At 39.2% G+C, this 57,671-nt stretch carries 41 protein-coding genes (1 of these 41 running past the window's edge); 8 read left to right on the forward strand and 33 right to left on the reverse strand.

What is annotated here, in order from left to right; all coding sequences use genetic code 11:
- From J0A69_RS17710 to J0A69_RS17750, 9 genes are all read right to left on the reverse strand, one after another.
- On the reverse strand, positions 1–6,451 hold a 6,451-nt coding region (locus J0A69_RS17710), incomplete at its 3' end, for a DUF7507 domain-containing protein (RefSeq protein WP_206587955.1).
- A 131-nt stretch (positions 6,452–6,582) separates the two neighbouring features.
- On the reverse strand, positions 6,583–6,966 hold the full coding sequence (locus J0A69_RS22790; RefSeq protein ID WP_206587956.1) for a tyrosine-type recombinase/integrase: 384 nt from the start codon (positions 6,964–6,966) through the stop codon (positions 6,583–6,585).
- Between the two features lie 754 nt (positions 6,967–7,720).
- Positions 7,721–8,740 carry a toprim domain-containing protein gene (locus tag J0A69_RS17720; RefSeq protein WP_206587957.1) on the reverse strand — a complete coding sequence of 340 codons (1,020 nt, stop codon included), beginning with the start codon at positions 8,738–8,740 and terminating at the stop codon, positions 7,721–7,723.
- A gap of 192 nt (positions 8,741–8,932) precedes the next feature.
- The gene (locus J0A69_RS17725) at positions 8,933–9,955 is read right to left on the reverse strand and encodes an AAA family ATPase (protein ID WP_206587958.1); all 1,023 of its coding nucleotides are present in this window, start codon (positions 9,953–9,955) and stop codon (positions 8,933–8,935) included.
- Between the two features lie 107 nt (positions 9,956–10,062).
- Positions 10,063–10,344, reverse strand: a complete 282-nt coding sequence (locus J0A69_RS17730) for a helix-turn-helix transcriptional regulator (RefSeq protein WP_206587959.1) — start codon at positions 10,342–10,344, stop codon at positions 10,063–10,065.
- A gap of 87 nt (positions 10,345–10,431) precedes the next feature.
- On the reverse strand, positions 10,432–11,268 hold the full coding sequence (locus tag J0A69_RS17735; protein WP_206587960.1) for a hypothetical protein: 837 nt from the start codon (positions 11,266–11,268) through the stop codon (positions 10,432–10,434).
- A 12-nt stretch (positions 11,269–11,280) separates the two neighbouring features.
- Positions 11,281–12,594, reverse strand: a complete 1,314-nt coding sequence (locus J0A69_RS17740; RefSeq protein WP_206587961.1) for a site-specific integrase — start codon at positions 12,592–12,594, stop codon at positions 11,281–11,283.
- Positions 12,595–12,836: 242 nt separating this feature from the next.
- Positions 12,837–18,155, reverse strand: coding sequence for a CHAT domain-containing protein (locus tag J0A69_RS17745; protein WP_206587962.1), 5,319 nt, complete (start codon positions 18,153–18,155; stop codon positions 12,837–12,839).
- Positions 18,156–18,419: 264 nt separating this feature from the next.
- On the reverse strand, positions 18,420–19,373 hold the full coding sequence (locus J0A69_RS17750) for a helix-turn-helix transcriptional regulator (RefSeq protein WP_206587963.1): 954 nt from the start codon (positions 19,371–19,373) through the stop codon (positions 18,420–18,422).
- A 133-nt stretch (positions 19,374–19,506) separates the two neighbouring features.
- Here J0A69_RS17750 and J0A69_RS17755 point away from each other — a divergent pair, with 133 nt between their 5' ends.
- Positions 19,507–19,992, forward strand: coding sequence for a DinB family protein (locus tag J0A69_RS17755; RefSeq protein ID WP_206587964.1), 486 nt, complete (start codon positions 19,507–19,509; stop codon positions 19,990–19,992).
- A 33-nt stretch (positions 19,993–20,025) separates the two neighbouring features.
- On the opposite strand, the gene J0A69_RS17760 is transcribed toward J0A69_RS17755, so the two are convergent.
- The 3 genes from J0A69_RS17760 to J0A69_RS17770 all read right to left on the reverse strand — a co-directional run bounded on the left by J0A69_RS17760 (position 20,026) and on the right by J0A69_RS17770 (position 27,029).
- Positions 20,026–23,490 carry a hypothetical protein gene (locus tag J0A69_RS17760; RefSeq protein WP_206587965.1) on the reverse strand — a complete coding sequence of 1,155 codons (3,465 nt, stop codon included), beginning with the start codon at positions 23,488–23,490 and terminating at the stop codon, positions 20,026–20,028.
- 75 nt (positions 23,491–23,565) lie between these two features.
- The gene (locus tag J0A69_RS17765) at positions 23,566–25,293 is read right to left on the reverse strand and encodes a hypothetical protein (protein WP_206587966.1); all 1,728 of its coding nucleotides are present in this window, start codon (positions 25,291–25,293) and stop codon (positions 23,566–23,568) included.
- Positions 25,294–25,640: 347 nt separating this feature from the next.
- The gene (locus J0A69_RS17770) at positions 25,641–27,029 is read right to left on the reverse strand and encodes an MATE family efflux transporter (protein WP_206587967.1); all 1,389 of its coding nucleotides are present in this window, start codon (positions 27,027–27,029) and stop codon (positions 25,641–25,643) included.
- 354 nt (positions 27,030–27,383) lie between these two features.
- Between J0A69_RS17770 and J0A69_RS17775 the strand changes: the two genes are divergently transcribed.
- Complete coding sequence (locus J0A69_RS17775; RefSeq protein ID WP_206587968.1) at positions 27,384–28,112, forward strand: DUF4397 domain-containing protein; 729 nt, start codon at positions 27,384–27,386, stop codon at positions 28,110–28,112.
- Between the two features lie 71 nt (positions 28,113–28,183).
- Here the strand turns inward: J0A69_RS17775 and J0A69_RS17780 are convergent, their stop codons facing one another.
- From J0A69_RS17780 to J0A69_RS17835, 12 genes are all read right to left on the reverse strand, one after another.
- Positions 28,184–28,561 carry a VOC family protein gene (locus tag J0A69_RS17780; protein ID WP_206587969.1) on the reverse strand — a complete coding sequence of 126 codons (378 nt, stop codon included), beginning with the start codon at positions 28,559–28,561 and terminating at the stop codon, positions 28,184–28,186.
- 146 nt (positions 28,562–28,707) lie between these two features.
- Positions 28,708–30,129, reverse strand: a complete 1,422-nt coding sequence (locus J0A69_RS17785) for a hypothetical protein (protein WP_206587970.1) — start codon at positions 30,127–30,129, stop codon at positions 28,708–28,710.
- Complete coding sequence (locus tag J0A69_RS17790; protein WP_206587971.1) at positions 30,110–30,658, reverse strand: RNA polymerase sigma factor; 549 nt, start codon at positions 30,656–30,658, stop codon at positions 30,110–30,112. Before J0A69_RS17790 ends, J0A69_RS17785 begins: the two co-directional genes overlap by 20 nt.
- Before the next feature lie 90 nt (positions 30,659–30,748).
- Complete coding sequence (locus J0A69_RS17795) at positions 30,749–30,916, reverse strand: hypothetical protein (RefSeq protein WP_206587972.1); 168 nt, start codon at positions 30,914–30,916, stop codon at positions 30,749–30,751.
- A gap of 60 nt (positions 30,917–30,976) precedes the next feature.
- Entirely contained in the window at positions 30,977–32,596 is a 1,620-nt protein-coding gene (locus tag J0A69_RS17800) for a hypothetical protein (protein WP_206587973.1), read from the reverse strand.
- Positions 32,593–34,779 (reverse strand): hypothetical protein, encoded by a 2,187-nt coding sequence (locus J0A69_RS17805; RefSeq protein ID WP_206587974.1) that lies wholly within the window; start codon positions 34,777–34,779, stop codon positions 32,593–32,595. The genes J0A69_RS17800 and J0A69_RS17805 overlap by 4 nt, the downstream gene beginning before the upstream one ends.
- Positions 34,776–35,942: a BatA domain-containing protein gene (locus tag J0A69_RS17810; protein WP_206587975.1), complete on the reverse strand. Its 1,167-nt coding sequence runs from the start codon at positions 35,940–35,942 to the stop codon at positions 34,776–34,778. Before J0A69_RS17810 ends, J0A69_RS17805 begins: the two co-directional genes overlap by 4 nt.
- Positions 35,942–36,811, reverse strand: a complete 870-nt coding sequence (locus J0A69_RS17815; RefSeq protein WP_206587976.1) for a DUF58 domain-containing protein — start codon at positions 36,809–36,811, stop codon at positions 35,942–35,944. Before J0A69_RS17815 ends, J0A69_RS17810 begins: the two co-directional genes overlap by 1 nt.
- On the reverse strand, positions 36,801–37,796 hold the full coding sequence (locus tag J0A69_RS17820) for an AAA family ATPase (RefSeq protein WP_206587977.1): 996 nt from the start codon (positions 37,794–37,796) through the stop codon (positions 36,801–36,803). The genes J0A69_RS17815 and J0A69_RS17820 overlap by 11 nt, the downstream gene beginning before the upstream one ends.
- A gap of 5 nt (positions 37,797–37,801) precedes the next feature.
- Positions 37,802–38,422 carry a DUF4159 domain-containing protein gene (locus tag J0A69_RS17825; RefSeq protein ID WP_206587978.1) on the reverse strand — a complete coding sequence of 207 codons (621 nt, stop codon included), beginning with the start codon at positions 38,420–38,422 and terminating at the stop codon, positions 37,802–37,804.
- A gap of 184 nt (positions 38,423–38,606) precedes the next feature.
- A complete protein-coding gene (locus J0A69_RS17830) occupies positions 38,607–39,923 on the reverse strand; it encodes a TldD/PmbA family protein (protein WP_206587979.1) in 1,317 nt (438 codons plus the stop codon).
- A gap of 17 nt (positions 39,924–39,940) precedes the next feature.
- Entirely contained in the window at positions 39,941–41,584 is a 1,644-nt protein-coding gene (locus J0A69_RS17835) for a TldD/PmbA family protein (protein ID WP_206587980.1), read from the reverse strand.
- 372 nt (positions 41,585–41,956) lie between these two features.
- Between J0A69_RS17835 and J0A69_RS17840 the strand changes: the two genes are divergently transcribed.
- A complete protein-coding gene (locus tag J0A69_RS17840) occupies positions 41,957–42,880 on the forward strand; it encodes an NAD-dependent epimerase/dehydratase family protein (protein ID WP_206587981.1) in 924 nt (307 codons plus the stop codon).
- A gap of 9 nt (positions 42,881–42,889) precedes the next feature.
- Here the strand turns inward: J0A69_RS17840 and J0A69_RS17845 are convergent, their stop codons facing one another.
- Positions 42,890–43,435 (reverse strand): hypothetical protein, encoded by a 546-nt coding sequence (locus J0A69_RS17845; protein ID WP_236032991.1) that lies wholly within the window; start codon positions 43,433–43,435, stop codon positions 42,890–42,892.
- Between the two features lie 213 nt (positions 43,436–43,648).
- Entirely contained in the window at positions 43,649–44,806 is a 1,158-nt protein-coding gene (locus J0A69_RS17850) for a hypothetical protein (protein ID WP_206587983.1), read from the reverse strand.
- Positions 44,807–44,951: 145 nt separating this feature from the next.
- Between J0A69_RS17850 and J0A69_RS17855 the strand changes: the two genes are divergently transcribed.
- Positions 44,952–45,851 (forward strand): cation diffusion facilitator family transporter, encoded by a 900-nt coding sequence (locus J0A69_RS17855; protein ID WP_206587984.1) that lies wholly within the window; start codon positions 44,952–44,954, stop codon positions 45,849–45,851.
- Here J0A69_RS17855 and J0A69_RS17860 read toward each other — a convergent pair.
- On the reverse strand, positions 45,842–46,432 hold the full coding sequence (locus J0A69_RS17860; RefSeq protein WP_206587985.1) for a uracil-DNA glycosylase family protein: 591 nt from the start codon (positions 46,430–46,432) through the stop codon (positions 45,842–45,844). The two genes, J0A69_RS17855 and J0A69_RS17860, sit on opposite strands and share 10 nt — an antisense overlap.
- A 228-nt stretch (positions 46,433–46,660) precedes the next feature.
- Between J0A69_RS17860 and J0A69_RS17865 the strand changes: the two genes are divergently transcribed.
- Complete coding sequence (locus tag J0A69_RS17865; protein WP_206587986.1) at positions 46,661–47,245, forward strand: DUF4136 domain-containing protein; 585 nt, start codon at positions 46,661–46,663, stop codon at positions 47,243–47,245.
- Positions 47,246–47,488: 243 nt separating this feature from the next.
- Positions 47,489–48,337 (forward strand): OmpA/MotB family protein, encoded by an 849-nt coding sequence (locus tag J0A69_RS17870; protein WP_206587987.1) that lies wholly within the window; start codon positions 47,489–47,491, stop codon positions 48,335–48,337.
- A gap of 78 nt (positions 48,338–48,415) precedes the next feature.
- Here J0A69_RS17870 and J0A69_RS17875 read toward each other — a convergent pair whose 3' ends face one another.
- From J0A69_RS17875 to J0A69_RS17895, 5 genes are all read right to left on the reverse strand, one after another.
- Positions 48,416–49,765 (reverse strand): TolC family protein, encoded by a 1,350-nt coding sequence (locus J0A69_RS17875; RefSeq protein WP_236032993.1) that lies wholly within the window; start codon positions 49,763–49,765, stop codon positions 48,416–48,418.
- Positions 49,743–50,426, reverse strand: a complete 684-nt coding sequence (locus J0A69_RS17880; protein WP_206587989.1) for an ABC transporter ATP-binding protein — start codon at positions 50,424–50,426, stop codon at positions 49,743–49,745. Before J0A69_RS17880 ends, J0A69_RS17875 begins: the two co-directional genes overlap by 23 nt.
- 32 nt (positions 50,427–50,458) lie before the next feature.
- Positions 50,459–52,861, reverse strand: coding sequence for an ABC transporter permease (locus J0A69_RS17885; RefSeq protein WP_206587990.1), 2,403 nt, complete (start codon positions 52,859–52,861; stop codon positions 50,459–50,461).
- A gap of 249 nt (positions 52,862–53,110) precedes the next feature.
- Complete coding sequence (locus tag J0A69_RS17890; RefSeq protein WP_206587991.1) at positions 53,111–54,460, reverse strand: Gfo/Idh/MocA family protein; 1,350 nt, start codon at positions 54,458–54,460, stop codon at positions 53,111–53,113.
- Positions 54,461–54,480: 20 nt separating this feature from the next.
- Complete coding sequence (locus J0A69_RS17895) at positions 54,481–55,146, reverse strand: 3-keto-disaccharide hydrolase (protein ID WP_206587992.1); 666 nt, start codon at positions 55,144–55,146, stop codon at positions 54,481–54,483.
- A 290-nt stretch (positions 55,147–55,436) separates the two neighbouring features.
- Here J0A69_RS17895 and J0A69_RS17900 point away from each other — a divergent pair, with 290 nt between their 5' ends.
- Both J0A69_RS17900 and J0A69_RS17905 read left to right on the forward strand, forming a co-directional pair.
- Positions 55,437–56,507 (forward strand): PA0069 family radical SAM protein, encoded by a 1,071-nt coding sequence (locus J0A69_RS17900; protein WP_206587993.1) that lies wholly within the window; start codon positions 55,437–55,439, stop codon positions 56,505–56,507.
- A 28-nt stretch (positions 56,508–56,535) separates the two neighbouring features.
- On the forward strand, positions 56,536–57,486 hold the full coding sequence (locus J0A69_RS17905) for a hypothetical protein (RefSeq protein ID WP_206587994.1): 951 nt from the start codon (positions 56,536–56,538) through the stop codon (positions 57,484–57,486).
- A 19-nt stretch (positions 57,487–57,505) separates the two neighbouring features.
- Here the strand turns inward: J0A69_RS17905 and J0A69_RS17910 are convergent, their stop codons facing one another.
- On the reverse strand, positions 57,506–57,671 hold the 3' portion of the coding sequence (locus tag J0A69_RS17910; protein WP_206587995.1) for an ABC transporter permease. The gene runs 2,246 nt beyond the window's last position; the window shows 166 of its 2,412 coding nt (coding positions 2,247–2,412); its start codon lies off the right edge, out of view; the stop codon is at positions 57,506–57,508.

Genomic DNA, 57,671 nt, shown 5'->3' on the forward strand with positions numbered 1-57,671 from the left:
CAGTCACTTCATAAGGGATGGCAAAGCTCGTAGGACCTGTGTATCCCGCTGGAACATCAATACTTACCGTGCCGTCCAAGGCAATGCTCACCGTTACTCCGGCTGGTACGCCGCTTAGATCAGGGGTGATTTCTACGATAGCCCCACTGCCTGGAGTGATTGGCAATGTGCCTACGAAAGGAGTACCTGGGGTAACTGCGAAACTTACGTCATCTACAGTTGAGCTTTGGTTCACGCTTACTGTAATGGTTCCGGTATCAGCTCCAGTGTTTTCACAGACTTCGTCACCAGAGACTGTCACATAATAAATTGTAGTTATAATTGGGCTTACGGTCAAATCTGTAAGCTCTGTCTTCAACGCAGCATCGGAATAGAACCTGAATACAGGATTGCTTACGGTACTGCTTGTTGCTGAAAGGGTTGTGCTTTCTCCTAATAAAATAGCTACATCTGTTGTTATTATATCTGAAGCTATAGCGTTGGAATTTACATTTACCGATATAGTGGGAGCTGGAGTGCTAAAGCAAAATCCATCTTTCACAACAGTGACGTAATAAGTTGTATTTGCTGTAGGACTTACCTCATAATCAGCTCCTGCGAAATACGCTCCTGTCAAACTTGCATCCAGATACCATCTGAATTCAGGATTTGGAATACTGATTCCGTTTAGGCTCGCGTGCAAAATGGTGGATTCTCCAACACAGATTGCACTTTGATCTGCTGTCAGGGTAATATCACCGGCATCTATCACCATACAATCAGTTGGCATGGAATGCTGAGCTGTCTCTGATGCATTTCCACCAACTTCATCTGTATAAAATGCCTCTGCATTATTTACGATTGGATCTGAACCTGTTACAGCATCTACTTGAACGGTAAAAGTAAACTCCTGCATGGCGCCAACCGCCAAGGAAGCAATATCAAAAGTCAGAGTTCCAGTACCTGCAGTTCCCCCACCGTTATCAACTACTGTTGTATTTGCCGGGATCTGATCTACAACTGAGATATCAGTAAGTAACTTATTGCCAGTGTTTGTGACTGTCAAAGTATAAGTAATGATATCCCCAACAATAGCTTTCCCATCAGAATCAGCATTATTACTCAATCCAATTTTATCAAAATCAACCGCATGAACAGGCGTAACATCCAACACTGTCCCAGGATCAGCTGCCGTATCAGGTTCGGTAGGATTGCTGTTGTCTAGCGGAGGATAGGATTCAATTGGAGCTGGTAAATCTGCGGAATTGGCAACTGCAATATTGATGATTTCATCTATTCCAGTAAGGTCAGAATCTACTGTTGCAGTGAATGTACCTACGGTAGTAGTAGATCCCACTGCCAATCCAGGCAATGAGAAGTTAACATCATTTCCCACTAAAGTGCCGCCGGAAACGTACGTAATTCCATTTGGAAGTGCATCTGAAATTGACAGATCTGTCAAATCTTGATTACCGGTATTTCTAATAAATATGGTATAGACCAAAGTCTCGCTACCGCTTACTGCTGCGACATTGGCATCGCCATCTACTGTTACTGCTTTCCAGAGTTCTGCTGAGAAAATAGCGTCAACCAGAATATCTGTTCCAGTATCTCCACTCTCATCCGGATCGGTTGGGTTTTCATTGTCCAATGCCGGATATGTTTCCACTCCAGGATCTTCCGGAAGGGATTTAACCAGGGCTACATTGGAAACAAATTCTACATCGGTCAGATTTTCATCCACCAATACAGTGAAACTTACTGTGACTGTTTCTCCTGGAGCGATGTCAATCGCGTCGAATGAAACAACGCCCCCATTTTCAACACCACCACTTATATAAGTAGTATTAGCAGGAATAGCATCAGTAATCAGGTAATCTGTCATAGGAACAGTCCCTGTATTTCTCACATGGATAGTATACACTATTGTTTCACCACCTGAAACTGAAGTCAATGAAGGATCTCCATCTATGACATAGCTTTCCCAAGCCTGGAAATCAGGAGTTTCACAATCCTGAAGAATATAATACAAGCGAACGTTCGGTACAGCAGTGACTGAAACCAATGATCTTAAGCGAATTGCTACTTCATCAACAGCCACACCTGGGGAAATACGGATTTCTTCATTGGCTCCGTTGTTAAATAGATCTACCAGATTCACATTCCCTAGAACCGCATTTTCCAGAGTTTCATCGTAAACTTCGACCCCATCCAAGTAACCCACCACTTCGATTCTTCCAATGACATCTGCATCCAATACTCCGGCTCCAACTCCAAGTTTGATTTTAAATGCCCCTCCTGCAGGAATCGTCTGTCTGAACTGTATGTTCTGCTGGATGGAACCGGCTACTCCTAGGATGCCTAAGCTGATTTCGGAGTAATCGTCATTGTTATTATTATCAAGAGCGCGTTCTGCATTGGTAACCCCATAACTACCAATTGAACCTGCATCAACCGTAATCCCAGAACCATCAAAAGATGTAGTAAATCCTGTTGCACAAGCTTCCGCACCTGTATCGTAGCAAAGACCATAGATATTGATGCTGTTGTCTTCACCGAACAATCCTCCGGCAGTTTGATCTTCCACAGTTATGCTATTGTAAGCTGCATTTGGCGTAATCGCCAAATAGTATCTTCCAAGTGCATCCTGAACGATTTTCACCTGATCATTAAATCCGGCAAAACTATTATCACTGCTTGCAGTGAAAAGTGGGGTCCCGCCCGTGTCATTTGCAGAAACTGTGAAGTAATGATCTCCAAGGACAACGGTATTCAACAAATCGCTCAATATTCCGCCTACACTACCACCAAGTAGCGCATCCAGTAAGCTTGCATCAGTATCTATTCTCATGTATGATGTAGTACCTGCCGGTACTACTACACCGTCTCCGTATCCAAGAGTTATATGCCCGGAGTATGCTCCAATTCCGGTAAATAATGCGCCTCCGCTGGAATTGATGGTAGCGAAACTGTTAAAGTTTCCGTCAAAAAGATTGGCAAGATTATCTGCGAAAGACGCATCAATCAATTCCTCTGCACAGACTGGGCTTAAATATGGAGGATCAGCCACATCAGGATCTGGACATCCGTCGGAAATCCGGCTGATTCCGTACAATCTGATCGGTGCACTGGTATTTATTGCGGCAATGGACTGAAGTCCAAAACTAACCCGGTCATACACCACTCCCGGTTCGATCAAAAGCTCCTGAATTCCCCCTGAATTAAGAAGACCCAATAGGTCCAGGTTATTTATCAAGGCATCCTGAAGTGATTCATTGTAAACTTCATCGTTGCCATTGTAAAGAATCAAACGGTATGAACCTGCAAGATTCAAATTCAAAATTCCCGGTTCGTCAAGTTGCACTCTGATTCGTAGCGCGTCCGTGTTCTGAGATTTTGTTTTGAAATAAATGTTTTGATAGACAGTTGCCCCTATTCCAGCAATTCCAAGATTGATTGTGGAATAATTTAAACTGTTTCCGTCAATGGCATTTTGAGGGTTAAACACGCCTCCTTTTGTGATATCCAATAGGTCAACAGCAATACCAGAACCGTCAAAATCAGTAAAAGTAGCTTGTTCACATAGATCAAATTCCGTCTCTCTACACATGCTGAAGACGTGCATGGTAGCTGTGTTATCCAATCCAATTAGTGCAGCTAAGTAGTGGTCAATTCTTACTGATTGATAGGCCTGATCTGCAGTAAAGGCGATGTAGAATCTGCCTGATTCATCCTGAACTACGCGAACATCCTGATTACCAAAACCTGTGGCGCTACTAGCTGTATAAATATCCGTCCCTCCGGCAGTTTTTGGTGTGACGGTGAAGTAGTGATCACCAAGTGCCACTGACCCCAATAGATCCGCCAAATCTGAACCTAAACTTCCACCTAACAAGGCATTCAACTCGTCATTTTCAAATTCTATCCGAACATAGGATGTTTCGCCCGCGGCTACTGGAGCTGCATACCTCAAATCGATATGGCTACTATAGGCCCCTAGTCCCAATGCCGTACCTGTACTTGCAGATAATACCGCATAGGAATCATTGTTCCCATCCACTGCATTGAGTGGGAAATTGGTATTTGCCCAGTCCACTACTTCGGCAGCACAATCTGAAGTGTTAAATGGTGGAATAGTCTCAGGTGGGGCAGTCAGCTCTGGATCTGGACATGCTGCACTGAATCTTTCTATGCTGAAAATTTTCACTGGATTCTGAATCACATTGGCACTCACCAAAGATTCTATCCCCACTGCAACTCTGTCAAAAGCTAAGCCGGGGCCAAAAGGAAGATTAATTGTTCCTCCGCTTTGGAGTAATCCCAATAAATCCAATCCTGATATCAAGCCATCCCGAAGACCCTGAGAGTACACTTCTGTATCCCCATCAAAAGCTTTGATAACTATGCTTCCTAAAATTTCTGCGGTCAACAGATTTCCACCTTCCATCGCCAGTTTCACTCTGAAGTGATCTTCAGGAGCTGATGAAGAATGGAAATTCACAAACTGGTAAACGCTGGATCCAAGTCCCGCTACTCCAATACTTACCTCTGAAGCAGTTGCCGGATCACCGTCAATAGCAAATCCTGCATCAACTACCCCTGCTGCTCCTAATCCAAGAAGATCCAGACTGATACCTTCCGATTCCGAATACGTAGCAAATGCCTGCTCACATGGCTCAAAACCTGTTGAAGTACACACATGATAAACATTCATGCTCCGCACTTCGCCCAGGCCTGCAATTGCACCCAATGATTCTTTAATTCTTATACTGGTATAAGCACTCTCAGGAGTTACTTCTACATAGTAATGGTTGTTCTTATCCTGAACTATTTTGACTGGTTGATTGAAAAAACCATTGTTACTTGAGCTTTCAAAAACCTGCGATCCGTTATTCTTAACCTCCACGGTAAAGTAGTGACTCCCAAAAAGAACATTGTCTACCACTCCGCCCAGAAGCTCTCCGGCAGTTCCATCAAGTAAGCCTAACAATACTTCCTCGTCAAAATCTATTCTCACATATGAAGAGGTACCTGCAGCCCGGGAATCAAATCCCAACTCCACAAATCCCTCATAATCTCCCACTCCCAATGCAATACCGGAACTGGCGCTGAGGGTAGTATAGGTATCGTTATTTCCATCAACAGAATTGAGTGGGAAATTGGCATTTTCAAAAGCCAATACCGTAGCATCACAGCTGCTATTGCTGAGCATTAGCTCTGTTGCGGTAGGCAAAGGAATCGGATCAGGATCTGGACAGGCAGCCCCGAAACGCTGCACATCATATAATCTGATTGGAGAATTGGAAAGGGCATTTAAGGAAACAACGGAGGTGTATCCTACCGTAACTCTGTCAAAAGCTACTCCTGGACCAAAAGGAAGGGTAACTGTACTTCCACTTTGAAGCAGACCAAGCACATCCAATCCATTGATCAATCCTCCGGATAGCTTTTGGATAAAGACTAAATTAGATCCGTTATAAGCACGTACTTCTATTCCACCAATTAAATCAGCTGTCAAAACACCTGCATTGGCAACACCCAATTTCACTTTGAAATAGTCTTCAGGCGCAGATGAGGTTTCAAAATAAACCAACTGGAACATGGATGCTCCCACACCTAAGGTGCCTATGCTGATTTCGGAATACGAGTTCAGGTCTGAATCAATCGCATTTTCTGTATTATCGACTCCAGCACCCAATAAATCAAGAGAAATTCCCTCTCCATCAAACGAGGTGAACCTGAATTCACCACAAGAATCATCGCCATTTAGATAAAACGCACTATAAACATCCAGTCTATACTCTGAACCCAAGCCAAGTACGGAGATTGATCTATTAATCAGTCGAATCCGATCATAGGCTACATTAGGTTTGATCGCCAAAAAATAATCACCCGTCCCATTTTGAACTAGCCTTACCCGATCCGTATCAAAGCCCTGCGTGCTGGTTCTGGATAACACGGCTACTCCACCAGATGTCCTTGCTTGGATTTCTATTTCTTGATTACCCAATAATACCGACCCCAGGACATCACTTAGTAGCTCACCCAGGCTACCTCCCAGAAGCGCCTGTAACAAACTTTCATCTGCTCCTATTCTCACGTAAGACCAGGTGTCTGCAGGTAATTCAGAAGGGAATTTTAATTCAAGCTCCCCGTCATAGGAAGCTAATCCTGCAACTAGACCTGGACTCGCATAAATGCGAGCAAACTGCTCGTCATCTGAAAGAGCATTGCCAGCATTATCTACAGATAGCCCATAGCAAGGTTCAAGATTTAGCAAACCACAACCTGATACAGATATCATTCTATCATCAGGACTTTGAAAGGTAATTTGATTAGCAACAATTTTAGTTGTTTGAGCATACCCTTGTATTTTTGCTACGAAAGCAAAAACAAATGAAAATGCGAGAAGGAATTTATAACTATATATATAGGAATAGCCCAAAACGTGAAAGTAGAAGTGCTTTTTCATATTTATTTGTATGTTACACCACATTAATTAGTAGGTTCCGAATAATCTGCGCACCAAAAAAACATGGTAGCTAGAGTCATATTGATGACCAATAATAATTTACCTGGAATCCAAAAAGGTTAATGAGGAGATCATTGACTATATACCGTCGACCTAAGGCCAATTACTTTCGACAAAAAGATTTTAAAGAAAAGCGAATTTGAAATAATGCCTGAATACTTGTAGAAGAATATTGTCCACCCTCCTTGCCCTTCAAAAAGCCAGTAACTTGGTTTATATGGTTTGTAATACTGTCGCAGTAATTCCAGGCAAAACAGGAAAAGTAATGTCTTCTGATCTTTTTCACCTTTGGATCCAATAATAAAAATGTAGCCTTCATCTGAATGGATGTTACGGATCCTCAACTTGACGGCCTTACTGATCCTCAACCCCGCACTAAAAATCAACATTAGTTCTGCCCACCGCCTGAGACAGTCAATACTCTGAAGGATAGCTTTTACTTCCTCCTGGTTCAAAATATTTGGAACAGACTTTTATTAAGGCGCTGGATCTCATAGATAGTACGCCCCTTCCAAATACATGCTCGTAATATGCTTTAATTGCATTATCTGCTTATTCTGGGCACTTTCTGAAATCTTAAATTTGGTGATTTGATGATAGACAAATGCTTCAATTCTTCCTTAGTCACATCCTTTATATTTCGGCTTTCTAAAAAAGATAAAAATTGGGTTAAGGAAGAAGCATAGATTTAAAAAGTAGCTGAGCTATAGGCTTTAAGAATTAATTTCTGTTCCAAATCTGCCAATTCCTGTATAAATTGGACATTCAAGGATTTAACTGGGACTGATTCTTTTTTCTTAGCTGACCTAACTTCATATAACCGTCGAAGCGACTCCCAGTTTTCTGGGGTATTGAATAGACTACAGAGCTTTTAGTTGGGATGGTAAAACAGGAATTAATCAATTTCAATTGTTCCCGCCCCTGCTTTAGAGCATAGGGAATAAAAATTTTAATCCGCTTGGCTTTGGGCAAGGGCTGTAATAGTAATATTTGATTTGCGCTTTCCTTGAGTTTTTGAAACTAGTTCAATGAACAAAAATCATAAGAGTCGCAAATTAAGCGTTTGTAGTCGAAAGTAAACGCTTACTATCTCTTATTCAATAACCTAACTAAATTACTCTCATATATAAGCGCACTCACTTATCCCTTTCCTACCAAACAAACTTAATCCTCAAATCTATTCCACTTTGGCATTCTGACAGAAAATAATCACTTCTGGATCGCTCTCATCAAAAATTCATTAACATCTTCAAAACTCTCATAATAGGATCTTTGATCAGAAACATCGGTCTGAATTCTCCAGATTTTATTCACTTCTGAGGATTTTATTTTCAAGTTCGCTAGCAACTTTACTATTTTATCTCTACTCCCTCTCAAAGCCTTCAGATCCCAATCGGTAGATAATCCATTTTGATGGCAGTAGCAAAACAGTTGGGCAACCCTCACGAAATTAATTGTGCTCTCCTCACCGGTAGCATCGTTATCTAGATAGAGATCAACTTTCTCACTCTCATTCAAAATATCCAGCATTAACCGTAAACTGAGATTGGCAGTACTGTTTAAAATAATAGCTTTAAAATCTGATGCTCTAGATAACTTCAGATAGCTCAGAAAATCGAACCAGCCTTCAAAGATTTTTATCTTCTCAGGTTTACCCAAGATTTTGATTGAAATTCCTCCTCCCAGAATATTTCCTTTAAATATAGATGACCTAAGCACCCACCCTTCCGACTCATTAGGAAAGCCGACAGCAAAATAGCGCTTACCCTTATTCCGCCAATGCACTTCCTTAGCAAACTGATTGATTTCGTCCGGCTCCAAGCCCCTTTCCCGGATGAAATTAACCAAAGCATTATGAGAGATTTCCTTCACGTTTTCAACCACAATGTTAGGAGCCGATACAGATTTCTTTTTTTGAATAGTTATTCTTTCTGGAGGTGAATCAGAAAGCCTCTGAATGGATTCCGTAAATGATTTACCTTCAAATACCTGGACAGCTTCTAAAATATCACCGCCTCTACCGGCAGAATGGTCATACCATAGATTGGCATTTGCGTCCACAGCTATTGACCCGGTTCGCTGAGTAAGAAAGCCAAAGAAGTATTCCTTTCCTTGAATCCCCTCGTATTTCAAGAAACCTGAACTAACTAAACATTGGAAATAATCTACAACAGGAAAATCTCGCTTGACACGTTCTGCTTCTTGTTTTACTCTTGAATAGTTCAACATAATTACATTTTTATATAAAACCATCTATACATAAATATACTTTTAATCAATTTTAATAGCAACCTAATTGTTCTTCTTTTTGCCAGCTATTTCGCGAAATCATCAAAAAGAAAAAGAGGGATAAGAGAAAGTCAAATTCGTACAGTTCGTACACCTCGTACCCCTCGTACAGTTCGAATAATTCGAACAAGCTTAATCGTCAGGCTCTAGTTGCTTCAACCATTTTCTGACTGCACCCTCAGACACTCCTATCTCCTGGGCTATTTTAACATTGGAATGCCCCTCTTTTTTAAGTTCGAATGCCTTGGCTTTCATCTTAGGTTTATCAGCAGGATTCAGCTGCTTTAAATGATCTGATTCTTTCCCACATTCCAAAAACTTGAAAGAGCTGAAATTTGATTCCTTCCCAATTTTGCACACCAGCACATTCTCAGATGGAAATTGAAAAGCCCCATACCTTACTTTGATTTGCTTCAGGTATTTGATTGAGGGGTCTTTTTGACTTTCTCCAACTGCAAAACAAGAATCAATTAAGTTGATAAAGCTTTTACTGCCCTGAATGTCATTTCTGCTAATGGGAGCAAATAGATTTCTTTTAGGAGTATGGGCGATTAATAGGATTGACCAACCATAGATTTTCTTTAGGTTATTGAGTCGTATCAGAAATGGAGTGGTATTCCTGGCCTTTTCATTATCTGAAATCACGCAGGATAAATTGTCGATCACCAAAATTTTAGCTCTAGACTTAGACGCTTGATTTTCTATCTCTTTGAATAAAAAAGTTTCGTATTCCTCTATGGATTCATCAAAACCATGGGGATTGATTTCTGCTCTCAAAAAGAGCTCACTGAATTCAAAATGATCAAACAAAATATCCTTTACGGTATCATATTGAGCATATCTCATTTCAAATTGCTTGGCAGTTAGTTCCAGGTCGAAATAAATTACCTTAGAAGCTTTTAGATCCATTTCTACTCCAAGTGTTGGAATACCTTTGGTAATACTGTCTATGATTTGAACTGCAAGGAGTGACTTTCCCTGATTGGTATCGGCGAAGAGAATGCAAAGCTCCTCCTCATACCAGAAGGGGCCGAATATCTTTTTCGGAATGGATTTACTTTTGGCATCATCTATCCATTGATTAGCTGATTTAATGATTAAGAAATCCCCTTGATGAGGATCATGGGATTTAAAACTTTGGACGTTTTTTTTCATCGTTCTGCATGTAAGAGTTTGAAAGTGAATGCAGAAACAGTATCTTTACGTCGTCAAACAGGATACTGAATCCACAAGAAAATTGAGCGAATTCGAAAGGTTTCGCTTTATTTTTTTCTAGGATTTCGCTGACGACCAGCATTGAGAACCTCAGATTTCTTGAAATAGACACTGCTGTTTATCATGTGTTCTTTTAGATAGCCCTCCTTTCTCCAATTATTTATTGTAGTGCGTGATCTGCCTAAAAGCTTCATCACCTCTGGGATTTTGATGAACTCTTCCTCTGGTTGAGTAGGATTAGAAATATTGGATAGCTTGAAGACAATAGCCTCGGCTATTTCATTGATGAGTTGCCCCTTGTCTATAGGGCTTAAGATTACATTATCCATAATCGGCTATAATTTTGTTAATGGCCGAATGTGTTCAAAAAAGGGCTTGGATAGGTAAAGGGATACTATCCAAAAAGAAATAAAGTCTTACAAATCTGTTCTTTCTTGGATAAAATCATCGATATCCACGGCTTTCTCCCTTAATCCAGCATTAATGAAAATCTCTTTGACTTTAATCAGTTGTTCCTTCCTCTTGGCACTTAATCTTCTGGAATTGGAAATCTCCGGTGAAATTTTAGAAAAATAATCGCGGATCCCCCTGTCGGTTCCACCAACCACACTGGATACGACTTTATCAAATGAACCACTTTTGATTTTCTGATCACTTTGAATTAGCTTTTGTTTTAATTCATTAAGGACACCTAATTCACCAAGCATCATTTCTATCGCAAGTAGAGAAACTGTTTTGTCATACTCTACCAAATTGCTTTGCTCCTCTTGATAATCATTCCCTTTTCGAAGGTTTGAATAAAAGGTTTCAGCATGCCTAAGGTCATTTGAACTAAGACTTAGAAATTCTTTAAAATTCTCTTTTTTGTCTATTGGATCTATAAAATTGAAAAACCGTTTAGTTTCACTTAAGTTTTTTCTGGCTTTTCCGATGACTACAAAAAAAGTCATTATTGACCCTGCCAATACAAATCCGGCCAAAGCATATTTCAAAGAGGAAGGATGAACAAAGAGTATATAGACAACAGAAAGAAAAAGACACAAAGCAAGGAAGTATCCTAATACTTGAAGGAGGGCTCCTTTCCTTTTGTGAAAAGAATAAAAATCCTCAAAAAACATTTTGTTCTCATCAAATATCTTCCAACCCATTCTGTAGGCCAAAACCCTCTCTTCTTCAGAGAGTTCATCAAAATACCAGAATAGCTCTTTTGCCTTATATTGACCAAGTGAAATCTTGGTTTCAAAATTTTTCATTCAATAATAAGTTTAATCCCAAGCCAAGCTCATGGCGTTTCTTTTTCGATCTTCATCTACTTCAACGTAGCGTTTAAAGCTTTTATAATCTGAATGACCGGTAATTTTCATAACGACTTCTGCCGGAATTCCTTTTGCTAAGGAAAGAGTAACAAATGTTTTTCTACCAGTATGAGCACTAACGAGTTCATGTTTTGGATGTAATGAAGCATACCTTTTTGCTCCTTTGAAACGAATAATTTCAACTGGATCGTTTATTTCTGCAAGTTTGCAGACCTCCTTTACGTATTTATTTAACTTCTGATTTGAAATCATTGGAATTGGTGAAATCATATCCTCATATTTTTTCAGAATTTCCTTTGAGATTCGGGTTAATGGAACAACGAGAGGCTCCTTTGTCTTAGTAGTCGTAAGCCTAATTTCATCATTTTTGATATGTTCTCTTTTGAGCTGTCTCAAATCAGAATAGCGGTAACCAGTTACACAACTAAAAAGAAAAATATCTCTTACCTGGTCCAATCTCTTATTGGATTTAAGGTCTAGCTCGTAAAGCGAATCGAATTCCTTTTGATTCAAGGCAATTACCTCCAATTTTTCTCTCTTTATTTTGAAGGTTTTATATCCATTATTAACATTGATGCCTTTAATTATCGCATAGCCCAAAAAAGTCTTTAAGGTACTCAACTGTTTTGCTATTGAAATATTGTAAAGGGTATGAACATACCCGGTTTCAGGATTTACTTCTTTCCACTTGATTAAAAAATTCTGAAAACTCTGCATAAATGAATAGTCCATATCCTCAAACCTAATTGGGCTACGTCTTTCATCCTGAAAGTTTTTGAGATGTTTTTTAAGGGATTTATAAACAACCATACTTCCTTTGACACGCGACAATTCATTTTCCTCAATGTATTTGTCGATGAAATCAAAAACCAAATCAGTTCGTTCGGTCTTTTTGATCAAAGGTTTTTTAGACTCCTTTATCTTTTCGACTAGCATCTCGAGATTATAGGGAATCTCATTCAATCTAAAATTTTCCTCAATTTGCCTTATCTGATTTCGAAGCCTGAGAAGTTCATCCTGATATTGAATTAAAATGCTTTTTTGAGGAACAGCATCACTAAATTGCTTTTCTAGCAAAGTTTTTTGTTTTACTGTGATATCTTTAATTTCTTGTTTATCTGCTGACCAGAGATTCGGTATTAACTTGATTCCAGTGGAAATCACTTTTCTTTGACCTGCCAGGTGAATTACCAGCATTAAAGGCTGCTCTCCCTTTTTATTCTCTAGATCATGTCTCAAAATGAATTTTACAGTAGCTTCCATATCCTTTTTGATTAGGCAGGAAAGATACTGAATGAATTTTTCAGTAGCGAATTCAGTAGCGAAAAAGTCAGGCAAAAGCTGTCAAACACTTTCAAATCTGAATAAAAACATTGATATAACAGCCCATTAGGACCATTTTCAGCAAGTTTTGGTAAGATATGTTCAAAAGGTTCGAATCCCCCACCCTCTGCTCTATTAACCCTAAATCCTTGAATGGATTTAGGGTTATTTTTTTCAGTCTATCAAAGTTTGGATTTCAAGTGCTTTTTCAATGATTCCAAACCTTCAAACAAATCAGCTGCTTTTTCATTTTTTATCGCTGAAAGCATCGCGGAGAGAATTTCTAGATGCTCTATCTCTGAAACTTTATTGCCTTTATTCCCTGCAATACCCCAAACTTGATCGTAGGATTTTTGAACATCAGCAAGATCTACCTTTCCAATTCCAATTAGATACATACTCAACTTAAGAGTAGCCTTATTGGCTAAAGTCCAAAAATCAGCACTGATTCTATTTTCGTTTTCGTAAGATTCTAAAAGATCTTCAAGTGCCTTCCTTCCTTTTAATGAAATCCCTGAAACTCCGGTTTTCCCTTCATATAGCAATTTGATTTTCTGAAGAGTCAGCCAATTGGTCAAAGGATAAGGGTTTCTGAATTCATTGATATTATTGGCTGTTTCATAAGCATTCATAGCTTCTTCCAATGCTGTCATCGCTTTCTTTGTTTCAGAAAAACTCAAGACATACATTTTTCTTTTAAGGGTACTTCCTAGCAGACTGTATCTTTCAGAACTATTACCAATACGAATCAAAACTTTTAAATCCTCTAAAACTTCGTCTAGCTGCTTAAGTAAGACAGGTTTATTTTCCTGGTTTTCCAAAAACTCTTCTACGGCCAACTTAGCGCGAACATTGCAATATTTTTCCAGGGACTTGATAGAGTAATTAGACTTACTGGAAGTCATTAACTTTTGATAGCATTGAGTTGCGCGTGAATATTCATTCAAGCCTGAATAAACAGAAGCTGAGAGTTCAAGGATTTTATCATTAGAAACTCCCATTTTATCAATTGTCTTCTCCAATTGAATCATCGACTTCAGGGTGTATTCATGATCATAATCATTGGCTTCCATCTGTTGTACCAAGTTTTTCAACTCAATTTCCACCTCTTCTACCACTAAAAATCCATCTTCTGTTGATTGGCTTTTCTTACCATCAGATAATTTATAAAACGGATCTCCATAACATTGGAAAGCTCCCCAAGTATTGGTTCTTCTTCCATATTCTTCGTAGATTTTCTTACGGGCTCTTTTTACTGATTCCCCAAATCCGATACCGTCAAACATGTTCAAATAAAACTCCTTCGCAAATTCCAAAGCTGCAGTATCATCTACAGCCCAACCAGCCACAATTACTGCCCTAGCGCCATTGTTGATAAGCTGAGTTCCGACATTCGCTGCAAATTTATTTCGCTGTTGGCTATTCATTTCAGCTTCACTATCCATCTGCCCAAGGTAGCAGCAGTTGACAAAAACCAATTCAGCTGTTTCGCTCATATTGGCGAACTGGGAAGGACTCAAAAAAGCATTATTTCCAATCACCATTCCTGTAGATTTTGCCGGTCCATAATTGAAAACACCATGACCAGCTAAATGGATGATCTTATGGTTTTTTGAAAATAACTTCAGAAAGATCTCTGCAGCCGTGCTGTTAATGAGACTCTGCGTTTCATAGCTTTCCTCTTTCAGCATACCAGTCACCATCTCAGCTTCTCTTTTGGCCCCAGGCAATTGGGACATAAATTTATCCAAAAGAGGATCCCCGATTATCAGGGCACTTTTCTCTTGGACTCTGGCGGTTTTTTCACGGAAATTATCAGTTGACAACTGTCTTACCATTCCAGAATGAATGCAAAGCGGAACCGAGTCAACGTCCTCCTGGATCATTTCCCAAGGGTACTCTGCTGAAGGTGCATCCAAAACCCAAGAGATATTATTTTGCCTTTTTAATTCCTCTTTGAAACTGAGCGGAATCAGCAATTCATACATGGTTTTGGCAATATCTGGAGAATATTGATTCTTGCGGGTCATATCTTGAAGCAGAATATCCAGAGTTTTGTTATTGGAATCTACCTCTTCTACTTTTTCACTAGCCCCACTTGTTGCTACCGACATTTTGAATTTCTCTACTTCCCCATCCTTATCCTCGCAGACTGTAATTCTTGTCCACCAATCTGATGAGTTGTCATAAGGAATTCTCCATCGCTTACCGATTTTACTTGCCAGACCTTTTCCTTTGAAGACAATATTAAATTCCCTGCTATCATTTGTTTGAAGCCTCTGAACCGATTTCAGGATAGAAAGGGCTTTGTCATTATACAATTCAATGACTTCAACTTCTTCGATGCATCGGATTTTCCCTTCGTAAAAATTGCGGACATTTCTATTAGCCCTCTGGATACCTAAAATAATGGCACGAATAGAACTATCTGTTGACAAACCGCCATATGTGTTTGCGATGGCGATTACTGAGATTCCTACAGTCTCATAATTCGAACTAATATCAGATTTAAGTTCTGGCTGATTCTTAATCGTCAAGTACCTGGAAACACCCTTTTCAATAGATACCATTAACTGGTAAGCTGAAAGTTCCCCCGGAACACCCAATCCAACAATGACTCCTCCTTTAAAACTTGAATTAGATCCTTCTTCAGCTAAAACAATCTGATTTGTGCCAATTGGACCTGGATAAAGCCCCATTCTATGCAGCCTTGTCAACTCTCCCTTGAGTTGAATATCGATAGCCTTCTCGGTAGTTAATATCGCATCGTATTCAAAATGTCCTGCAAGTACTGGGAATTTGGCATATTTCAAATCACCGTGACTCACGCTTACTCTAATTGGAGTTTCTACTTTCCATTTTTCTTCATTCTTATCCACTCCAAGGATCGTATTCAAAACATTCTCCTCACTGATATCAAATGATTCGGTTTCAATGGCCTCGAAATCCTTCTCCTCTCCTCTTACACTAGGAAGACTGTTTTGAAGTTTATTTGTGCTTCCATAAATCAGTAGATCTTCAATCGCTGCAAAAAGTTTACTTTCCTTTGAAAGTCCTCCGTGGGTGACATTGGAATAATAAAACTGCCCCAACTTCCTGATTCCTTCAGGAATACCTGATTCCCAAGTCACACTTTCATCTCCTGCATTGGTTACATAAAATACTAGCTCCCCATCCACAATATCCAGATCAGATACTGTAAATGCCTTTTTACTGCTTTGACCAGCTATGTAGGTAATGTTTCTGTAGTCTATGGTGTCGAGGCATTCCAAGACTTTTTGTTGATGTTTCCCAAATTCTGCCAAGACCTTCTTGGAAGGAATAGGCCAGGAATCATCCCCAAATGCGGTTCGGAGCTTTTCCCAAAAGGACCGATCAGAAAAGTCATGCCTTCCATCCTTATTGATTGGAAGCAAATTGAGTATTCCGGGGAAATTGGAAAAAACGGCCAGCAAATCTTTTGTAGAGTGCTTGATATCAATTTTTCCCAGAAGTCTGATGATACTGTCTTTTCCAAAAAGAACGTAAGGAATTCGATAAGATCCTCCCAACGGCGACCCTAAAAAGACAGCCCTAAAACCTATAGAAGAATTTAAACTTGCCCAGGTTTCAGGGTAGTAAACAATAAAATCACGAACCAAAACCCCTCCCATGCTATGGGCTACAATTTTGATTGGTTGATTCAGTTTCAATAATTCCTGAACCTTCTCATTTAATATTGCCGCACTCTGAGTCAATGGCAGTCTCCAATCAAACTGAAAAGTCAAGACATCGTAGGTCTTCTCTAAGTTCTTTCCGAGATCCTCATATGAGGTAGCAATCAAGGAATCGGCTGCTAATTTTTCTGGTTTTCCATCTTGATAGGCCAATTTGGAAAGATCGCCCTTCAGGAATCTGAAGTAATTAATCCAAAGCATCTTGTCATCCTTCAAGTTGGAACCCATGATACCTGGAAGCATGATGACAATTGGTCTCTCTCCAGATACTTTCTCTCTTCTGTAATCTCCTCCCTCTAATCCCAGAACTCCACGATCAGAACTGCTGGTTTTCACTTGAACTGTAAACTCGCTAGGAATCTTACCAATTTCAGCCTCTAATGCTTTTATAACTGCCGATAGAGTATTGGTAGTAGAGAAATACTTAAAGTGGTCGATCAATCCACTTTTTTCAATGAAATAGGAAACATTTCCAGGCTTCCTGATTGCTCCCCATTTCATACTTTCGGTGTCAACCACCAAATCATTTTTGTCAAGGAAGAAGAACTTCCCAACCAAAACCACCAGACTTTTGAATTTCAAACTCAACTCACTACTTCCTCCCACCACAAAAAGCGGAGCTTGTATCACAATCTCAGAACCCTGATAATTAAGAGCCTTGATAAAGGGGGATTGAGGATTCATAGCTTCTAATCCCGGCAAAACATCCACATCATCCTTGCAGGAGACTGCTTCCATGATCATCTCCTTAAAGGTGACAAAGACAGGGTTTCCTACTTGGCCAGTGGCTAGCCCGATTAAATTAAAAGTAACATTCAGGAAGATATTCAGGCGCTTCGAGGCTAATGTGGTCCCGTTTGCAGGACTGGCAACCCGAACCATTTTATGGATTGTAATTTTCTTTTTCTCCAGTAATTCTTTGAGCTCTGAGATAACTTCCAGATCACGATCGCGGTCATTATCTATAAATACTCCTTTTTCTTCCGGACCAAAGCCATTCTTATCCGTGCAGAATCTTGCAAGCACATCGGCTACCAAACCACCTCTCGATTGGCTCAGCAAATCCAGCTCGATTCCATCTGGGAGTTGACTTACCAACTCCAAAACATTTTCCAGAGGACTCGTTGTCAAGGACCTGTGCTGAAAAGCCAAAATTTGGTCTTCCCCATAAGACTGGGTCAATTTCCTCCAATCTTCTGAGTCTTTTAAATCTCCAAAAGAACTTTTGGTGGAAGAACCTGTCCCATGCAGAAAAAGTAAATGCCTCTTTTTTATATTCAGATCTTTGGCTTCTTCCAGTTCAAAATCCGGTTTACATTTACATAAAATCCCATATTTTACTTTTACAAAATCATTCCCTGTAAATGCCAACTGCTTGTTTTCCAACTTGAATGCCATCTCCCGCATCTTTGGACGGATGACTTTCTTTTTCACAAAAACCTTAAGCAGCTTTATACCGACTTTTTTGAATATCCCTCTGTCCGACTCGTCCGTACTTAATTCATGCGGCATGAACAGCTCATCCTCATCTCCCGAGCGCTTAAATTCTTGAGGAAAAATCTCCCTTAAGGAATCTCTATCGCCGATCCAGACAGTATCATCTTCAAATTCAAATTCTATGATTTTGTCATCATCTATTTCAATGACATGCTCCGGAATACCCCCTCGAGTAGGATTCATTACTGAAAATGCCTGATCCAGCGCGTAAAATTCAAAACCATTGTCTTCCCCATTCAAAAACTGGGAATGGTCCTGTCCTTTCAATTTGATTTTTAAAGTAGCCATGTATAAAAATTTTAAATTTTCTCTCGATTGCCCGAAGCCAAAAAACAAGCTTCAAAAGCTTAGATTACTGTTTTTGGAAAGCAAAAAATCAGTGGTGTGAAAAAAGTAATTTCAAACAACCGATTAAAAGAAAGACTTCAACTTAGAGTCCGACCAAAAACTACCTACAAATTAAAATTTATTAGACTTAAAAAATCATAATCAGCCCATTATCTGATAAATAGCTAATTATTTTCCTGTTTTATCCTAGAATAAAGTAATGTTTTAGTCTTGTTGAACATGATTGATTTCTCCTATCAAATCAGCCAATCGTTGCTTTAAAGCTAAGGGTTGCTGGATTTTCACCATATCCGTCATGTATAAAATACTTCTAAGGAACCATTCCAAGGAAGAATTCATAAAAACCATTTCAGTTATGTTTCCTTTCTTTTTTTCTGAAACATAGCCAAGATTGTATTTCATACTTTGAAGGTATTTTAATGCCTCCTCTTGCACCTCAACCACTATTTGATGGAGATTATGCTCACAGGAAATCTTCTCTAAAAAACGCTGTAGTTTGGGGTGTTTGGACAGAACTAAGCTTTCATCCTTGACTTGAAGCCGATCAAATCTATCTATTCTAAAAGTTCTGTAATCTTTCCTCAAGCGACAATAGGCAATCAAATACCATTGTTGAAAGGCATGATAAACTCCAATCGGTTCCAGTTCCCGCTCGGTAGTGTTTTGGGATTCAAAAGTGGTGTAAGTGCCAAAAATTACTTTCCGGTCGGAAATACCTTCGAGAACCCTTTGAAAATTTTTACTTTTTGAGGAAGGAGCCATGGAGTTCCTACTTTTCAAAACCTGAATATTTTCATCAACTCTTCCCAAAAGATCTTTTTCTTCAGATTTCAGGATTGCTTTTATTTTGATAAGAGCTTCTTGGAAATACCTGTTACTTTCTTCATCCAGGTTCTTTTCTACCAGTTTTTCCACCACGATAAATGCCAATGCTTCCTGTTTTGTAAACATCACCGGTGGCAATCGATACCCCTCCACTAAGGAATAGCCCTGCCCAGCTTCTCCAATTATTGGCACTCCTGTCTCTTCCAATGCCCTGATATCCCTGTAAATGGTCCTAAGACTTACCTGAAAGCGATCCGAAAGTTCGACCGCCCGAATAGTTCGCTTGGATTGTAGATGAGTCAAAATGCCTGTAAGTCTATCTATTCGGTTCATTTGCTTAGAAAATCTTGAGAATTCTTAAGGATCTCAATTATGAAGAAATATTTTAAAATTAGAAAATCCTACTGACATAAGGCTGACACTGAGGCAACCTAATTTTACAGAAACAACATCAAAAAACAGCATTATGGAAACAGAAACTATGAGTCAGATTATCACAAAAGATCAATTGTTAAAACATTGGCAAGGGCATAGAAACCTAAGTAGAAGAACTCTGGAAAAATTCCCTGAAAAGGAATTGTTTGAGTTTAGCATTGGCGGGATGAGATCCTATGCGGATTTGGTAAAAGAGATGCTAGCTATCGCTGCACCTTCAGCCAAAGGTTTGGAAACCGGGAATTGGGAGCCTTTGGAAGAGGAGAAAAAAGATCTTATGACAAAAGAGGATCTTCTCAAAGCTTGGGACGAAGCAACTGATCAGATCAATTCTTCTTGGCCAAACATTCCAATGGAGGTTTTCCAACAAAGAGTAGTTGCTTTTGGGCAATATGAGAGTTCAGGATATGAATTGGTGGCTTACGCGATTGAAAATGAAGTTCACCATAGAGGGCAAGGCTATGTTTACCTAAGATCTTTAGGAATCGAGCCTCCATTTTTTTGGGAGAGGGAATAATAGAAAGAGCGGGGAATTACCCCGCTCTTTTTTTTAATCAACAACAGCTTCTGCCGTTTGAAGCCCAGCAGTAACAATGTTGGCAACAGCCATTACTCCTACCTCAATGGCTTTGGTTTCTTCGTCCTTGTCATTTACGGCAATCGTATACATAATCCTCGATATATAAGAGGAAAGATTACTTATCTCATCCAGAATCGCATCAGTTTTATCCGTACTATCCGGTGTGGTGCTAAGTTCTCCAAAATGCCACATTGTACATATAAATGCAGGAATAACCAAGACCGCATCTACAATTGCACCAGTGGCACGCCCATCTTCGGCAGCCATAAATGAAAGAGCTTTTGTTGCGCCAAATTTCTTTTGGACAGGTCCTGAGAAAATGATTTTTGAAACCACTCGGATTACGGTAATGCTAAGACTGGAATAGCTGACGATTTTATTCTGGATGGCTGCTCTTGGTACCAAGAAGTTAGCCGCTCCAATTGATCCGCCAGCAACAATTCCCAACACTGCTGAAGGAATTGCAAAAGCATTATCTCCGGTCTCTTCCAAAGCTTCAAAAGTTGTCACAAAATCAGACATGAAAGTTGCAAAACCTCCAATGGAATGTCCAGCTATAAATATTGCATCATGGTATTGCAGTGGCAATTTTATAAGAGAACCATCATTATCTTCTGTCTTGGCAAACAGCATAGTTTCCTTATTATTACTGGAACTATCAGATAGATTGTCAGAAGATGTCATTGCTGCTTTGATCTGATCCATGCTTGTGGCAGATATCAAAAAGCTCGTATACTGACTGTCTGGAAATGGAGCTTCGCCTTTTGCAATTTTATAGACAACCGTATAGGCGACTCCTGAGATCCAACAGAATAGATCCAAAAATGAAATATCCGGAATCCCTATTGCATTCAGGATATCAGAAATAATAGGGATATGCAGTTTTGTATCTAAAATACCTAGGGCAGTTTCAGCCAAATCAGTAAGAATATTCAAGATCGCATCAATTACCACTTGGACGCTACTCAAAACCCCATCAACTAATATTGCTACCAATTTTTTTAGAATTTCTTCTACACTCAGTTTTGCAAAATTCTCTGCCAGAGATTTTAATTCTTCAAATACTTCCCCTAAAACCTTTGCCTCATCTTCTATGGCTGTAATCAGATCTTTGATGATGGATTCCAAAGGATCCAAAACTGGTTGTTTTCCAAGAATTGTAATGTTTTTAGCATTATTCTGAAAGTGATGATTCAACTGCTGTGAAGCTGAGTTTTGGCCATCATTAGGGTTGTTGGTGCTTCCTGAAGCCGGCTTTGTCACTTTATCCCCAATACCCGACCAATCCGTAATTCCTGCCCATTTATTGACATCGGTTTCCAATTGATTGATGCCACTATCTATCTTTTGTTTGATAGTTTGAATCCCATTTATTTCATTTTGAAGCCAAAGTTTGATCAGATTATGAATAACTTCTTTTGTTCTTTTAATATCATCCCATTCGAATAAGAACTCCAAAAATTTAATGATGTCTTCAATTGCGGTTTTTATGGCATTAAATACCCATTCAGCCGCACTCACGATTGCTTCTACAGTATCTAAAATAGCCCTGTAAACTTTATCTCCAATCGTAGCCACAAAATGCCAAACTGCTGTAGCAGCATCTTTTACCACTTTTACAATCGCTTCAACTCCGGACTCCAACCATCTGAATAAATCTCCAGCTGCCATTAAAATATCATCACCAAAACTCATGGCATTCATCGGTACAGGAATTGCCATAAATGCTACAGCATTGGAAGAGCTTGGTGTTTGTACAGACTGATAGGATTGACCCAAATTATACAGGCCAGAAGAAACCGTAGATAGATTCGGAGAATTTGGTGACACTAGTGGTTTTGTTTTTCCATTCCCTTCATCTATTGTGGCCTTTTCCAGCTTTGAACTATCCCCATCTTGACTTCCCAGATCTGCCAGTTTTTGAAATGGTTTATCCATAGGATTGATAGTCACTGCGTCCCCTCCATCTGAACTAACCTTAAAGGTGGTACCTGTAATATTTTCAGTAGCCTCCATAATCGTGATCATTCCCATCGAATTGGATTCTAAGGCGATCGAGTTATTTGTAATTACATAGTATAGTCCATTGATATATACTTCACACCTTCGACTTGTTGACAAATTAACTTTGGCACCTTTCAAGGGAAGATTGTTCTCATCATTGAATTGGAGAGTGGTCGTATAGGAGTTAAAGGAAATAGCTGGAGAAGTTGGAGCTACAGGCAAGGTAATCTCAGAGGTAGACCAAAGCTTTGAGTTTGTTGTTGGATCTTGGGTTATCTGAAACAACTTACCATTACCGCCGGCAAAAATTGTATTTCCTCCATCTTTCAGATTCACAAAAGGAGACATCTCCTCTACCCCATTTAAAACAGGAACCGGAAAACTCCAGGCAGACTGAGTACCTACATCGATCTGTTTACAGCTGGTATAATAAACTTGATCATTCCCATTTTTACCCCAAATCGTCACTATTCCCTCATGAAGCATGGCAGCTAACTTAGTGGTTCCAGTAAAAACTGAATTGGTAAGTAAAAATGTCGCTGTTGAGTCTGATTTTTGATTGGAACTAGCAAAATAATACAAGCTATCACCACTTACGACAAATAAATCGGTGCTCAAATCTGCGTTTCTAACAGATGTAATTTGATCAGGAACAACTCCATTTGGCAAATTCAGGGGAATAGGACTGATAGCTCCTTGTCCATAATAATTTATAACAGGAGCAAAAATAAGCTGACCCGAGCTCCCAACATGACCTGCAGTATATAAGCCATCTATATGCCCACTCGGCATTCTGCCAAGACAACTGGAATACTTGTCAGCATCTATTTGTAAGTCAATTGCCAAATCATGTTTTACCCAATATTGACCGTTGCTTTTAGTGGGATCTATGTAGAATCTTTCGACTAATTTTACAGCACTCGAAGGATCTCTCACCACATCAACATAAATATATTGAGTACCACCTGAGGTCTCGCAGAAGAAAACGTTGACGATTTCCAATGTAGAAATCGGATTGCTGGAGCAGTCAAATGGAAATGCTTTCCAAGAAATATTTTCTATCCAGGAAAAATCTGAATTTGAATTACTTAAGCTCAGGTATAAATTGTCTCCTTCTGAAGAAGTAATAGCCATTCCTAGCCCAATTGATCCATCTTGTACACTCTGGGCAGATTCAAAAGTTTTAACCTTGGCATTGAGGTCTTTCGGAAAGTCTTTCTTTATCAAAGAGCTACTCAAATCAGTTTTTGTCCAACCTGATGATGTAACTCCGCTTTGATTTCTGGTTAAATAAAAATTACCATCAGTCGCAATCGAAAACAGGAGTGAATGTCCATCTGCAGTTTGCAAGGCTTGAAATTTTTCCTGTGGAGAGATTAACTCAGCATGCAGGTAGTTTTTCATCATTTCAGATGTATAAGTCATTTTCATTTTTAATCATTTAAAAGTGTTAGTAAAAAAAATTGCCAATTGATAAAAAGTATCAAACGTATGGCTAATCAAATATTAACTCGGATTTGAGTAGGTAATTGCTGTGAGCAAATCCTGATGTTCTGAAAACTGAACATTTTTATAGACAAAAACCTTTCCCCCTGGGAATATAAAATTCTGAATATCGGAAGCAGGAATATCTTTAAAATTAGCGCTGGAGATGTTTTTAGCAAAGTTGGTAATATGATCAATCATATCGTTCATATCAACAAACCAGGTGATGATCCCTTTTAGATCAATCTTCTGATCCTTATTCTTACTTGTAGAATTTAGATCTGCCTTAAGGTTTCCATTTTGATCAACTGATAAAGTATAGGTATCAGTGATCGTTCGATCCACTACATTGCCATCGGTAGAAGTAAGGTCAAAAGTAGCCTTGACATAAATAACCAAATGCTGCAAGATTGTAATCGTATTTCCACTGAATTGAACCGTACAATTAAAAGATGATTTTAAATCGAGTTCACCATATGTAAGACCTGATTTATCGTGACTTTTCCCGTCACTTGAATAAGAAATCTCCAAAACTGTTGCTCCTGACTCAGGAATTGTAATGGTATCTGGAGTTTGGCCGGGAGTTAGATTCCATTTATTATTAACCTTGCCCATCGCATGTGCAGTCACATGAGTATAAGCTTTCATGCATGAGTTTTTAACAAATGGTACTAGTTTGGTTTGATAATAAGCTGCCAGCGTATTTCTATTTATGGAAATCATTCCACTCTCATCTGCGATATCAGCTGGATCCACCCAATTCCAATTAAAAGTTGCTGCTCCTGGCAATGCCCCATTATTAACTGAACATAAATAATCCAGCGTATATGCATCTCTTTGAGCAGGTGTTGGATTTTGCACCGGAACGCCATTTCCATCCACAAATTGCCCAACCTCTCTTTCTATACCTGTCAGCCTTAAACTTGATTGATCAGGGGTATTAGAAATGGCATGAATGGAAATAACCGGTTCTCCTTCATTCTTGACAATTCCAAAATAGAGATCTAAAAAAGACTTGGTGAGAACTGTACCCGCATCAGTATTTGGGTCTAATCCTTGGATTGTGGGAATTGACTGCAAAGCCGCATTATCCAAATCAAACAATAGCTGTTGAAGACTAAATGCACTCGAACTAATATTTTTTAGCTGTGCAATAAGTGCTTGTTTTTCTTTGGGATGATTTTGAAAGTATGGCGTATCAAGCTCTTGGTCTAGATCTTTATAAACCAAGTTGACGGTTGTTGAAAAATACCATGATTGATTATTTGGCTGTGTCCAAACATTCCATGAACCTGCAGATCCGAATCCACTTGGCGGACTATTCTGGATAATCTCAAATTCTGAACAAAGAAGATTAAATCGAACATTATCTGCGGAATCTCCCAGGCTAACAATTGGTGGCAAATCTTTTGGAAGGATATTAGATGGCAGACCCATTTTTATTTTTAGACCTACCACAAACATGTTTTTAGTCAATGTACTGATCCTTGGATCATCATATGAAGTCCCATTTGGAATATCAAATGGATTCACCCCTCCTGTTTTTGCCATAAGGTCTTCCAGACTGATTTCTTCAGTTGGATTCCCTTTTGAATCGGCGAGAAAACAGAGGTAGGTTTCCGGCTGACTGCATTGGTCTAAATACTCCTTTAAACTCGAGTTGATACTGGCTTGGGTTGTCCCTACCACAAAATCATATCCATACTTCTGACTGGATAAAAAAGATTGTAAACTTGATGTTGTACTCATGATTAACTAGTTAAAAATTAATTAAAAATTGATTTATAAAAAGAGAGCATTAGCTGCTCAAGTTTCCAAAAATTGTAAAACATAAACAGGAAGATCCAGGCTTATTCCAGAAAAATGCTTTTTGAACCTAAATATTCGTTGTAAAAAATTTTCTTGCGATTGACATATTCAATATAGTGAAAATGAACTAGTTACGAAAATCAACCACTGCATTAAAACAGGAAATTCCATAATTCCTTTCACCACATTGGACAATATTTATTAAAAAAATCAAGTTCCCAATCCCAAAAAATCAATATCATTTTAAGTCCACTTGAAATATTTCAATGGAAAAAAAATGAATTATTTTATCTAATTCCTTGCTCCACCCAGATCCTTCTGTTTTTGATTGTTCGCACTTTCCAATAGCCTGTTTTATAATACACAAAGGCAATGATCGCAGCAATCAAGTTAGAAATAGGGAATGCCCACCATATCCCTTCAAAACCAAGAATGGTTTTTGAGGACAAAATAAAGGCAGTGGGAAAACGAATAACCCACATACTGAAAACAGAGATTAGCATGGAGGCTTGTGTAAACCTCGCTCCGTTAAAAACCCCATTCAGCACTTGCTGTACTCCCAAGAGACCAAAACTTGGCGCCATGATTCTTATAAACTTTGCCCCATCTTGAATAACCTGAGGGTCATTTGGAACAAAAAAGCGAGTCAGTGTTTCAGCAAAAGCAAACAAAATCAATCCCACTGAAGTCAAGCCGAAAAAGGCAATTTTACTGCTGAGATCTCCAATTTTTTCTGCGCGTTTAATCTTAGCAGCACCTATATTTTGCCCAACCAGTGTTGTCGTAGCTATTGCAAAACCCAAAGCTGGAACAATAACTAAACTCAATATCCTGGCACCTATTCCATAGGCTGCCACCACTTCACTTCCATAACTTGTCACCAACATGACCATTACTGTCATGGCAGCGGCGCGGGAGGATTGCTCCAAACTGGATGGGATCCCCAGACTAAAAAGTCGTTTGACCCATTCAAATTTGAGCAGCATGTCTTTGATATTGATCTTAATTCCTCTTTTGCCACGAAATAAAATCACTAAACCTGCTAAAGCTGAAAGGCCTTGAGTAATTACACTAGCCACAGCTGCTCCGGCCACTCCATAAGCTGGAATAGAGCCATAGCCAAAAATGAAAAGCGGGTCTAAAACTAAATTTAAAAACACTGTGCCCAGCACTATGTACATAGGAAGCAGGACATTGCCGATTCCTCGCATCAAAGACTGAAATACAAAAAACATAAATAGGAATACAAATCCCCAAGATGATACCTGAAAGTATGAAACCGAGTCATTGAAAATTTCAGGCCCTGCTCCTATCAATTTCATTAAGGGGTTGGCAAGGAAAAAGCCAATTACCGCAAGTAAAGCTGAAACCACCAGCACAACCATGACTGTTTGAGAGGCCGCAAAATTGATCATCTTTTGATTGCCGGCACCTTTAAACTGGGAAACTATAACCGTTCCGGCTAGCGTAAGGCCCGCACCTAAGGACAAAACCAGAAATAAAATCGGAAAACTGATACTCACAGCAGCTACCGCATTGGCACCTAATCTCCCCAACCAAAAAGTATCAATCAATTGATAAGCGGTTTGAAGAATATTAGCCATGATAATTGGCCAAGCCAGAGTGGTCAAAGACTTGAGAATGTTTCCTTCCAGCAGCTCTTGGTTATTTTTCATAGAATTATTGGGAGAATTTTATCTCGATCTTCTATTACCAATCATTTAAAAAAGAAAAGAATTCCATTCTTGCACTAAAAATACAAAAGTGCATACCAATTGAAGACATAAATCGTTTAGCAGCAACTTTTGATTGGTTCTTATGTAAGAATTATAATCTTGTTTAGAAAGACATTATCCTAAATAATAGGTTAAACTTGAACAAATTAGCATTTTGTTAAAACCATATTACAAAGTCCAAAACTGCTTATTTAATATTTAGAAGGCTGTTTTTAGTGAATAATTTTTCATTCCTCTGTTTCGTTTTCATACCTGATCTCGTCTCGGTAAAGAATAAAAACTAAACCATTTCTTATGTTTAAAAGAGTAAAAAACTGGACTGCAAATCATTTCAAATCATGGATGGCTCTTTCTATGATTGGGGCAACACTTTCCCTAAGCAGCTGTTTTAATGATGACGATTTGCAGGAAACTCCTCCCGCAGGTTATGTATTGATTTATCAAGGTTCACCTGATGCTCCTTCTATGGATGTGTATGCAAATCAAAACAAAGTGAACAATTACCCAATCTCCTTTACAGAAGGTATCAACTACAGTCCTTTCTACACGGGAGAAAGAGCTTTCAAATTCACCTCAAATAATTCTCTAAGCTCACTTTTGGAGAAAAACTTCACCATCAAAGAAGATAGTGTATATTCTCTTTTTGTAATGGACAAAGTAGCTCAATTGGATGCTGTTTTGATTCAGGACAACTGGAGCGAACCGACAGCTGATGCATCTCAGCTAAGATTGGTGCACCTTTCTCCAGATGCAGGGAATGTCACACTTGAGATTTCAGATATAGAAGGAAACTTTGTGGATGACTTGGCATTCGGAGAGGCGAGCGAGTTTGATGGTCTTTCTCCGGATATTTACAACTTGACAGTGAAATCCGAAAATTCTGGAGAAGTATTGGTAACTGCGACTAACATTGAGCTGAGAGGAAATAGCGTTTATACATTAATCTTGAGAGGTTTAAAAACAAACGCAAACAATGAGACTAAGCTTGACCTTCAGATGATTACCAATTACATCAATTATTAATTTCAACACATTATAAAAAAACACCCCTGACTGTAAGATCTTTCAGGGGTGTTTTTTTTGTATTAGCCAATTTATAATTCTTGCACCACGGAAAGTATGTTTCCTGCAGGATCTTTAAACCAGGCCACAAGAGGACCAGCTCCTCTACATATTCCTTTTTCGTCAGTTTTGATTGGCTCCACATATTGTTCAAAGACAATCCCTTTTTCAATCAAAGCATCCACCGTCTTTTCAACATCTTTCACTGGAAAATTCAATACGGTATAAGTAGCGGGCTCGTGGTTAGTTTTAGGATAAATCATGATCTGGCTTCCACCTGGGATTTTCAAGGCAAGTAATCCCATGGGCAATTTCTCCACCTCCATCCCTAGCACTTCTCTGTAAAAAATTTTTGCATTGTGGAGATCATCTACAGAGAACCCTCCAAAGGCTTTTGTATTAGTAAACATGGTAAAATAGGTTTTGAATATTGAATAAAAAGCATTTAAAGATTAATAGCAATTTAATCCTAATCAAATAAAAATAAACGCAAAAAAAGTGGCCAAGAATTACCTCGGCCACTTACTTCTTAAATCGAAAATTAAATAATCAAAGTCTATCGATCTGATCCACCAAAGTTCAGTTTCAAGCTTGCTCCAAACATCCCAAACTTGTCCCCAAAGCCTGAAACTGTCTGTAGCTGATGATTGTAAAACGGCATCACCATGTAGTTTACAGATTTGGATTCATGCACTCGGATATTTACTCCAAAATTAACTGTCGCAAAAGGATAGAATTTAGAATTCGGGTTATTCAATTCCTGTGTTCGACTCACAGCGTTGCTTTGGAGAGCAAAGGAACTACTATTCATGGCATCAAAGGATGATGAATTGGACACTACCACTTGCTCATTCACCGTTGTCACTTGCTCTGTATTTTGGTTTAGCGCATACACATTCGAGAAACCTGCCTGAACTGATATTGCTTCATTTCTTGTGATCGGATATTTAAAATAAAGCGGCATTTCTAACTGAACTTGCTGAATGTCCAGCTTATCAACCTGAGAGGTTCTATATCCTGCCACAGTCACTGCCATTTGGGATTTGTTCTGTTGGTTTAGGTAATTCAATCCAAAACCAGAACCCAAAGTCAGTTTACCCGGAAGATCCACATTCAAAGACATGCCCACTCCTAAACTTGATGCAGTCGTTGTATTATTGTTTTGCTGCATGGTGGCAAAACCTGGTGAAACCCCCATACCAAGATAAACCCGGGTTTCTTCTTTGGGTATTTCAGGGAAATCTTCCTCGCTTACAGTTGCTGTCGGGACTACTTCTGCCAACTTTTCAGCTTTATCATTCTCTGTTTTGTTAGCCTGATTCTTATCAAGCATTATTGTCTTGGATGGATTTTCTCCTGATGCAATCAAAGAGGATGAATTTACTGGCTTTTCAGCCTGCTTTTTTTCTACCTCCGGTGAGATTACAGCCACAGTTTTTTCTTCAGTTTTTAAGGCAGTCTGAGTCTGCTTTTCAACCGTTTCAATTGAAGGATTTGTTTCTTCAGCAGCTTTGATTTCTGGTTTTCTTGAGGTATTCGAAACTGTATTGGATTTTTCTTTTGCAGGGTTTGTAGACTCTGCCAAAAATCCTGATTGACTTGCAGGTTCCTTTACTTTGGCTTTTTGTTCCTGAGGCAACTCTGATGGAGCTTGCACCTCAGACTTTTGCTCTTCTTTTACCGATTCCTGTAGACCTAATTCAGAAGCTTGATCTCCCGCATTTGCCAAAACAGGAACATCCTTTCTGTCATCAGAAAGATCATTCTGCACTAAGAACACTTGAGAAAGGGTAAATAGCAATGCCAATGAAGCTGCTACCGCACCTGTCCAATAGTACAAAGTTCGCCTTTTCCTCGCTTTCCTTATCTTCTGGAAGTTTTCCCAAGCTCCGATTTCATAGGGGAGCTTTCCTTCTTCCAAATGCTTTTTCAGGGAAGAAGCGATCCAATTATCTGACTTATCTTCCTTCATATTCATTTAAATGAGTTTGAACCAACTGACGGAGTTTCACTTTGGCTCGGGTTAGATAAACTCGGGATGAACCTTCAGTGATACCCAGTCGATCGGCTATTTCCTTGTGGCTGAAACCTTCTATTTCGTAGAGGTTAAAAACCAGTTTTTGATCTTCCTGTAGTTGGTTTATTAATCTGATGATATCTTCATAACCCAGATTGGAAATCGCATTCACCTCGTATTGATTAGGAATGTCGATCTCAAAATCAGATTGGTTTTGAAACTTTTTATTTCTTCTATAATAATCTATTGCAGTATTGACAGTGATCCGACGAAGCCAGGCTTTGATAGTCTGAAAATTCTCTACTTTTTTGATTGTCCCAAAAAATTTCAAAAAAGCATCATTGGTAATTTCCAAGGCCAGATCCCGGTCTTTAGAATAAGACAGACTGATCCCCATGACATAGCCATAGTATTTTTTGTAGAATACTTCTTCATGCTTTACTGACCTCCGTTTGCAACCGGAGATGAGTTCCTCGTCCGTATAGTTCAAATCAATACGCTATTACTAGTAAACCTTATTGGTCGCCACTTCCTCCATGTATTTCAGCTTAAAGCTTTCTTTCTCTCCACTCTAAACCGATTAATCTATACGGTGAAAGTTCATTAGATGATACATTGCTGAATCCTCACTTATCGCTACTTCTACCTCCATGATCTGACAATTTTCATCTGCTTGCACAGACTCTTTCTGTTTATGGGGAATTCCCCAAAAGAAAAAGAACAAGGCCAACTTCAGAAAGCTTTTCATGGTGGTTTTTCAACCAAGACGCTCGCAAGTTTGTAAGTGCAACAGCAAGCTCAAAAAAAATCAATAATTAATTCTTGGCTCCAACCAAAGTAATCCAAAAGCAAGCAGAAACACAGCAAGCCAAATCCAGCCTGAAACTGACTTTTGAAGGTAAGAAACTGAGGAACTTCCTTCGGATTGATTTTGGAAAAACCCAGCCATCTTTTTCTCATTTTCGATTGGTGCCAAAGCATCTTCAGAATAGACGAATACTTCCAAAGAATCAGCTAAAGAAACCCAACCTGAATCTGGAATCACCAAATCGCTGAATTGAGAAAAAGGGTTTATCAAATCCTGTTGAAAATAAATCGTATCGTTCCCTAAGCTTGCATATCCTTCACTCTTTTCAGTTTGGTTCAACTGAATCTGGAGAGACTGATTCTGAAAAACAGGAGCTTCATAACTCCAATTCACAGCTTCATTCGGACTCAGTTTGCTTAAAATCAGTTGCCAAGTATTGGAATAAGAAACAGAATCTCCGCTTAAATATTGAGGAAAAGTCTGGCTGATTAAACTTACTCCCACTTTCTTTCCATCAAGATTTTGAATTGCTACCGATTGATCAAAAAGGAATTCCATCCCTGGTTTTTTGGCGAATTCATAGGGAAGAACCTCAATCCCTGATTCGAGTTTTCTGAATTCCTCATCCCTACTTTTCTTTACTTCGAATTCAGTCTTAAAATAATCATTGATTGCTTTGATGTCTGCAGTGGGATTGGAGAGGTTCATAACAAGCAAACTGACAGCTCCATCATTCAATTGATCTATTGCCTTGCTGGTTTTGAGTTGATCTAAATCTCCGATCAAAATTTTCGCAGAGTCCAAATCTGAACCTGAAGTTTGAATAACTGCCCCTCTGGATACCTGAATTTTATCCTCCACTTTTTCACCCTGCGAAGAAAGAAATGTGCTAAGGATTCGAGATTCAGGATTTGGGAATGAAAATAGAAGGCTATAGCTTTTTGGACTTGGCGGCAAAGCAAAAAATCGGATTTCACTTACCAAATTCTCTCCAAAATAAAGCTGCAAGCTATTTCTCCCTATGACAGAAACCGGGAATTCCATTTCAAAATCCCCATCATTCACAACCAAACTATCACTTGCAATCAGCTGATCTTGCATCTTTAGCAAAATCAATTCATTACTCGCATCATGAATTTTTCCTTTGATTTTTTGAACCTCACCCTTGTGTACTATCCCCTTCCAAGTCAAAAACGTCAATTCATTGTCTTGATGAGCCGGAACTCTCTGAATGATATGACTCGAGAGTTTATTCAGTTCGACATTTGAATAATCACTTCCAATCAAATAAACCGGATTGCCTTGACCTTTAAATTGATCTATCGCAAAGGATTTTCTGATGCCGAGGCTATCCTTGAAAAAATTGATTTGCTCAGATGGAAAGGATTTGGGATGGACCAAAGCAGGATCAGAAGCCAGTTCAGAACGCCAAGTTGGATGTACTAAAAACCCAATCAGGGATAAGCTTAGGAAAGCATGAAGGATGATTTTTACGGTTTTCTGCTTTTTGGAAATGTTAGACTTAAAGATGCTCCAAACCTGAAAGAGCAGAATCAGAAAAATAATCCCTACAAAAACGCAGAGCCAAAGAAAAGGAATGGATGGGTCGAATTGCATCATTTGATATTTCTCCAAAATGCTTTTTCCAATTCCAATTGCTGCAAATAAGAAGCAGACAATTCCTTCCCTGAAACCACAAACGGATAAAGAGATTCAAAAAGCTGTGCCTTCCCTTTAGCTTCAAGTTCTCCTGAAGACAACTGCTGCAACTCCAATAAAATATTCCAATCCTCTACCCCAGAATATTGCATTCTTTCTGTCCAAAGCCTCCCTAATTCAGCAATTGTCAATTTCTCAGATTCACTAAGCTGATCTTTGTCCAACAATCCCAAAACCCGAGAAGCCAATGGCTGAATTCTTTCATCCATTTCACTTTGCTGCTTTTGAATCAACTGGTCAATATCTTTCAGTTCACCTGTCAGGCGTTTTTCCTCTTCCTTGATTGGAGGTGGATCGAATCCGGTTCTTTTTACATAAACTCTTGATTTCTGCTGTACAGATTTCAGGTATTCAAGCGCTTTCTTTTCATAAGGTAATGCTTTTTCCGGCTCATATAAACGCAGGTATAATTCAGATTGCCACATCTGTTCCAAAGCCATTTTGAGCGCTCCTTTGGTTGACTCCTCAAAGAAAGTATTCTCCTCCTCCGAATCATGGCTGTGCATAAAAGCACTTAACAAGCCTCCCAAACCAGATTCATCTTCAGTTTCAGTAGCTTCTAGCGGGTCCCCATGTTCATGTTCCTCTTCAACTGGGATCAAAGCCGAAGCCCTTTCCAATTCTCCTTCCTCATCATGATCATGTCGATAAGCTGCCAGAATATCCCCACTATCATCTTCTATTGAACCACCCCCTGCACTATTTTCAAACTCTTCACCCAAATATTGTCCGTATCTCAAGCGCAATAGTTTTTGGTCATAGCCGATATTATTGGAAGTTTCGTTGAATTCTTGCTCTTTCATCGTCTTTTTCGCAGCAATCAGTTTTTCGGTATCGATGATGATCTGTCTCTGACTTCTGAAATATTCTGGTAAAATGTTTATTGCCATCCCAGCTAATTCTGCTTCCGCCAATCCAGTAGAGTCCACATACTTTATAAAATAAGTGTCGGATCTCGAGAAATTCGGTTCAGGTCTCTTGTTATCTTTAGCTGCCCAATAGTAATACAATTCATCACCTTGCTGGAAGCCTAAAGCTTCAAAGTCAAGCTCAGAAGAAATAGTTTGGGTTTGAAAGTTCTTCTGAGGAATATCAATCTTGCTTTCTCTGAATTTCACATTCTCCCCAGATCCACGAGCCAAGGTAGCAACCAAAAAAACTTCCGATACTTTAAAGTCATCAGACACTTTGGCCTCTAAAGGCATTTTGGAAGGATCTTTATAAAAATGAAATTTATAAATCTCTTTTTCGGAAGGCAAAATCACAGGAGCCTTATCCTCCACTGCCTCAAGGGTAAAATAGGAAGACTCGAAAACCTTTTCCTCTCCCCTATAACCACGAATGGCATAAATCCCGGATCCAGAAGCCTCATCCTCCAATTGAAATGAATCCTCAAGTTTTGTAAAGTCTAACTCTTCAGCTCGGGAATTAACCAATTTAACTTCCAGTTCCTTTCCATTATTGAATTGAACCTGCCAATTGATTTTAGATCCTTTGATAGTTTGAATCTCCATGGATTCCTGAGTTCTCTGCGGTAATCCTGTATAGGCCGGTGGAGTAATCGTAACACTTAAATCCGATAATTCAACTGCTAGAACTTCCGTGCTCTCTGAGAGGGTATTAGCTGGTAAGTCTTGGGTTTCTGAGTCTGAATCGGTGAAATCAAAGCTGAAAAAACTCAAGGCAAAAGCAAGCAGTGAAATACAGAAAAAGATCAAAAAGGTTTTAATATCCTCTCCTAGCAGATTTACCTTTTCATTCGGAATTTGCTCATTGATTCTCTCCCACTGCATGGCTTCGGCAAGATTTTTCTCCTTTTTATTCAGAAGTTCCAGACTAAACTCCAAAGACGGAATCCTTTCATGTAGGATCTGAATTGCCCATGTTTTGTGATTTCTGAAAAGACCCTGGAAATAGGCAGCTATGAGAAATGCACAAATAAAACAAGCTATCCCGACGGTCAATGATTCTGTAAAAGCATAAAACAAAATCCCTACTCCCAATCCAACCAACAAGGCCTTCAGAGAAGCATTTAGCTTGATTTGATTCTCAATATGGGCGATATGTGATTCCAGCTTACTCAAATCCCTTTTTTATTTGACAATACCCTTTCTACACCAAATGTGACCAAAAACATAGCAAACAAAGCAATCTCCAAACCCGACTTTTGCTCTGAGGATCTTTTGGCATCAATTATAAAACGAGATTCAAGTTGTTCTTTTGAAACCGGTGAATCCATTGGTTTGAAGCCTAGAAACTTACTTATTTCCCTCATCAAAAATTCAGGCAAGGTTCCATTTTGGACCTGCTCAGAATCTTCAAAAGTCAATGATTCCGGAATTATTATTTCATTCTTTTGATAGGAATAAGCTGGATTTCCTGTCAAAAAATAGAGTTGGTCTTTCCTTTTATTTGTGGTTATCGAACTACCAAAAATCAGGCTTGCCTCTTCCATGCTATCAACTTCCTGAAAATTAAGATGCATCACTTCCTCGATTGAATTTAAGGAAGCTTCGATAACCCTTCTTTCTTCCTCATCAAGATTTAGAAAATAAGGTAAGCTTTCTATTTCCTTCACTCCCTGTTGATTTCTCAATTCCTCAGAAGAGACATCGCTCAAAATACCGGCTTGACTTACCTGCAAAAAGGTAAGTGAATCAACTTTTATGCTTGTACTTGAAGGATTAAACACTGAAATCTCTGCCAAATGAATGACCGGTTTAACAGGACTAACGACTGTACCTTTTGGAAGAGAATTTTGAGAGTTTGGTAAATAAAGATGGATTTCTGAAACTGAGCTTTCTAGCTTATTGATTGTTTCTTGGATCTGAAGATTTTCAGTGCTTGCAAAATCCACTTCGTCTGATATTGCTCTTAAATCCGGTTCCAACCAAAACACTTCCGCGCCACTTTCTTCTCCCTGTTCTATTTCAAAGCGATACTCCTCATAGACTTGAGAAACAGGGGCTACCAAATGAAAGATCGTTTTCTCTTCAGAAATGGACCAAGCTGGAAAAATCAATTTGGAAAGGATCAAGATCATCAAGAAAAGTAAAAGCAAACGCAGGAGTAGGATCAACCATTGATCCAAACGGATTGATTTAGAGGATTGATTTTCTTGTTCGCTGAGCCAAGCCATCGCCGCCCAATGAACCCGCACACCCTTTTTACCATTCCACAAATGGATGGCAATTGGAATGGCCAATCCCAACAATCCCCATAGCAATATAGGCTGAAGAAATTCCATCAGATAAAGGACCTTTTAGCCAAAAACTTAGAAATCACCAATACGATTGGTTCATCCAAGGTTTCTTGGATTAGATGAATATTCGGCTGAAACAATGCCTCTTTCAGCGAATTGAGATAATTGGTGATAGCTTCCTTATAATCCTTTTTTACTGAAGCACCGTCAAGGGTAATTTCTTTTTCAGATTCGAGGTCTTGAAACAGAAAACTTCCTTTCATATCAAAATCCACTTCTTGTATTCCCAAAATCTGAAAGAGGACAATCTCTTTTTGGGGATGCTTCATGTCCTCCACGATGTCTATCCATTCATTTTCTTTTTGCAAAAAGTCGGAAACCAGAATGATCAGCTCCTTTTGCTTGCTTTTGAGTTGCGGGAAAGATTGCCGGGAAACAGGCCAAGAACCTGATGCTTTTTCAGTTTCCAAATGGTATAAGATTCGCTGAAAGCTCTTCGGTGAAGGAGCTACTTTTTGAGAAAGTTTGCCTTCATGAAAGGTAAAAAATGAAAGAGAATCTCCTTGTAAATGAGCCAAATAAGCTAGCGTAGCAATCAGGTTTTTTGCGTAATCTAAGCGCTTTATCCCCTTTTCCTCATAGTTCATAGACCCAGATAAATCCAGCATAAAGCTCACATGCAAGTGACTTTCGGCTTGGGATTCTTTGATCATGTATTTGGAAGAACGGGAAAAATATTTCCAATCTATCCGCTTCGGATCATCACCTGGTTCGTAATATCTGTACTGCTCAAACTCAGAACCTGTTCCCACTCTTTTCCCCAAATGAATTCCCTGCTTGAGGGCTTCACTGATGATTTTGGCAGAAAGCTTCAGGTTATTAAGCTTGAAAATTTCCAGATTGCTAGCTTGCATGGACAGGAAGAGAATCTACGATTTTTGTAATGATGGCATCCGCTGCCACATTTTCTGCCTCTGCTCTGAAATGGAGTGATAGCCTATGGCGAAGAACAGGAAATGCCAGAGTTCGAATATCCTCAGGAGTGACGGCAAACCTTCCTTTGACAATAGCTCTGGCTTTTGCACAGAGGATCAAAGCCTGTCCAGCACGGGTACCTGCACCCCACTCCACATAGTCTTTGACCATTTGTACGGAAGTGATGTCCGGTCTTGTGGACCTGATCAATTTATTGATATGCTCCAGAAGTTTGGAATCAATATGCACCTGTCTTGTCAATTTCTGAAGCATCAAAACCTCAGAACCAGAAAGGACAATCTCTGGTTTTCCGGCATAAGTTCCGGTTGTTTTCTCTAGTACCTCCAATTCCTCTCTTTCCGAAGGATAAGCCAGTTTGATGTACAGTAAAAATCGATCAAGTTGGGCTTCAGGCAAGGGATAGGTACCTGATTGTTCGATTGGATTTTGTGTGGCAATGATTAAAAAAGGACTTGGAAGAGGATGGATTTGACCTCCGTATGTTACCATTTTTTCCTGCATCGCTTCTAGCAAAGCAGCTTGTGTTTTGGGAGGTGTCCTGTTGATTTCATCAGCCAAAACCATATTGGCGAAAATCGGCCCTTTATTGAACTGAAAGAATTTCTTTCCCGTCTCATGATCTTCCTCGAGGATTTCAGTACCCAAAATATCACCTGGCATCAGATCAGGTGTAAATTGAATTCTTTTAAACTGGAGTTCCATCACCTCAGAAATAGTCTTGACCATCAGGGTTTTTGCCAAGCCTGGCACTCCTTCCAGCAAGCAATGGCCTCCGGCAAGCAAAGTGATGATGATTTCATCCAGCACTTCTTCCTGACCGACAATTACTTTTGCGATTTCTTTTTTTAGCGAAGGAATTTTGGCTACCAATTCCTTGTATGTTGCCAATTCTATATTTTCCAAACTGTTTAGGTTAAAGCATAGACCACTATATTGACACCGAACTTGGTGTTATCAATTTTCAAGAAGCGTTTGTTTCTAAAGTCATAGTCCCACTCACATCCGTAATCTTTGTTACTGTACAAAACTGCAATTCTCCCGTTGATGGTGATTGCTTTCAGATAATCGTGGATCAAATCGTCTCCCCAGCCATTCAATTCAAATGAAGTAGCAGGTGGACCATCTTCAAATTCGAAGAAGCAACGATAGATCCAGTGGTCATTTGGGATTTTTTGCAAAGCTTCTTGTCCGAATATTTCGGCCATCTCAGCTTCAAATGATTTAGCGAATAAGCCATCAATGTCGTGGTTACAATCGTCCACAAAGACGAATCCTCCATTCTCGACATAAGTCTTGAAATTGGCTTTTTCCTGAGAAGAAAAATCTACCAATTTATGGCCACTCATGTAGCAAAAGGGACTTTTAAAGATCTCAGGACTACTCAATTCCACTACTTTTTCTGTTTCATCCACGGGAATAGTGGTATACTCCACTAAGGAATTGATCAGATTGGAAGGCATCCTTTGATCCGTATCCCAGTTACCTGAGGTGTATTTTATTCGGGTAAAGAAGAAGTTGGTAGCTTTCATAATGGCAATCTGTCACCCTGAGTACTTGAGAAATGAGAGTCTCGAGATCTAAGGGTCCTCGACTCCGCTCGGACTGAAACCGATATTTAATCTCAATTTTAATCAACTAATCCACAGACCAAGATTGAACAATCCCTATACAATCAGGAATCTGTTGAACATGGTCTGTGGACTGTTGACTAACTTATACAGCGTCTGATAAACTTGTGAAGGTAAAGTCCCTGATTTTCATCGCTGGAACCATACTTCCTCCAACACGCTGTGGTTTGCCCATTGATTCAATATTGTTAAGCATAATGATCGGGCTTTCATTGAATCGGAAGTTTTTCACTGGGAATTTGATTTGACCATTTTCAATGTAGAAAGTACCATCTCTGGTCAATCCTGTATACAGCAAAGTCTGAGGATCAACAGATCTGATATACCAGAATCTTGTCACCAAAACTCCTCTTTCTGTACTTTTGATCATATCAGCAAGGGATTCATTACCACCTTCGAAAATCACTCCTCTTGGTCTTGGAACAGCTTGAACACCCTGCTTTTCTGCCCAATAGCGGGAATAAAACAGATTTTTCGCAACACCATTCTCTACCCAAACTGTTTTTTCCAAAGGAAGTCCATCATTACTCCAAGGAGCAACTGGAATATCTGGATGAGTCGGATCAGAATAGATATTCACTCGTTCGTCAAATAACTTCTCTCCCAAACGAGTACCTCCACCCTTTTTACTCATAAAGCTTCTGCCTTCATCTGCACTTCTTGCATCCAAACCAAAAGTCAACAGACGCATTAAATCTGCTGCTGCAGTTGGCTCCAAAATAACGGTATATTTTCCTGGTTCGATTGCTTGAGCATTGACAGATGCTTGCGCTTTCTGAACTGCCAAGCTTGTAACTGGTCCGGATTTAAGGAGATTGACGTCATTGTAATCGCAGCTTGCATAGCCGGATCCTGTTCCGTCTGCAGTTCTTACAGTTACAGAGAAATCTACAGAGGTACTTTTGTTATAGCCAAATAGACCTTTGCTGTTTCCTGTAGCCACGAACCCTGAAAAATCTTCCAAATAACCGGCGGCTGTAAGATTCTTATCTGCACAAGGTTTGATACTGTCAATCGCTACTTGAGCCCGGTAATCTGGATCAATATTATCCGTAGACTGAATAAAAGTCTTCGTTTCAGGATAATCCTGAGGACCTAACATTGGCATGTATTCAGGGTTCTCTGGAGCTAGCATGGCGATTTCTTCTGCACGTGCCACTGCCTTTTTCAGAGATTCATCATCCAATTCGTTGATGCTCGTAGAGCCTGATTTTTTTCCATAGACTGAAGTGATGTTCAGCCCAATACTATTCGTTTCCCCACTGGTATTTACTGTGTTTCTGGCATAACGGATGTTACCGGTACGACCTCCAGAAATACTTACCTCAGTCTCGTCAGCTTTGGCGAAGGAAAGAACTTTATCTATAATTTGTTTTGCTTCTTCTTTAGTTAAAATAGCCATTTCGATGATTTTAAGAGTTAAATCTTTCTTCCAGTGTTGATTACATTGACGCCGTCAAAACGGGTTGTTGAACTCCCGTGAGACACTGCAGAAGCCTGAGAAGGCTGCCCCTTACCGTCAAAGAAAGACCCAAAGAGTTTGTAATCATCCTTATCACAAATCTGGGAGCAGGAATTCCAGAATTCCTGAGTGTTGGACTGGTAAGCCACATCCTCAAGCATTCCTGCGATTTCACCGTTTTTGATTTCATAGAATAATTGACCTCCAAACTGGAAGTTGTATCGCTGCTGGTCAATGGAATAGGATCCTCTTCCTACGATATACACCCCTTTTTCTACATCTTTAATCATGTCATTGACACTGAGTTTTTCAGTTCCTGGCTTCAAAGAAATATTAGCCATTCTTTGGAACTGTACAGATCCCCAGCTATCCGCATAGCAGCAACCATGAGATTCATTTTCACCCAAAATTGAAACTTGATCTCGGATGGCTTGGTAGTTAACCAAAACACCATTTTTGATCAGATCCCACTCTTTGGTTTTCACACCTTCATCATCATAGGCAACATTTCCTAAGGAATATGGCTGGATTTTATCCGCCACGATGTTCACCTTATCAGATCCATATTTGAAATCACCTGATTTCCACTTATCCAAGGTGGCAAAACTGGTACCTGCATAGTTTGCCTCATAACCTAACACTCGGTCAAGCTCCAATGGGTGACCAACAGATTCGTGAATAGTCAAGCCCAAATGGTCAGGATCCAATACCAAATCATATTTACCAGGAACTACCGATTTTGCAGACAACTTCTCGACTGCTTGCTTAGCAGCCATGGTAGCATCTTCGATCAAGTCATAGGAGTTTCTATAGCTCACCAATCCTGCAGGACCAGGGATTTTTTCAGAAGCAAGGCCATCCATGTATTCATAGCCCATTCCCATCGGAGCACTAAGTGCCTGTCTGGATCTGAAGTTTCCTTCTGTCTTATTAACCGCAGTTACAGTGAAGTTTGGCCAGATTCTATGTACATCTTGGTCGATGTAGGAACCATCGGTGGATGCAAAATACTTTTGCTCATTCACCATAAATAAGGCAGAATTCACAAATGCCGCTCCATTTTGGATTGCAGCATCATTTGCACTTAATAGCAAATCTATTTTATCCTTTACAGGAACTTCAAAAGCATTTTTCTTAATTGGAGTTTGCCAAACAACTTCTCCTGCTCCTTGAACCGGAGCTAATTGAACAGGTTCATTCTGCAATTTTGAATTGGCTTTTGCAATGGCAACTGCAGTTTCAGCACAAGCTTTGATTCCGTCAGGAGTGACATCGGAAGTTGCTGAAAATCCCCAAGTACCTTCTGCGATAACTCGGATTCCTACACCGAAAGATTCAGCATTGGTAATATTCTGAACATTTTTCTCCCGAGTGATCACGAATTGGTTCAGGTATCTACCAATCCGAACATCAGTGTAAGTTGCTCCTTTAGCTTTCGCAGCATTTAAGGCGATGTCTGCCAGCACTTTTTTAGCTGTTACATCTATTCCTGGCTCCATTAATCGCTCTGCTGTCACGGGATTTCCCATGGCAAGCAATCCCGGCGTAATCAAGGCTCCAAAGCCCATTCCGGAAAGATGAATAAAATCTCTTCTTTTCAATTTACCTCCTGTTTAAATAATGGTGTTAGTGATATAAGGTTTATTAGGGTAATGTCATTAAAAATACACCGATCTATCGGCTAAGCCAAAATTTTCTACAGCCGCGGTAAAATCTCCGTTTATCCCCCCTGTTTCATTGTTTGACTTCATCAATTTTTAAATTTTCCTCAGTTATCGAGCAAAATAGGAGGAAAATTGAAGCCTGTTCTTTAAAAATTAACCAAAATAAATTCTCTGAAATAGAATTTTAGACCCTCTTTATGAAAAATAATAGACTGCCACTAAAATCTCCATTCTTAAAACAATTTGATTTAGAAAGCTTAATTTCAAGCTTTATTCTTAATTTTTAAATCTACAATAACTTTAAGCTTTATGAAGCTCCACACCATCCTAGGTGCCAATGGAAACATTGCCCAGATTGTATCTAAAGAACTTGATAAAAAAGGCATTCAAGTCCGTCAATTCAGTCGCAATCCCAAGAAAGTAAATCCTTCAGATGATCTTGCTTCAGGAGATTTATTGGATAGTTTGGCAGTTTCAAATGCTGTTTCAGGAGCTGAGGTGGTTTACCTGCTGGCAGGCATCAAGTATGTCAGTAAGATTTGGGAGGAAGAATGGCCGATTATCATGGAAAATACCATTGAAGCCTGCATCACACATGGTGCTAAACTGGTCTTCTTTGATAATATGTATGCTTATGATCCAAATGAAGTTGGGAACCTGACCGAGTCTACTTTTCTGAAACCCGAAAGCAGGAAAGGAAAAGTGAGAAAAGAAATTTTGGACATGCTTTGGAAGGCAGTTGACGAGCGAAAATTAACCGCCCTTGTTGCTAGAGCCGCAGATTTTTATGGACCTGATGCTTCCAATAGTTTTATAAATGAATTGGTAATCAAAAGAATGAAAGCTGGAAAATCTCCTCAATGGCTCTATTCTGGAGACAAAAAGCATTCTTTTACTTACATCCCTGACGCTGGTAAAGCTACTGCCTTTCTGGCTTTGCAGGAGGATTCTTGGAATCAGAGTTGGCATCTCCCAACAGACAATTCCTTTCCAACAGGAAATGAAATCACAGCGATTTTAAACAAACAATTGGGAACAAACCTAAAGCTACAAGTCATGCCTTCCTGGCTGATCATTCTTTTAGGTTTCTTTATGTCAGTGATGAAAGAAATCCAGGAATTGAAATACCAAACAGCATCTGATTATTGTTTCCATTCTTCCAAAATCGAAAAGGCCTATGGCATCAAGCCAACTCCGATTGAAGTAGGCTTGAAAGCATGCCTGGAAAACTAATTGATCATATTAGATCACTTCTTCTTTTGTGAGTTGTCGAAATGAAAACTTATAGCCTTCGTATGCTGCAATACCATAAAACAAAAGATCGATTATTTCGAATGTTTCCTGCATTAAAATGAAAGTGTAGGAATAATCGAAATAGATTAAGGTTTCTATGTAATTAAGTTCTTCCTGGTTGGCCACAAAGCCTAGAATGCTCAGAAAATTCCCTAAAACGCAACTTAAAAGAGCAATAGCGCCTCCAGCATAGCCAAAAGATTGATCCACTCCTTTTCCTAAGAAACGGATTGTAAAACCTACTCCTGCTCCGATAGCAATTGCCATATATCCAATCTGGAAATTGGTTGCTACGGTAATAATCCCCCAAAGAACAGCTCCGATTATGCCTGCAACAATTCCCCCTAAAACTGCCAAAGGAAAATTCTGCTCCATTCTTAATTCCCTGAGTTTTGATTCGGAAATATTTTCAACCATGAACGCAGGTTCCACCAAATCATTGGCCCCCATTTCCATCGCTGCTCGTTCATCGATAGAATAAGTCGGACAGCTCATCGAGAAATTTGCTTTTTCCCCTGTAAGACTGCAAATAAGCCCTACCTCCATATTCATTTGCCGATGAATACATTTTTTACAGAATTGTAATTGTTGATCTCGAGTCATAGAAATCTTTCGATAAATTCACCGAAGCTATGAAACTGAAAACCAGCAAAAAATACCCTCCATTGGGTATTTTTTACTGGTTTTTAAAGAAATGAAATTTAAAAGTTATTCTCTCAATAGTTTAATTTTATACAGTACAATCCCATCATCCTCAGTCACTGCAAGATTCCCGTCTTTTGACAGTATAAATTCACCATTTTTATTCACTACCATTGGATAATCGCTAGCAATAGGAAACTGAAGATCAACTGCCAATTGGTTAAAATCCTTATCAAAAACCACTGCATAATTCGGATTTTTCTTTTTACTATCAGTGCTATAGTTAGGATCTTTCCTATCCAAAGTTGCAAAAACATCCTCCGAAATTCCTTTGGTGTAAGTACCTACATAAAATTCTCCGACTTGGAAAAGATTGGTCAGATTTCCAGTGATTTTTTTGCTAAACCCTTCAAAAAATTGATCTGCTTGATCGGCAGGAACAGGATCATAACTTACCCAACCAGGGATGTCAATTTCTACTGTCTGCCTATATTCAAACCCTTCACCAGACTTTTGGTAAACGTAAAATCTTGGCTCCAACCACATGGTCATCAAGAGCAAATCGTCAGCTCTAGTATAAACTGGAATCGGAAACCCATGAACCTGATCATCTAGCAAAGGGGATGTTTCGGGAAGCTTGACCACCCCTAAGGTATCACCCGTTGATTCATCTAAACTGCTTACTAAAGGAAGTCTGTATAATTTCTGGTAAAAATCACCTTCGCTCATATTAACCGCAAAGGTCTCCGGCCATAGCGAAGGAAAATAAGTTTTGCTGTCCTCCTTAAACACCCCAAGTTTTGGATAAAACATAAAAATCTGATAGTTGTAAGGAATTTCAATCTGTCCAACTCTTGAGGAGTCTTCAAATTGATAATATCCTTTGGTGGGAGTCAAAACAGTTACTTTTCCATCCACATAACCAAGGCCCAAAGCCGTTTCAACTGCATCTATTCCATCAGAGCTGAATTTGTTCGAATTGATGTTATTACCGGATCCATCTACTTCCAGATATTCATAATAGGAATCATTTGCCAGGAGATATTTTTCTGTTGCAGGATCATAATCTAACAGCATCAAGTCACCTAAATAATCCACCTGAACAGAATCAACTAATTCCAATGAAAATTTAGGAGCTGTCTGATCTTGATCTTTTTTTTCAGCGCAAGAAAGGGAAAGAGTCAGAAGAACGAGGAAGGCACATGTGTTTGTAAAAAGCTTCATACTATGAAAGTCAAAAACAGTAAATCAACGAAAAGAATAAGTAATAAAGCAATTTCTATATTTCACTCCAACTAAAACATTGTTAATTTTTATGCAATTCCCTTGCATGCCTCTTTTCTTAAATTAGTATTTACATTCAAACTATATGGCCCACTCCCACGAGCATCATCATCATCACTCTTCAGGATCAAACCTCAAGCTTGCGTTTTTTATGAACCTAGCCTTTACCATCCTTGAGATTTTTGGGGGGATCTGGATCAATTCTGTAGCAATACTTTCTGACGCCATACATGATTTGGGTGATTCGGTTTCTTTGGGTATCGCTTGGTATCTGGATAAAAAGTCCAAGAAATCAGCCAACCATCAGTTTTCCTTCGGTTATACCCGATTCTCTTTGTTAGGTGCCTTGATTAATGCTGTCATTCTGATCACAGGATCATTTTTTGTGATTTCGGAGGCAATCAAGCGATTAATCAATCCTGAAGTTTCTGATGCCAAAGGAATGATACTATTTGCTTTGATTGGCGTGGCCGTGAACGGATATGCCGCCTGGAAAGTAAGTTCCGGTACTACCCAAAATGAAAAAGTAGTCAGTTGGCATTTATTGGAGGATGTTTTGGGTTGGGTGGCAGTCCTGATTGCTGGGATAATCCTTTATTTTAAAAACATCCCTTGGATAGATCCTGTACTTTCGTTGGCTATTTCGATGTTTATCCTTTGGAATGTCTTCAGGAATCTAAAAGACACTATTTACATTTTTCTTCAAGCTGTGCCTGCAGAACTTTCCCTTGAAGAGATCAAGAAGAAAATCTGCGAAATCCCGCAAGTGGAATCAATTCATCATACGCATCTTTGGTCTCTAGAAGGAGCACATCATGTCTTCACTACGCATGTGAAAATCAAAAAAGTGGAACAGTTAGAGGAAGTTATAGCTGCCAAAAATGCAATCAAGGAAGTGTTAAAAAGCTATCCTTTCAGCCATTATACTGTGGAAGTTGAGCTTCAAGAAGAAAACTGCGAATTAACAGAACCTCATCAACACTGATCTTTCAAGATTTCAAAAATACGTTCCCTTAGATCAGGTAGCACTTCCTCTTCAAACCATGGATTTCTCTTTTGCCAAATTCTATTTCTTGGAGATGGATGCACCAGAGGAAAAAACTCGGGTAGATATTCTTGGTAAGATTTTACAGTTTCCGTCAGGTTTAACTTCCTCCTGGCTCCTAAGTAATAAGCTTGGGCATAATTGCCGATCAATAAAAAAAGCCTGATTTCTTTCATCTCATCCAAGAACTTAGGGTGCCAAAGTGGAGCACATTCCGGTCTTGGAGGAAGATCTCCGCTATTTCCTTTTCCCGGATAGCAAAGTCCCATTGGTAGGATTCCAAAAACCTCAGCGTCGTAAAACTGTTCTCGATCCACATCCATCCACCTTCGAAGTTCCTCACCGCTTGGATCATTCCATGGGATTCCAGTTTGCTGAACTTTGGTGCCTGGCGCCTGACCTACTAACAATACTTTACTTGATTTCCTTACCTGAAAAACTGGATTGGGTTCAAAAGGTATTTTTCCTAAGCAAGTTACACAGGATTTTGCTTGAGAACAGAGGATTTCAAATTCACTCATTATTCATCTTTTTCTTAAAAAAATGAAAACATTTATCGCTTTCACGACAATATTACTATTTAACCTAGCCCCTTGTGCATAATTGATTTTTTTTATCTAACTTAAATAGCTATTAAACTCATTTACAAGTTATTGAAAACATAATTATGTGAATAAAGGTTAATCCGATAACGCTAAAAAGTTCGTATTTCTGATATACTTTTTATCAACCAAAGAATTTGAACCATTATGAAAAACTCCTACCTGATCCTGTCCCTCCTTATTTTGCTTTGCGCATCCTGCTTTACCCAAAAAGACTATGTGACTGAGTATGATTACAATTACCAAGGTTCTTTTAAAAAGTACAAAACCTTTGCATTCGTGGTGCCTGATGAAATAGATACAACCACAATCACCCCTGTTCTAAACGCTACAATAGGCGCTAGATTAGGCTCTCAGGGTTTCCGTGAGCAAGAAGCAAAACCAGACATGTTGGTGAGTTACAAAATTTTCATGGACTCTATCCGTTATAGAGGATATGTACAGCCTGAATTTGATTACTGGTTAGGAAGGAGGGGAGTCACCACTGTAAATGAAGAAGGTGAAGAGGAGAAAGAACAGGAAAAAGACGAAACATATAACCAAGTCAAATACCATCAGAATCAAGGTATGTTGGTTATTTACGTGATTGACAGCAAAAGAGGAAGTACAATCTGGCAAGGCTATACCGCTGCCAATTTTGATTATTCCTCACCAAATTTTCAATCTGATATTACTAGAGCTGCATATCGTGTCATGAATGAATTTAAGGTTGTCAACCGGTACATGGAATAAATTTAATCCTATTCCGAGGGAAAAATCTTGTGCAAACTGTGGATAGCCTCCACACATTTTTGAATACTCCGATCCATTTCGGGGTATTTTTTTTGTTTTCAATCATAGTGTAAATCAACTTAAAATGGCTCTTAATAGCCAATAGAAGCAGATTTTGAGATTCTTAAGCTTTTTTAATCTGAGGAAATCTGCCTGTGGCAGTTGGTTTGGATTTAACTGATCAAAACCAAGAAAACTTAAACAATGAAAAAATCACTAATTATCACAGGAATTCTAGGAGCCTCAATGATGGTTTCTTGTGTTTCTAAAAAGAAATACACTGAATTAGAAAGCAATCTTTTTAGAACCCAAACTGAATTGGCAACCACCAACCAGGAAAAAGCTGAGCTAGAAGAGAAAATGGCTATCATCGAAGCCAGAGTCGCTGAGTATAACAACAGAATCAATTCTTTGAGAGCAGTGAATGATGAGTTGAACAGCACTAATGCAAGCCTTTATGATATTCAAGGCGGAACTGTCATGTCCAAAAACTCTAAAGCTAAAATGAATGAAACTTTGGCAATGGTAGATCAGGATAAACTGGCTCAAGCCAAAACTTTGGAAGATTCAGTTAATCTTGCTGTAGAATATAACCTGAAGAAAAACATCACTGAAACCACTGTTGACGGTGAAGAAGATGATGTTCAGATTAACATCGATCAGACTGTAGTCATGATTTCTGTATCTGATAAGTTACTTTTCAACACAGGTAGTTATAGAATCAACAGCAAAGCTAATCCACTTCTTGCCAAACTTGCTGAAGTAATTAATGCTGAACCAAGTCTTCAAGTGATGATTGAAGGTCATACAGATCCAAGATCAATTTCAACAGGAGTGATTCAGGATAACTGGGATCTTTCAGTTAAAAGAGCAACCAGCATCGTGAGAAAACTACAGGAAGATTACAATGTAGCGCCTGAAAAAATGATTGCAGCAGGTAGAGCTAGTTATATGCCTATCGTAGAGAATGATTCTCCAGAAAATATGGCGATCAACAGAAGAACAAGAATTGTTCTGATCCCAGATTTGGATATGTTCTTTGCAATGTTGTAATCCCCAAACTACCAACCACAACCAACCAAAAAAGGCTGATCTCAAGAGATCAGCCTTTTTATTTTGTCTATCTATTTTTTAGAATGTTACATCTAAAGTTCCCAAGGCGTGTTTCATCAAAACTTCCTGAAAATAAAGTGTAAAAACAGCTTGCGCTTGATCTGCTTGCGCAGCAACTAATTGCTGATTGGCAGTGGATAAGTCCACAAAATTAGAAAGTCCAAGTCTGAATCTTTCTCTCACCGCATTCCTAGCTTCTTCAGCTGCCAAAACTTGGATTTGCGTGTTTTGCTCTTTCAAAACCGCAGCTCTATAATTCTGGTAAGCCAATTTCACTTCCTGATATACTTTTCTGTCCACCGACTCTTTTTGAAGGATTTGATTTTGGTATGCTACCTTTCTTCTTCCTACATCCAATCTGGTCTGGAAATTATTGAAAATCGGAATTGACAAATTTAAACCTAGTGTATTCTGAGGATAAATTTTCAACAATTGTTCTCTGAGTGATCGATCATCAAGAGAAGTAAAGAAGGTGTTATAATTGAAAAAAGCATTGATTCTAGGATAATACATCGCCTTCATCGCCTGCACACTTTTCTTAGCAGCGGAAACCAGCATTTCTTGTTGCTCTAGATCTGATCTGTTAGACAAAGCCAATTCGTAAAGCTCTCCAACTGTCATTCCTTCAAAAGAAACAACCGCATTCATTGGATCCACAGCGCTCAACTGTGGAATCACAGTAGGCTCCAATTGTAAGTATTCAGAAAGATCCCACAAATCATTTTCTAAGGTCACTTGGGCCGTCACAGCCACTGATTCCAATCTTGCTACTTCGGATTCTTGATTGTATTGATCAGAAACTGTGCGCAATCCTGCATCAACAAAACCGGTAATTTGTTCCAATTGCTGCTTTTGATTTTCAAGATTTTCTTCTGCAATTCGAAGTAATTCTCCATCCAAAAGCACTTGCAGATACCTTCTGGAAACATCAAAAATCACTTGCTGCGCAGCTCTTTCCAAGCCCTTCTCCCCAGCCATATAATTCAATCTGGAAGATTGCGTATCCAAAATTCTTCTACCTGCATTAAAGACCGGCATATTCAAGCTTAGACCTGAAGCCACGATTTCGTTGGTCACATTGGTTACCACGATCTCGCCTTCGATCTGCTGAAACTGCTGACCGTTTTGCTGCTGGAAGGAAGTATTAATATTGGCATTTGGAAAATGAGAGGCCAAAGCAGACTGCTTTTGCCTTTTCAAAATCTCCATTTCATTGGATTGAATCTGGTAGTTCAGGTTATTGGACAGGGCAATATCCACCGCCTCCTGAAAGTTGAGTTTCAGAGTATCCTGAGCCATTAAATTTCCAGCAGAAATCAAGCTGATCCCTACAAATAGCACTAATTTATACATGGGTAATAACTTCATCTTGATCAATTTTTCCATCCAGCATCTGAATCAACCTGGTACCGTAGTCTGCATTTTCGCGAGCGTGTGTAGCCTGAACAATGGTTGTTCCTTCCTTATGGAGTTCTTGAAAAACCTCCATAATCTCTTTTGCCTGACCTGAATGCAAGTTACCGGTAGGTTCATCAGCCAATAAAATTCTAGGCTTCCCGGCAATCGCTCGGGCAATTCCTACCAATTGTTGCTGACCTCCTGATAGTTGAGCTGGAAACAAATCTTTTTTGGCAACCATGTTAAATCTGTCCAAAAGATCTGCAATGATGCTTTTACGCTCATTGGAAGAAACATTTCTATAAAGTAGCGGGGTCTCGATGTTTTCATAAACTGTAAGTTCATCGATCAGATGATATGCCTGAAAGATGTAACCAAACTCAGATTTATGAAGAGAAGAGCGTTCACGGTCTCTCATTTTGGTGATGTTCTTATCACCAAACCAATACTCCCCGGAATAATCTTCATCCAGAAGCCCCAGAATATTCAATAATGTGGATTTGCCGGCACCACTTGGTCCCATAAGAGTTACAAACTCTCCTTCATTAATGGTCAGGTTAATGCCTTTGAGAATGAAAATCCGCTGAAAGCGAGATTCTATGAATTTATCAATTTCTTTAAGTTGAATCATTTTTAAATAATGAAATGAAATTTATGTGTTGATTAATCGCTTTTGAGTGTTTTTGCAGGATTAAGTGAGTAAACTTTCCAGCTTCTGTAAGCTATCGTGGCGATTGCCAGGATGAAAACAAGTCCAATCGCAATCAGGTAAGGCCAAACACTTGGCTTGGTTTGATTGGCAAAATCCTGAAGCCAATTATTGGAAAACCAGATCCCAAAACCTATGGCCATGACAGCAGAAAATCCAAGTAATTTCAGAAAATCAGCAGCTAAGACAGAAACCACATTGCCTTGAGTTGCACCCAAAACTTTCCTAATACTTATTTCTCTTGTTCTTCTTAAGGCCACGTAGCTCACTAATCCAAAGAGTCCCATGCAGGCAATGAAAATGGCTATCCCTGAAAATAAACCGAATATCCAACCGGCTTTTTGCTCGGAGCTATACATTTGATTGTAGGCCTGATCTACGAAAACTGGATTAAATGGTCTTTCTGGCACCATTTCTTTCCAGACATTTTCCAAACTAGCCAAATGAGCTGCAGGATCACCTGCTGGTAATTTCACTAAAAGAACATTGGATTGGTCAGGATCATTGAAAATAACCAAAGGACCCACTTGATGGTGTAGGCTATTGAAATAGAAATCTTTGACGACTCCTTTGATTTCGGAATTCTGGTTGAATCCAATATTGATTATTTTCCCAACTGCTTCTTCTGCAGTCCAACCCATTTCCTTAGCGGAAGACTCGTTGATAATTACAGGGAATCTCTGATTTGCATCTTCCAAATCCTGTCTATTGATATCTGTCTCAGAAAAACTACTTCCGGCAAGCAATTCCAAATCAATAGTCTGGATGATATCCTTATCTACAGAATATCCTGTGATCATAAATTCACGTTGATTATCGCCTCCTGGAAAAACTCTGTAGCCAGCCTTAATGTGAATAGGCATATCTGCTGCCCTTGCAATGGCACTCGCTCCTCCAGATCTTAGCATTTCATTTTTAATGCTTTCGATCCCATTTCGCATATTGTAATGATAGCTTAGAGACACAAGGTGCTCTTTATCGTATCCAAGATTGACCTCTTTCATGTAATCCAATTGGCTTTTTACCACAAAAGTGGAAATCAATAAGCCCATGGAAACAAAAAACTGGAACACCACAAGTGATTTTCTAACCCAAGCTCCACCTCCCATTTTGGTCTTATTTGCCAAAGCTTTAATGGGCTCCATACTTGAGAGAATCAAAGAAGGATACAATCCTGCCAAAACCCCGATCAAAACGATGAATGCTATTAATAGTGTAATTCCCAATGGTGAAAACACCAAGCTTAAATCCAATGGCACACCGCTTAACGAAGAGAATTTTACAGAAACCAGATAGAGCACCAGGATACTCAGTAGAGTTGAAGCCAAAGTCAAAAGCATGGATTCCGAAACAAACTGACCAAATAATTGGCCTCTGCCCGCTCCCATTGCTTTTCGAAGTCCGACTTCCTTGTTTCTTTCTGTTGCTTCGGCAGTTGCTAGGTTGACATAATTAATTATACCAATCGCAATCAGTAATAGCGCCACGATCCCAAAAATGTAAATGTAGCGGATATCGGCGCCAGGTTTAATTGATCCCAAAGTTTGATCGCCCAGATGGATCTGGGTAACAGGCTGAATAAAAAAGGCTGTCTCATAGCCATATTCTGCCAAGTCTTTTCCCAAATATTTATCTACAATTTGTTCCAGTTTACCCTCAAAAATCTGAGGATCAGAACCTGATTTCAACTTCACATAGGTATAATAATTACTCGGAGACCATTCTGGAGAAGTGCCATGTCTATGCGTTTTGAAAGACCCTAAAAAATCAAAATCAATGTGACTATTGGAGGGAAAATCTTCCACCACACCAGTTACCTCATATTCTTTACTGTCAATTTTAATTGATTTTCCTGTTGCTGAAGCTGCATTTCCAAAATATCGTTCTGCAGTAGTTTGAGTCAAAACAATCTGATTTGGCTCAGAAAGCGCCTTTTTTGGATCACCAGACAGAAGATTGAAATCAAAAACATTAAAGAAGTTCTCATCAGCGTATGCAAATTTCTTTTCCTCTTGGTTTCCCTGACCTGCATCAACCATCACAGTTGAGAAAATGCTTAAGTCAAAAATCAATGTGCCGGTTTCTACTTCCGGAACCTCATCAATCAGCGTAGGAATTAAGCTTGATGGTGTGGATGATACCAATTGAGCTTCACCTTCAGATCTGAATTCCTGATTGAGTCGGTAAATGCGGTTGTAATCCGCATACATTTTATCATAACTCCACTCATGATTGATGTAAAGGCAAATCGCCAAAAAGCTGACAATGGCAATGGTCAGGCCTAATAAATTGATTCCTGTATAAAGCTTTCGCTTCTGCAGGTTTCTAATAGAAACTTTTAAGTAATTTTTCCACATAGTTTCTCCAGGTTGAATGGTTTCTTCTCATTAATTGGTTTCCAGTTTTGTGCCACAAAAAAAAGCCCCTGAAATAGCTTCAGAGGCATTTTTTATCATTCAACCCTATTGTTTTCTCGAACATTTTTGTTCGCTGGCGGACGAAACAAAATATCAAACGATAATTTCAAAGTCCCAATTTTTAATTCTTAGCTAAAGACCGTGCTTCGGTTGAAATGATGTTTCGGTCAATTATATTCCTTCTATCTTTTAGAACTTTCTATATTTTCCGTCCAAGAACTCATTGGCATCTTTTTCAGAAAATCTTGCTTTTTTACTATCCCAGTGAAGCGTTTGATTTGGGAATCTGCCCGCAATCACACCCAGCAAAATAGTCTCTGTCAACCTAGCTGCATAAGAAAAAGGTGCGCTACACTCGTCTTTGCCCAAGCAGGCATCCACAAACTGATGGTAGTGCTTTTTGCTTTCTGCATCGTAATCTTTTACAGGCTTACCTAAGTTAAACGACTCAATGTCCATTTCAACATATTTTCCATCCACTATTTTTCTTGGAAGCTGCTGGAAATGTGGAAGCAACAATCTACCTTCTTCTCCAATAAACATGGCACCTTGATCAGGTAATTCATCTCCATTAGGAAGAATCAAATCTTCATGGTCAGCCGGAGCACCTGTTCCATCATACCATACCCACTTTAATTTTTCAGTAGTTTGAGGAGTTCCTGGGAACTCATAAGTAACGGTGTTATGCTCTGGGAATCCAAAACCAGTAGGAACTCGACATTCATTAATGATGGTTTCCGGAACATCCAATTGAAGTGCATTGTATGGCGTATCAAAAATATGCACCCCCATATCACCAAGAGTCCCACAACCATAATCCATGATTTTTCTCCAATTTCCCGGATGATAATATCCTTCTTTGAAAGGTCTTTCAGGAGCAGTTCCCTGCCATAAATTCCAATTCAGAGTAGCTGGTACCGGATCTGAACCCATTGGCTCAGGACCATCAAATCCCCAGTTTTTAGGAGACCAAGCTCTTACAGTATGAACTTTTCCAATGATCCCAGATTGGATCAAAAGTGTCGCTAATTTATAATCATAGAATGAATGAACCTGAATTCCCATTTGGGTTACCAGATTTTTCTTTTCAGCCACCTTTCTCATTTCTCTAGCCTCAGAAACATGATGTGTCAAAGGCTTCTGGCAATAAACAGGCTTATCCATTTTCATGGCCATCAAAGAAGCTGGAGCATGTGTATGGTCTGGAGTTGAGACAACTACAGCGTCAATTTCATCTTCCATTTCTTTCAGAAGAACCCTATAGTCTTCATAAGTTTTAGCATTAGGATGAAGGGCTTTTGCTCTTTCCAAAGCCACACTATCCACGTCGCATAAAGCCACGACATCTACTAATTCATGGGAAGAAATCGCATCCAAATCTGCCATTCCCATTCCTCCAAGTCCAATATGCGCAGTCCTTAATCTTCCTTCTGCATTCAGTTTTCCTAAAAATGAAGGAGCCAAAGCGGCTCCAAGAATACCGATCCCACTTTTCTTGACAAAGTCTCTGCGATCCATGATGGTTATTTTCTTACTCATATCTATGTTTTATAACTTGATTATTTTAATTCTTTGATTCTAATATTTTTGAAACGGACCACATCTCCATGTCCTAGGAATCCTATATGCCCCATGTGTCTTTGTAATCCAGGATGATCTTTTCCGTCTAAAGTTCCGTTTTTGCTGGCTTCCAAATAATCGCCCTCCAAGATAGTAGTCCCATTCAAAATAACTTTGATTTTCGGGTGTTGAACGATCACTTCTTCTTCATTCCATTCCCCTACTGGCTTTAAATATCCTCTTTTTGCAGGAATCACGCCATAAACTGATCCGTGATATTGATATTCATGCAATTCGGCATATTTCTCTGCTGTATTGTCCAAAATCTGGATTTCTTTTCCCACATAAGCAGCATCTCCTTCTAAAGGTGCGTGAATACCCAAGCCATTGTTGCCACCTGGAGTCAATTGAAACTCAAACTTCAGAATAAAATCTCCATACTCTTTCTCGGTGTATAGATTACCGCCTCCGGTACCCTTAGGATCAATAACAATCATCCCATCCTGAGCCAGATAGGAAGTCTTATTTCCTACCCATCCTTCCAGATTTGTCCCATTAAACAAAGAGGTAAAACCTGCTTCATCTGCAGCTTTTTGAGCATAAGAATATGAAATGGATAACAGGCACAGAATTACCGTCATCAAACTAAAAATCGATCTTTTCATCATAAGGGCTTATTGCTTAAATAGATTCATTGGTAAATGAAAAGACAATTTAATGGAACAATGGTAATTATTATAAAAAACTTATTTAAAAATTTTATTTTGGAACAAAAGAGTTCTATTATTTTTTAGAAAAAGATGATTTAAGCTGCTTTCCTATCCCTCTTCCAAAACAGACGAAACAAATCGTTAATTATTATTAGAAGCAATCAATTCAAAAAGCATGACATCCTACGTCATCTTCATCTGTAGAATTTTTACAGGGCCTTCTCGTTAGGTAAATTGTTAGCAAGATGGAAAGTCAAGAATTGAATGAGAAGTATTTCAAAGGAAGAGGTTCACAGATAAAACCCGAAAACCGATTCCTTACAAATCACTATGTGTCTGAGCATATAGAAGGGATCGACGAACCTATGATTCAAAGTCCATTGACGAAACTCTTTTATGAAAATCCCAAAACCATCGTCAATAAGATCAACAGCCCGGATCTAAGAATGCTTTATTCCCTGAATGCTTATCAGGGTTGTGAACATGGCTGCAGTTATTGCTATGCCAGAAACACCCATGAATTTTATGGCTTTGATGCGGGATTGGACTTCGAAAGCAAGATCATGATCAAGCGGAATGCAGTTCAGCTTTTGGAGCAACTATTCGGCAAACCGAGTTGGAAACCTGCCCCGATTAGTCTCTCTGGAAATACCGATTGTTATCAGCCTTTGGAAAGAAAATTTGAGCTGACCCGGAATCTTTTAAAGAGTTTTTTACGCTACAGACATCCGGTGGGACTCATTACCAAAAACAGTTTGATCCTCAGAGATCTGGATATTTTGAAAGACTTGGCAAGTGAAAACTTGGTCCATGTTTATATTTCCGTGACTACGCTGGACGAAAGTCTGCGAAGGAAAATGGAACCTAGAACTGCCAGTGGTCTGAAACGCATCAAAACTATTGAGGAACTGGCAAAGGCAGATATTCCTGTGGGTGTCATGAATGCTCCCATTATTCCGGGTCTAAATCATCATGAAATACCAACAATTCTCAAAGCTTCAGCAGATCATGGAGCCTTGGCAGCAGGAATGACTATTGTTCGGTTGAATGGCAGCGTTGCTCCAGTTTTTGAGGATTGGTTGCTGAAAAATTTTCCAGATCGATTTGACAAAGTCTGGAATAAAATCAAGTCCATGCATGGAGGTCAAGTCAGTGATTCAAAATTTGGTCGGAGAATGACCGGTGAAGGAAGAGAAGCAGAAATGATCCAGCAGCTATTCAAAACCTGTAAGAAAAAGTATTTTGAAGGACGTAGTTTTCCTGAATATGATTTGACGAAATTTAGAAGAAATGGCAATTTGAATCTATTCCATTAAGTAGATTTACCACGCTAAAAAGAAAAGAATGGCCTTGCTCCCTTTCCTATATTTTATGCTTGCTAGTGCTTTAGCAAGTATTTTTCAAAATGAACAGAATCACAATGAATCTTTGCCCTTAGCAGTGAAATATCCATTTGATCAAGGCATTGAAGACGATCCAAATGTGATTTTCTCAGAAAACTTCGAAGGGGATTTAAACAGCATTTTTGCCAAGTATACTGACATTCTAAATTACGAAGGAATGCATCTGGATAGTCTAGATGTACCAGCCACCAGGTCAAAAGCTTTAGTCATGACAAATTCTGGTTCCGAAAATCATGGAGGGCATTTATTCAAAAAGTTTGAAAAAGGCTTCGAAGGGACTGTTTTTATCCGGTATTATGTGAAATATCCCAAGAGCTCCCAAGGCTATATCCATCACGAATCTGTCTGGGTAGGAGGTTCCTCTCCTGCCCTTCCTTACCCCAAACCTAGTGCTGGCACATGCGATCTTGGTGGGGAGCGATTTTCAGTGAGTTACGAACCGATCCAAGACAGAAGAATGGATTCTTACATTTATTGGGGAGGGATGAAAGCTGGAGCTCAAGGAAAATGCTATGGGAATGATCTAATCAATGGAAGTCCAAAAGCAAAAGAACTAGTTTGGGATGAGTGGATGTGCGTAGAATTGATGATCAAACTCAATGATCCCGTCAACTCCAAAAACGGTGAGTTGAAAATCTGGCAAGATGGAGTTGAAGTTGGGCATTGGGGACCAGGTTTTCCGAATGGGCATTGGGATAAGGATTCCTGGTTTAATGACCCAGAAGGCGAAGCATTTGAGGGATTTCAATGGAGAAATAATCCATCTTTGAATCTTAACTATCTATGGTTTGAATTTTTTGACGACACCACTCCCAAAGGTGAGTCGCATCATATCAAATTTGCCAATCTTGTAATGGCCAGAAGTTACATCGGACCAATTAGTACGAATTAATTTTCTGCTAAATCAATTTTTATTCATCCTTCAAAACTTTGGCAGGATTGGATTGCGCCGCTACGAAAGAGTGAAGCCCGACAATAATCAAACAAACGATCATGACTCCCAAACCGGAAATGGCAAATAAGAAATACGGCATTTCAACTCGGTATTGGAAACCATTTAGCCAGTCATTTAAGAAA

It is taken from the genome of Algoriphagus pacificus (assembly GCF_017254845.1).
In the GTDB taxonomy this organism is placed as follows: Bacteria; Bacteroidota; Bacteroidia; order Cytophagales; family Cyclobacteriaceae; genus Algoriphagus; species Algoriphagus pacificus.

Bases quoted from the DNA above. Each gene is read 5' to 3' on its own strand.
- J0A69_RS17735 (WP_206587960.1), bottom strand. From the start codon at position 11,268: ATGAAAAATTTTGAAACCAAGATTTCACTTGGTCAATATAAGGCAAAA.
- J0A69_RS17855 (WP_206587984.1), top strand. From the start codon at position 44,952: ATGGCCCACTCCCACGAGCATCATCATCATCACTCTTCAGGATCAAAC.
- J0A69_RS17905 (WP_206587994.1), top strand. From the start codon at position 56,536: ATGGCCTTGCTCCCTTTCCTATATTTTATGCTTGCTAGTGCTTTAGCA.
- J0A69_RS17775 (WP_206587968.1), top strand. From the start codon at position 27,384: ATGTTTAAAAGAGTAAAAAACTGGACTGCAAATCATTTCAAATCATGG.
- J0A69_RS17845 (WP_236032991.1), bottom strand. From the start codon at position 43,435: ATGAGCTGTCCGACTTATTCTATCGATGAACGAGCAGCGATGGAAATG.
- J0A69_RS17750 (WP_206587963.1), bottom strand. From the start codon at position 19,373: ATGAACCGAATAGATAGACTTACAGGCATTTTGACTCATCTACAATCC.
- J0A69_RS17720 (WP_206587957.1), bottom strand. From the start codon at position 8,740: ATGTTGAACTATTCAAGAGTAAAACAAGAAGCAGAACGTGTCAAGCGA.
- J0A69_RS17870 (WP_206587987.1), top strand. From the start codon at position 47,489: ATGAAAAAATCACTAATTATCACAGGAATTCTAGGAGCCTCAATGATG.
- J0A69_RS17850 (WP_206587983.1), bottom strand. From the start codon at position 44,806: ATGAAGCTTTTTACAAACACATGTGCCTTCCTCGTTCTTCTGACTCTT.
- J0A69_RS17885 (WP_206587990.1), bottom strand. From the start codon at position 52,861: ATGTGGAAAAATTACTTAAAAGTTTCTATTAGAAACCTGCAGAAGCGA.
- J0A69_RS17865 (WP_206587986.1), top strand. From the start codon at position 46,661: ATGAAAAACTCCTACCTGATCCTGTCCCTCCTTATTTTGCTTTGCGCA.
- J0A69_RS17795 (WP_206587972.1), bottom strand. From the start codon at position 30,916: ATGAAAAGCTTTCTGAAGTTGGCCTTGTTCTTTTTCTTTTGGGGAATT.
- J0A69_RS17760 (WP_206587965.1), bottom strand. From the start codon at position 23,490: ATGAAAATGACTTATACATCTGAAATGATGAAAAACTACCTGCATGCT.
- J0A69_RS17730 (WP_206587959.1), bottom strand. From the start codon at position 10,344: ATGGATAATGTAATCTTAAGCCCTATAGACAAGGGGCAACTCATCAAT.
- J0A69_RS17875 (WP_236032993.1), bottom strand. From the start codon at position 49,765: ATGAAGTTATTACCCATGTATAAATTAGTGCTATTTGTAGGGATCAGC.
- J0A69_RS17815 (WP_206587976.1), bottom strand. From the start codon at position 36,811: ATGCAAGCTAGCAATCTGGAAATTTTCAAGCTTAATAACCTGAAGCTT.
- J0A69_RS17740 (WP_206587961.1), bottom strand. From the start codon at position 12,594: ATGGAAGCTACTGTAAAATTCATTTTGAGACATGATCTAGAGAATAAA.
- J0A69_RS17840 (WP_206587981.1), top strand. From the start codon at position 41,957: ATGAAGCTCCACACCATCCTAGGTGCCAATGGAAACATTGCCCAGATT.
- J0A69_RS17895 (WP_206587992.1), bottom strand. From the start codon at position 55,146: ATGAAAAGATCGATTTTTAGTTTGATGACGGTAATTCTGTGCCTGTTA.
- J0A69_RS17765 (WP_206587966.1), bottom strand. From the start codon at position 25,293: ATGAGTACAACATCAAGTTTACAATCTTTTTTATCCAGTCAGAAGTAT.
- J0A69_RS17785 (WP_206587970.1), bottom strand. From the start codon at position 30,129: ATGAATATGAAGGAAGATAAGTCAGATAATTGGATCGCTTCTTCCCTG.
- J0A69_RS17810 (WP_206587975.1), bottom strand. From the start codon at position 35,942: ATGGAATTTCTTCAGCCTATATTGCTATGGGGATTGTTGGGATTGGCC.
- J0A69_RS17880 (WP_206587989.1), bottom strand. From the start codon at position 50,426: ATGATTCAACTTAAAGAAATTGATAAATTCATAGAATCTCGCTTTCAG.
- J0A69_RS17770 (WP_206587967.1), bottom strand. From the start codon at position 27,029: ATGAAAAATAACCAAGAGCTGCTGGAAGGAAACATTCTCAAGTCTTTG.
- J0A69_RS17800 (WP_206587973.1), bottom strand. From the start codon at position 32,596: ATGATGCAATTCGACCCATCCATTCCTTTTCTTTGGCTCTGCGTTTTT.
- J0A69_RS17890 (WP_206587991.1), bottom strand. From the start codon at position 54,460: ATGAGTAAGAAAATAACCATCATGGATCGCAGAGACTTTGTCAAGAAA.
- J0A69_RS17780 (WP_206587969.1), bottom strand. From the start codon at position 28,561: ATGTTTACTAATACAAAAGCCTTTGGAGGGTTCTCTGTAGATGATCTC.
- J0A69_RS17830 (WP_206587979.1), bottom strand. From the start codon at position 39,923: ATGGCTATTTTAACTAAAGAAGAAGCAAAACAAATTATAGATAAAGTT.
- J0A69_RS17900 (WP_206587993.1), top strand. From the start codon at position 55,437: ATGGAAAGTCAAGAATTGAATGAGAAGTATTTCAAAGGAAGAGGTTCA.
- J0A69_RS17860 (WP_206587985.1), bottom strand. From the start codon at position 46,432: ATGAGTGAATTTGAAATCCTCTGTTCTCAAGCAAAATCCTGTGTAACT.
- J0A69_RS17825 (WP_206587978.1), bottom strand. From the start codon at position 38,422: ATGAAAGCTACCAACTTCTTCTTTACCCGAATAAAATACACCTCAGGT.
- J0A69_RS17725 (WP_206587958.1), bottom strand. From the start codon at position 9,955: ATGAAAAAAAACGTCCAAAGTTTTAAATCCCATGATCCTCATCAAGGG.
- J0A69_RS17755 (WP_206587964.1), top strand. From the start codon at position 19,507: ATGGAAACAGAAACTATGAGTCAGATTATCACAAAAGATCAATTGTTA.
- J0A69_RS17745 (WP_206587962.1), bottom strand. From the start codon at position 18,155: ATGGCTACTTTAAAAATCAAATTGAAAGGACAGGACCATTCCCAGTTT.